Below are 49,442 nucleotides of genomic sequence, written 5' to 3' on the forward strand. Positions count from 1 at the left end.
CGGAAGCCACCGCCTGTTCGGACCATTGACTGCGGGGCAGATATTCTGGGCATCAGCGGCTATTGGTGACTGGATGCAGCGGAAATTCCGGCCGGCGACGGGAGTCCGCCAGACCTCTACACAAGATTTCCAGCCAGTCCCAAATCCGAGAATATTCCGAATTCTTGACTAGCCGCCTTCGCTGCGCGCCGAAGTTGCCTGTCCACGACGGTAATATCGCGCCGGTTGGCTCCGAGATTCAGCCGCGCGCAGTGTCCGGTTCAGTGGATGGGAACGATTCGGACGCTGTGGTCATAACCGGTTGCGGATGCAGTCATGGTCATTTCCAATCGCAACTCACGGCGAGGGCGATATATCAGCGCCGGTCGGAAGCAGACCAGGCAACGATGTCCACGGCGGCGCACGCTGGGATAGACCAGGCCATTCGCTCGCTGCTCGATCAGGAGTTCCCGCGCGAAAGATTGTGATTTCCTGTAACAGGCGGGCACCGGCTCTGGTTGCAGATACTCGGAGTAACGCCGGGCAGGTCGAAACACGTGGAAGTCGCTGTCGAAGTCGGCAAGCCAATCGTCGTAGGTCGAGGTCTCCTGATCGGGGCGCTGATGCGGAAGCTCGGGGACAACGATCTCGGCCAGGCGCCGCTTCTTGTGATAGCTGACCTCGGCCACGGAAGTCTCAAGTTCGTCGGCGGCATACCAGCCGCCGCGCGTGGCATCGCTGAAGCGGGCTCCGTATTCGTGGGTATGGGTGAAGGCCGCGTTCACGATCTGAGCGTTGGGAATTCCGTAGACCAGCTCATAGGGACCGATCCCTGCCAGCCCGTGCTGCTCGCCCTGGATGCGGTCATTGGTCGCTCCATCGAGCAGAACGAGTTGCTCGAGCATACGGTCATCGTCGGCCACCTCTGCGAGCACGGTTTCCCGCTCACTATAGAGCGCAGGGATGAGGCGATGTTGCGCTTGGAAGGAGAAGTGTCGACGCGAGGGGATCATTGCCCGCCACGCCAGCTGTCGAGGATGCGCCGGACCGCCACCATGCCCGGCTGTCCATGTCGGATCATGAACTCGACCGGTGGTTGCCCGGCAAACAGGGGACCACGATTTCCCAATGTCACCCAGCGATCCGCCCAGGGATCGCCGAAGTAGATGTGCAGCGCTTTGTAGATACCAAGGATCAAGGAGACGCGGACCAGCGTGTCCTGGTTAAGCTTGGTACGCTTGGGATGGGACTTCCAGGCATGGAAGGTCGAGGAAGCAATGCCGCCCAGCAGGGCGCGTGCCTGCGATTCCGACAAATTCCAGCGCCCGGCGATGTTGAGAAAGCCTCGGATGGCTGAGGCACTGAGGCGTTCGCGTTCGGTGGCATCGCCTAGATCAGCAGCGCGATCGAAGCCGTAGCCGGCGACCGCCGGTAGATAGGGAAAAGCGTTCATTAACACGCCTCGAAATCGATAATAATTATCCTCGATTTCGAGATCAGGTGTCAACCGCCTCCATCGTGCGAGAATTCAGCCGCGAAGTGCGTTCCCCTTCGGTTGTGCAACCTGGTTGCACAAATCGGGTGCTTGCCCCGCACCCGTTAGAAACTGAGGCGCGGCCAATCTCTCGGGGGAAGGGTCCACGCGCGCATGGGTTCGGAAGCACACTAATAAAACTACGGCCGGGTACCAAATTTTGGCTACATTTCGCAGTATTTTTTTCAATCGAGGACGAAGTCCCATATCGTGCACCGTGGCCGTTACTCCTCCTCATCGAAAAACGCATTGATCTCCTGGGTAAGCAGGTCGGAAAACAGCAGCATCGGGCAGCTCTTCTGACTGCACTGGCTGTTCCGCCAAACCATTTCGGTTACTTGGGCGGGCGTGATGAGGATTCTCGGTTGTGGTTGAGCATCGGGATCGAAGGCGCCGCAAAAGTCGAGAAGCAGTTCGGCGAGCTTCCGTTTCCCGTCCGGCTGCAGATCCGGTCTCAGGATACCGGCACAGGCCCAGGTCGCATTGACGCGCTCCTCAATCTTCTGCAGCTCTAATTTTCTTTTCGCGGCGAGCTGCTCAGCCTTCGCACGGCGACTTCGTCTTGACATGATTTGGTCCGGTTATGCTCGGCTTTCCTGAAGTGTTCATCGACGGCGTTGCAAGACTTCGAAGTCAACGACAATGGGGTCCCGCTCTACTCCGCCCGAGCTCTCATCAAGTAGTGCAGCGTTGATGTGGTACGTCTTGCCTCGCTTGCGGGTGCCGTAACCCGCGTGCACATGGCCGCAGATATGCAGGATCGGTTGTACTCGTTTGAGAGCCTCTAGTAGCTCTCGGTCTCCTTCACGTTCCTCAGAGCCTGGAGGTCCGTCGAGAATTCCATAGGCAGGGCCATGCGAAATCAGGATTTCTATATCTGTGGGAATCTGCGCCCATCGCTTCTTGCGGTCTTCAGGGTTGGACATCCCGAAGGCTCCGCCGTAGAGTGGCGTCCCTGGAGAGCCCCAGATCTTGACCCCTTCGATCTCGACCCCCGCATCAATAAGCAGGATCGCGTTGCTGATGGCACCTCGGTTGCGAAGGTCTTCCAGCAAGTATTCGTGATTTCCCGGAACGACCACCTTGTACCGATGAGGCAATTCCCCGAGCCACCGATTGAAATCATGCAACATCGAGGGGCGCTTGGAGAAGAATGTGAAATCGCCAGCGTGGATCAGCATGTCGCCATTTGGAACAACCAGTTCCCGATGCAGTTCGTGCGTATCGCTCATGCAGACGATGCGCATTAGCTACTACCTCGCAGAGTGGCACAACGATAGTGGGCGTCTTTCTGTGGGGTGATGTTTTTGGGCAAGTGGAAGGTTCCAATGATGGCCTTCGGAGCAGCAGGATTCGCGATAATGCAGGAATCGGCGAATAGGAAGAATGTCGCATGCCTTTTGTCATAGCCGACTCGCCCGCGGGGTGGTTCATCATACTCAACATCAGCGGGAATCGTGCGGCGCCGTTGCAGCATTGACCGGAAGTCGATGTGTCCGGTCGCGTGGGTCAGCGCATCCCCGTAAGGCTCCGCTTTGGACAGCGGGGTCGAGTCGGTGATGAGCCTTCTGCCGTAAAGCCAGAAAATGCCAACGCGGGGCTCTACTTCAGGCTTTTCGTGCTTTTTCGGCATCGTTTTGTAACACGGGTGGTCAGGACCCGCTTCATATGCTTTTTTAGCCCTTGGGGCGCATCGGGACAGTTGTACGCGAAGTGCTCTGCCACAACCTCCCGGGTATACCTCTCGTAACCATGGCCGCACCAAAGGCAGAACCCCACGTAGTTCTTGGAATCGCTCGCGATTTCCTTGAGCGCCTCAGGGAGTTTAGCTGGGAACTGAATCTCAACCGCTCCGGCTTCTTTGACCGCCTCTAACTCAGCCGGGCTAATTCCGTTTTCGTGTTTGGGACAGGCGCGAAGTTCGATTGGGCAGTCGCTGTGGTCGCCTACGTCACAAGGGAGGTCACAAAAGCACATGCATTTGGGATTGCTGCATTCGTAATGATGACCGCCGATACCGCACAAGTGTTTATGAGCCATAGTCGTCTCAGAAATGGGGCACGGTTGTCTCGTGCCCCGGAGAGTGATTGTTTGAGCTATTTGCGACGAATGAGCAAACCGCTATCAGCGTGATTGCTAGAAACGATGCGGCTCGCGGAATCGCGGGTCTCGTTGAAATGGGTGGTTGTGCGACCAAGCAGGTGCCCGCTGTTGTCACGCACCACGGCACCGCGACCAGAATCGAAGCCGGTGGTGAGTCTACCGACGACCTGGCGTTGGAAATCGCGAATGTAGTGAGTCTTGAGTGGCAACTGATCCTCCTTCCACACCCTTAACCTACGGCGATACGCGAGAAAATGGCTACAGTTGAGGAGCGCTGTATTCAAAATTTCCTCGGCAGCCGTAGATTTCTGAATGGCTCGCCTTTATTGCGTAGATCTCGGGTTTCGTGAAGCCCCCAACCTCGTCCGGATGGCCACAAGCATCTTTGTTGCGGCAGAGAATGCTGCGGCGGCGATCCAGTACGTTGAGGATAGATTCTCAGCAGTCCTCCTCCGGGCATCCATCCAGCGTGTGGTGGAGGCCGAAGGTCTGATCATGAACTGGACCTCCGGTGAGCTCGAATTGGTTCGCGATTCGGAACAGACGCAGTTTGAGGGTAATCCAAACACTCAGCCGTGGGATTAGCTACGCTCGGTCGCTCACACCCAAATGCTGCCGAATACTGGCAATCAGCAAGGGGTGTGGCCGGACTTCGCCACGGAGGTGTCTCAGGAAGAGCAGGGAATCGGCGAAGCTCAGGTAGCCGACGCGGTCGAGATAGGCGGCAACCACGGCCGGGGCACGGGACACGCCGGTTTGGCAGTGCACAAGAACTCGTCCGGTGGCAATGTGGGTTTCGATTGCTCCCAGCAAAGAGAGGAGTTGCACACCCGGAACCGGGATGCCATGCACCAGAGGCAGGTGCACGTAGCGAATCTCGGGGTTGCGATGTTCGAGAGTGGCAGAGAGAGATCACGGTAGAGATATGCCAGGGGTTCTTGAGGGTGAGCATTTCCGCGTCCTCGCGGTCGCCCAGGTAAAGTCGGTCGAAAACACGGGTCATCGCTGTTGTCCCAGAGGTAGATTCGAGACCACCTTTTCTAAACTACCGGGAAAATCATTTTTTTGGATAGAAGGCTCCGACTGTAGCTGCTGTCGGACGAAGATGCGAAAAGAAAACTACTGCTCAGCAGCAAGACTGCAAGAAGTTTCAGGCGCATCTGACCCATTTCTGGCAAGACGTTTCTGAGGTGCGTGGTTTGTGATTCTAAGTGGGGGTGTCAGGAATTCGGCCGGTCAGAACATTGTCATATCGGCAACTGCGACACCAGAGCGTCAATGTCTTCCTTCGTGTTGTAGAAATGCGGGGCGATTCGCAGGCGCCCCAAACGAACGGAGACGATAATGTTCTTGGCCTCGAGTTGCTGATGGATGTTCTCTGAGGGACGAGCCGGATTGTCACAGATTACGATGGCGGACGTTTCGCCGGGTTCGGACGGGCTATGAACGGTGTAGCCACGCTCTGCAAGAGCTTCCCGGAGATAGGCGACAAGGTACAAGAGATATTCTTCGATCTGCGGTGGTCCCACCTCGAGGAACATCGCCAGAGTGCGGCCCACTCCGCAGATGCCGACCTCATTCATCGTGCCGCACTCGAGGGGTAGCGCTCCTTCGCGAAACTCAAGTCTTTCATGCACCGCGTAGTCCCGGAAATTCTGTACCGAGGTCCATCCTATGACAGTCGGTTCAACTCTTTGCCGGGCGCGGTCGGACAGATAGAGGAGGGAAATGCCTTTAGGTCCGAGCAGAAATTTGTGTGTGCCCGCGGCGAGCGCATCCACGAAATCGCGCTCCACGTCGAGTTGGAATGCACCGAGACCTTGGACGGCATCAACCACAAACAGAATGTCGCGTTCACGACAGAATCGTCCGATCCGCTGGAGATCGAATCGCTGACCAGTCCCAAATTGAACCCAACTGAGCGTCAGGACACGTGTTCTGTTGTTGACAAGGGAGAGAAGTCCATCGACTTCAATTCGTCCACCAGTCTCAGGCTGGAGGCGCAGTTCAACTCCGTATGCGGAAGCAAGTCGTGACCACGGATAGACGTTGGCGGGAAATTCGATGGCCGCCGAGACTACGTTATCGCCAGGTCGCCATGAGATTCCATTGGCGATCGCGGAGAGAGCCTCGGAGGTGTTGCGAAGGAATGCAACCTGCTCCGGCCGGGCATTAATCAGTCGGGCTGCCGCTGCGCGGGTTGCCGCGGTCGTCTGTTCCCACTGCTCAAAATTCCGGCCGCCGTGCTTCGCCACCCCATCCAGCATCTGTTGCATCGCTTGCATGGTGGGAAGTGGCAGCGGTGCAACGCTGGCATGGTTAAGATACGTATAGCGCTGGGTGATTGGGAAAAGGCTGCGATACTGATATGGAAAGTCTCTCGGTAAAACGGGGTTAGCTGCTGCTGCCGCAGATTCTGCCACGTCGATGAATTGTCTGACCTTTTCCTGGTCCCGCGCCAAGTCGAGCTCCGTGGCACCGTACGGCGGATCACGTCTCCGTCAGTGGTAAGGCCGCGATGTGCCGCGACGGTTATTGTCGAGCAAGCTCCGCAGGTTTCATGAGCCTGCATTCGGTAAATGCAACGAATGTTGCACAACGGAATCTATACAGACATCGATGATGTGTCAAGGGTTTCTATGTTGGAGGCAAGAAAATTCGATGTCCTCAGCGATCGTCCCCTAGCAGCAGTTGACAGCGGTTGCGGAAGTTCGCGCAGTCCGGTAACCTTCAGCGCACATCCTAACGGTTGTAACATCCAACAGTTGTTTCACTACGAGACCTTGAGGGCCTGAAGATGGGATCAGGACGCGGCTATTCGGCAATGGCAGTAAAGCAGAAAGGGAGCCGTCCGGACTTGATCCGAGGGCTGGGTGTTTCCGCTGCTGCCGCTATTGTCATGGGAACGATGATCGGCACCGGCATCTTTCTCAAACCCAGCGAAATGGCCAACCAGGCTGGCGTGATCGGGATCGTTTTCGCCGCCTGGATTGTCGGCGGCATCCTGTCGCTCTTCGGCGGCCTTTGCTACGCGGAACTCGGGGCGTCAATTCCTGAAGCTGGTGGGGAATACAGTTACCTACGCAGAGGCTTCGGCCCGGTCTGGGGATTTCTTTTCGGATGGATGCACTCGGTCGTCGCACGGCCAGCTTCGGTTGCAGCCATTGCAGCAGGACTGGCTCGGTTTTGTGCGTTCCTGTTTCCCGTCCTGGCAACACCACTCTATGTAATTCATGGCCAGATGCCGTTTCTCAATCAGCCAATTCAGTTCGCATTTACATGGATGCAGCCGCTTTCTGTGGTGTCCCTGATTGTGATCTCGTATGTAAACTACCTCGGGATCCGCGCGGGTGGCCGCTTACAGGTGGCGCTCACGATTGTGAAAGTGCTCTCACTGCTCGTGATCATCGTGGGAGGGCTAATGTTCCTGCACCGCGGTGAGCATATGACCCACGTAGAAATCGGGCGGCTCTGGCCGGCAAACCTGGGATGGAAGGAGATTGGGGGCTTCTTCGGTGCTCTGGCGGCCGCTGTATGGGCCTACGACGGCTGGAATGATCTGAACCTCGTCGGCTCCGAGGTTGAGGATCCGGGACGAACTTTTCCGAGAGTGATCGTGACCGGGATGCTGATGGTCATTGTGTTGTTCCTGCTTTTCAATTACGTGTGTTTTACCGCCCTGCCGTTCAGCAGTATTCAAACTTCGCGAGATGTAGCTTCGGATGTCTTTTCGAGTTTCGCAGGCAAAGCGGCAGGACTCTGGATCACCGTCATCATGGCTATTTCCGCGCTGGGCACGCTCAATTCTTCGGCTTTGAGCGGCGCCCGAGTGGACTACGCCATGGCGCGGGACGGCTTGTTTTTCCGGTTCGCAGGCGCCGTGCACCCGAAGTATCGATCACCTGGAAACGCCCTCATTTTCCAGTGCTGCATGGCGAGCCTGATGGCTCTTTCCGGGACCTTCGAAGACCTTACATCGCTGGTGATGTTTGGCAGTTGGATTTTCTACGGCTTTGCGGTTGCAGCCATGATCCGGATGCGAATTACGGAGCCCGACCTGCCGCGGCCTTTCCGTACCTGGGGCTACCCGCTCGTGCCCGTATTGTTCATTGCGGGGGCGTTTGCCCTTGCGGTGAGTATGTGGCTCAACCGCCCGATTCGTTCTTCGATCGGATTGGTGCTGATCCTCTGTGGGCTGTTTTTCTACCGCTCGTGGCGAACGCGCGCAGCGCAGGGTTCGGCAGAGTTCTCTAAGTAGAAATCCCAATATGAGCTGTTGACAGCGGTTACGAGAGGGTGGTACCGTCCGTCGCGAGCGTGAAACATATGTTGCAGTTATGATAAAGTTCGTGAACAGCGCCCAGCCAGGAAGGTGATCCATGACCGTTACAGCCACAGCCAAAAAGGTAGCGCTCTCACAGCGAGCGGCGCGACTGGTGCCAACCATGCCTCCCCCAGAACCTGCCGACGTGATTTCGTTGGGTTCCGGACATGGCTTCCCCGGAGTTTTCCCGGATCTCACAGAGATGGCGACGGTTGCACTGTCGCAGTATCGTCCGGAAACGTTGCAGTACGGGCCGACGCTGGGCTTACCGGACATGCGGGAATGGATCGCCGGCTATATGAGGGAGAACGGGGTTGAGACCTCGGCCGACAACGTGCTCGTAGTTAACGGCGCAAAGCATGGCCTGGATTTGATTTCGCGCCTTTTGCTTGACGAGGGAGATACCGTCATCGTCACCGCGCCCACCTACTTCACTTGTATTCCGATCTTCAAGACATTTGGTGTGAAGTTCATCGAGGTGTCACAGGACGAGCACGGACTCGTGGTGGACGAACTGGAAGAGACGTTGCAGCGACGCGAACGCGAGGGACTTCCAACTCCGAAGCTGATCTACAACGTCCCGGATTATCACAACCCGGCAGGCGTTACGATGCCGCGGGATCGGCGCGAAAGATTGGTCAGGATTGCCGAGGCGCATGGGATGTACGTGGTTGAGGACAGCCCTTATCGCCGGGTGCGATTTGAAGGGGAGCAGGAGCCAATGGTAAAGGCGTTCGACCGCGGCGACACGGTCTTCGTGCTGGGCACATTTTCGAAATTGGTAGCTCCCGGGATGCGTGTCGGCTGGATTGTCACGTCGCCGGAAATGGTTGCTCGCTTGGCGCAATTGAAATCGGATCTTGGGTCGTGTCCGCTGACACAACGAATCATCCTCGAATTCTGTCGTGCTGGGCTTCTGGAGAAGCACACGAAGCGGGTCCAGGACACGTATCGCAGGCATCGCGACACGATGATTGCGGCATTACGAAAAGAACTGCCCGAGGCATCTTTCGTGGTGCCTCATGGCGGCTACTATCTCTGGCTGACATTGCCGAAACACATTGACGCGGACAAATTGACGGAACGCGCAATGGCCGAGAAGGTGGGAATCATTCCGGGAAGCAAGTTTTACGCCGGCAATGGTCCGAAGGGGCTGGGCGCCCCGAAAAATAACATTCGGCTCTGCTATAGCCATGCCGATCCCCACGAGATCGAAGAAGCTATCCACAGACTCGCGCGAGCCGTGAGATCCATGAGCGCCTGATAGATGCTCGGAAATAAATGCTGAGGAGGTGGACGTGGCTTCCGTCCTGAGGATCGGTCCCGTTGTAGCGGAGCGAGGCCAGGTTGCGCGAGGATTTCTGCCGGTTGGCGAGACGATTACCGGGCCGGTTCAGTTGCCGGTCATCGTCATCCATGGTGCGGAGCGAGGGCCGGTACTTTGCCTCACCGCCGGGGTGCACGCGACGGAGTACGCTTCGATCGACGCAGTGATGCGGCTCATCAACGAGCTGCGGCCCGAGTCATTGCGGGGCTCGGTGGTTGCGGTGCCGATTGTGAACATGCACATGTTCAGCTCCCGTTCACCGTTTGTTTCACCTCTGGATGGCGTCAACCTGAACAAGATAGCTCCCGGCGGCAAGGGCTCGATCTCCGAAATGCTCGCGCAGAGCCTTTTCGAAGAAGTGATCACAAAATCGGAATACCACATCGATCTTCATGCCGGCGACTTTGGCGAGATGTTGCTGGAATTCGCCGGATATAGTCTGACTGGAAACGGCGAATTGGATCGAAAAGGAGAAGCCCTGGCTCGAGTGTTCACTCCCCGGGTGTTCTGCCTGGCGCCGAAGGGTAGCACTCTGCCACCCTCGCCCGGCTTCGTGGCCAACGCAGCGGCAAATAAGGGAATTGTTTCCATCCTCGCGGAAGCTGGCGGAAACGGAACTCTGGAAGAGCTCGATGTTCAGATTCACGTCCGGGGAGTTCGCAACGTACTTCGGTTTCTCAAGATGATGGATGGCGACCCGGAAATTCCGGGCCCGCAAGTGCAGGCGACCGACTGGCACAACACCAGAACTAGTTGTTCGGGACTGATGCATTTGAAAGTTTCTGTAGGCGACGAGGTACGGGCGGGACAGGAGATAGCCGAAATACGGGACGTATTTGGTCAAACTGTCGAGACGGTTCGAGCCGCAAAGGGCGGCCTGGTAATGCTGGCTTGGGCTCATAAGGCGGTCAAATCGGGGGATCCGGTGGTTCGGTGCTGGTCCACAAGACCGGCGTTGCCATTCGCGGAGACGGACCGTTTCATCTCTCGTGCTAGGTGAAAAAGGTATGTAGCGATACAATTTCGCTTTCCGAAAGGTCCTCTGTGACAGTGCACGTAGATCGCAATACTCTTCCCAATGGTACATGGGCGCTTCTGCGGAACCTCACACCGCGAAGGCGCGAAATCATCCGACCGGTTCTGGAGAGTCCCAGTACATATGTTCTGCTCGGGCTTCGCGGTGTTTCACGAAAGCTGAAAAGTGACCCGGCAACCGTATTGCGCACGGTGCAGGCCATGGGGTTCAAGCGCTACCGCGACTTCCAGCAGTACCTTCACGAGTACACGATTGCATTCAGCACCTCGCTCGAAGCTCTCGAGAAGGGATCAGAGCGCGCCAAGGGGACGGAAGGACTGATCCAGGCCTCAATCAAGCGGGACATGGACAACTTGAAGCAACTGCAGAACACGCTAGATCCGGGCCGGGTAATTGCGGTCGCCCAAAAGGTTTATGAGGCCAGGAGAATTCTCCTGATTGGCGGCGACATGGTAACCGCCCTCGTCACCTACCTGGACTACAACCTTGCGATGTTGGGGTTGAACGTAGTGCGTGCGGTATTGCCGGGAGAAATCAATCACCGGGTTCGCACAATCGGCAAGCAGGATGTGGTGATCGGGATCTCCTTCGGGCGCGGATTGCGACAGACGGTCGAAGGTTTGAAAGAAGCGCGAGAGAACGGCGCCTATTGCGTGGCCGTGAGCGATACATTCATCTCACCTGTCGCAAAACACGCGGACCAGTTTTTTCTCACGCCAACGGAAAAGCTCTCATTCGCAGATTCCTACGTTGCCTGCATGGCGCTGTTCAATGTACTGCTGATTGCATGCGCAAACGTGGAACGTCGTAGCACGATGGCCCTGCTGAAGAAGGTCGCACAGGAGCAGCGGTCGGGATATCGCTGGTATTTCGAGGAGCCTCACACGCCGTCGCACAACAACGACTAAGATGTGTGCAGGCTTTTCGAAGCAGATGTTTCAAGGAAAATCAACCCAGCCTTCTCTGCCTTGACATGATCTCGTTGGGGTTATACTCTGCCACGGTCCCCCTGAAAGCAACAATTGTTTCATTTGCCGGAAACCTAGGGCCGGGGGGACTGGGAGAGAAACAGAGATGGCTTTCGCCCGACTTCGTTCTGCAGTGCTACCCACAATTGTTGGCTATCTTTTCCTGTGCGCGGCGGCGATGGCCCAGGGGCCGCGGTTCGAAGTCTCATTCCCGGCATCGTTACAGGCACAACCGATTACGGGCCGCTTGATTGTCGTTCTTGCAAGAAGAGACAGCCCTGAGCCCCGGTTGACCATCTCGGAGCTTGGCCCGCCAATTTATGGAATTGACGTGGATCAGTTGCAGCCCGGAAGTCCGGCGGTTGTAGATTCACGAGCCTTGGGCTTCCCCTTGAAAATGTCAGAACTGCCTGCGGGAGATTACTACGCGCAGGCGGTCATGAATGTTTACACCGAGTGCCATCGCACGGACGGGCACAGCGTGTGGGTTTACATGAATGACGGGCTTGGAATGCACCTGCTGAATACCGCACCGGGGAATCTTTACAGCGAACCCGTGAAGGTGCACGTCGATCCGGCAGCACCTTCGACAGTCAAGCTTGAACTCTCGAAGGTGATTCCGCCCGACCCGGAACCGCAGGACACGGCGTGGTTGAAGCACGTGAAGATCAAGAGCGAGTTGCTCACCAGGTTCTGGGGCCACCCGGTATTCATAGGGGCGACGGTTTTGTTGCCTAAAGGATACGACGAGCATCCGCACGCTCATTATCCGGTCGTATATGTGCATGAGCACGGCATTCCATTTCAATTCACGACGGACGCGAGCCATGAAGAGCAGGAGAAGCGAGGAGCACGCGCCGCGAATGTAGAGACCGGTTACGAGTTCTACCAGTCGTGGGACTCGGATAAATTCCCAAGGTTCATCGCGGTGACCTTTCACCAGCCGACGCCATTTTTCCCCTCCTCCTATTCAATCAACTCTGCAAATGATGGCCCGTACGGAGATGCGCTGACGAAGGAGATGATTCCGTACCTGCAACAGCACTTCCGAATCATCGATCAACCGTATGCACGGCTGGTGGAAGGCGCTTCGACCGGTGGATGGGAGACGCTTGCATTACAACTCCATTATCCCGATTTCTTTGGTGGAGCATGGGTCTTCAATCCCGATCCCATCGATTTTCAGAACTGGCAGCTGATCAATATCTACAAGGATGACAATGCGTTCGAAGTTCCGGGCTTCCCGGAGTTTCATTCGTCCGAGCGTCCGTTCCGTCGCTCGACTGAAGGGCAGGTTATCTACACGCAAAGAAAGATGAGCCTCTTCGAAGCGGTCATGGGATCGCACGGCCGATCAGGAGATCAGATAGACGCGTGGGAGGCAATCTACGGACCGGTCGGTCAGGATGGTTATCCCGTTCCGCTGTGGGATCCGCTCACTGGAAAGATCGATCACAACGTTGCGCTCTACATGCGGGATCACGGTTACGACCTGCGGTACTACGCGGCGGCAAACTGGCCGACGCTGGGTCCGAAGATCGTGGGCAAGCTGCATTTCTTCTCCGGCGACATGGATAACTTCTATCTGAACCTGGCGGTCTACCGTTTCCAGGAATTTCTGGAAGGCACAAAAGACCCGCATTACGAGGGTGAATTTTCGTTTGGCCGTCCACTGAAAGGCCACAACTGGCACAGGACGACGTGGGCTGAACTGGTGCGCGAGATGGCGGATTACGTTCGCAAGAACACGCCAGCCGGGCAGAACGTCGCAGAGTGGAATTACTGAGAATTAAGGACGGGGATCATGAGGATCATACGCGTTATTGGGACCTTATTGTGCGCCAGCCTGCTCGCGACGCCAGTTTTAGCCCAGCAAAAGAAGGCGTCGTCGATGGCCGAAGAGTGGACGATTCCCGTAGTGGCGAAGACGATGAAGAACGGATTGACGGTAATCGTTTCTGAAGATCACTCGGCGCATACCTTCGGCATGAACATCATCTACCGGATCGGCTATCGCCTCGAACCATCGGAACGCAGCGGATTCGCACATCTTTTCGAGCACATGATGTTCGAGGGAACGCCTGATGCGAAGAAAGGTGTGATGAGCGAAGTAGTGCGTGGCGGCGGCGGTTGGTACAACGCCGATACACGCGCCGACTATACCGAGTACATAGATTCGGCACCGATCTCGGCGCTCGACCCGGTTCTCTGGTGTGAAGCCGACAGGATGAAGACTCTTGATTTCAACCCTGTCACGCTGGACAACCAGCGGAAGGTGGTCGAGGAAGAACTCAGGGGAAGCGTTCTCAACCGTCCCTACCAACTTTTCTACGTGATCGATTTACCGGATAAGGCATTCGACAATTTTGCCAACACTCACAACCCCTTTGGAAATTTCCAGACCCTCGACGCGGCTACTGTGGATGACGTGAAGTCCTTTTACGAACATTTTTACGCGCCGAACAACGCCATCATGGTCATCGTTGGCGATGTCACGCCGGATGAGGTGTTCGCGAAGGTGGAGAAGTATTTCGGACGGATCGCGCCCCGCAAGGTCCCTCCGCCACCCGACGTTTCGGAGTCTCCCCAGAAGACGGAAAGACGGTTTGTTGAAGACGAAAAAATGGCGACGACTCCGGCCCTGGCGATTGGATATCGCATGCCGCCCGGAAGTTCTCCCGATGCCTTGGTCGGTGGGCTCACCGCCGAACTGCTGGCCAGCGGGAGCGCCTCGCGTCTGAATCAGGTAATGGTGCAGGAAAAGAAGGTGGCGACAGATGTGAGCGGTGGTGCGAACTGGCCGCTTGGTACTCCTTTCGCCTATGGCGGACCCACACTCATGACCGTGCTCGTCCATTATCCGTCGTCGACCAACGCCGACACCGTTATCTCCACCTTTGATGGGGTAGTGGCTGATCTCGATCAGCACGGCCCGTCGCAGCCAGAGTTGGAACGAGTTCGCACCAAGATGCTGTCGGATTGGTACAGCGAATTGGAGAGCCCGGTGGAGCGTGCGACGGCAATCGCTTACGCGCAACTGTTCTACGGCAATACGGATCGTGTGAATGAAGTCGGCAAGATACTGGCGAAGATTACCGCGAACGATGTCCGCGCCTTCGTCGCGAAGTATATGAGACCGAACAATAGGACGATCATCATTCGCCAGCCTGTGAGCGCAAAGGCAGCGGCGACAAAAGAAGGGAAATAGGGATATGCGACGAATCATCACCGTTCTTGTTCTCTTCTTTCTCGCGATGCAGGTGTGGGCACAGGAAAGGGAGCTGAAACTGCCACCGGATCTTCCGCCGTATGGCCCGTTGAAGCCAATGAGTTCGCCCAAGGTTCAGGAGGAGCACCTCTCGAACGGGCTGACAGTATGGTTGGTGCCTCGGGCGGGATTCCCGAAGGTGACATTTCTGCTGACCGTTCGCGGTGGCTTTGCCGCCGATCCCCCGACGCGGCCAGGGATCGCGGAATTCCTCGCAGATACCGTGAATCAGGGCACTAAAAACCGCACTGTGCAAGAGATCGCGCAGGAGATTCAGGCTGCCGGCGGCGAGTTGCAGGTAAAAGCGAGTACCGATTCAATCTCTCTTGAAGCAACTGTTTTGGCATCGCGTGCGGATCCGGCTTTATCGGTGCTGGCTGATGTGGCTCAGAACGCGGATTTCCCAGCAGGGCAGGTGGAGATCGTACGAAAGGGCCTGGAGAATTCACTACAGCGTCAAATGGCAGAGCCAGCATTTCTCGCGCGACATGGATTAGCGGCGGCCATGTTCGGCGATCAACCGTACGCTGTCCTGGCGCCAACACAGGCGACCATGAAGGACGCCACGGTTGAGGAACTGCGGTCAGAATACGCCCGGAGGTTTCGACCGGATCAAGCGATGCTCCTGGTGATTGGCGACTTCGAGGTTCCGCCGATGTTCGGCGTGATTCGTCAGCGGCTGGGTGCGTGGAAGCCGGAAGGTGACGCCAAGGTCGCCGCCCTACTGCCGCAAAAGCAGGAGGCAAACGGGACGCTATCGCTCATCCCGCGTGCAAACTCGGTGCAGACGCGGTTCATGATGGCATCTCTTGGACCCAAAGAGAAGGACCCCGACTATGCGGCCGCCCGGGTTGCGACGTTGGTATGTGGAAGGCGTATTTCTCGCAATATTCGTGAAGACAAGGGCTATGCATACTCTGCAGGGGCCGACGTGCTGCGGCAGGGGGAAGCCAACCTTCTCCTCGCCGCCGCTACCGTCCGTAATCCCGTGACGGGCGCTACCTGGAACGAGCTGCGGTACGAACTCGACAGGATGGCCACTACTGCGCCTACTGCGAGCGAGGTCGATGGAGCGAAACACTTCCTGATCGGGTATGAAGCGCTCAATCTGCAGCCTCAGGCTGCGCTCGCTGAGCGGTTGGGCGAACTTTGGACTATGGGGCTAGACGCAGACCAGATTGGCAAAGAAGGGGAAGCCCTCGAGAAGGTCACCGCCGCGGACGTTGAGAGGATAGGACGCGAGCGGCTTGCGGCGTCGCAGATGACAGCTGTTGCGGTGGGGGATGGCAGCACCATTGAAGAACAGATTACGCCGTTGGGGATCAAGTTAAAGAAAACGCAAAAGTAGAGCAAAGGCTGTAGTTCCTGATGGCCGGCGGAACGATAGGTTCGGGGTGCGACCTGGACCCGGTAAAGCCGTCTGCCCGCAATAGGGGGCGTTGCCACCCCGCAATTGAAAGTCTGCCATGGGTGAAACGTTTGTTGTTATCTTTTGCGTGTTGGGATATCTCGCTAAGGCAGGCCCATCTATTTAGCTATTGACAGGAGTGAAACATACGCAGTACTCTTTCGCCATTTTAGAACCAGAATGCAACAATTGTTGCATTACCCGGACAACGAAAACGAAAGACGCCGGCCGGCGACGCAGGCATGAACAGGAGATCGCAATGTTGAAATCGTGGCGCTTGATCCTCGGTGCCCTTTGGGTCGTACTAGCAATCGTCTCGCAGGGGACAGCACAGAACGCAGCGACAGGCGCCATTGCCGGGACCGTGACCGACGCGTCCGGAGCGTCCGTGGTCGGGGCGCAAGTGAAGGTGACGAACGAAGCCACCGGTGAGGTGCGCAGGGTGACCTCGCGTTCCGACGGCTCGATTCTTATAAGCCTCCTGCCGCCTGGTGGCTATTCAATTATCGTCACCGCTCCTGGCTTCAAAACTGTCGACGTCAGCAAGGTCACCGTAACGGTGACAGAAACGGTCAATGTTCCGGTCCGCCTCGAAGTCGGTGCCACGAACGAGTCGGTGACTGTCACGGGATCGGAACTGCAGGTGAACACCGAATCCGCGGAGTTGGGTACGGTGACGTCCCGTCAAATGATCCAGAGCCTACCGTTGGTCACTCGGAACTATACACAGATCATTGCGCTCAATCCCGGCATCTCAGCTGAGGTATCAAACGCCGGCGAACTGGGCAAGGGCAGTTCTTCTTATGGTGCTTCAACTGGCGGCTTCTCAGCCCAAGGTGGTAATACTAACGACAACAATTTTCAAATGAACGGCGTCACTGTCAGCGACACGTTTGCAAGTGCACAGTTCAGCGGTGGAATAGCGGTCCCAAATCCTGACACTTTGCAGGAATTCAAGGTTCTAACCGGGCAGTATGACGCCTCGTACGGCCGTAATGCCGGCGCGAATGTCAACGTTATTACTCGAGGCGGCACGAATGATTTCCATGGGTCGGTGTTTGAGTACTTTCGGAACGACGCCCTCAATGCGAATGAGTTTTTTCAGAAGCGGAATAATCAGCCGCGGCCGGTGTTAAGGAGCAATCAATTCGGGTTCACCTTCGGTGGGCCGCTCAAAAAGAATAAGCTCTTGTTTTTCGGTTCGTACCAGGGCACACGGCAGCGCAACGGAATGGCGGCTGGCTGTCTCAGCCGCGTGGAACTTCCGCCACTTACCAATGACCGCAGCGCCGCGGCCCTTGGGGCAATATTCGGCGGCAATGTCGGATATTTTAACTATGCGCTTGGGGTTACAGCAGGCGTTCCGACCATAGCTGTCGACGGTTCCAATATCAACCCGGTCGCACTGAAACTCTTGCAGGCCAAGCTTCCGAATGGCCAGTATCTGATCCCAACTCCCCAGTCGGTTCAGGCTTATACACCGTCAGCCGATCCTTCCGTGATTGATAGCGTGGGGACTTCGACGTTCAGTTCTCCCTGTCCGTACACTGAAGACCAGTACATGGGCAATTTGGACTACTTGCAGTCGGACAAGAGCAAGTGGTCGGGCCGCACATTTGTCGCAAACAGCCAAGCGACGCAATCGCTGGCCGCAGGAGTTCCCGGATTCGGTGTCATCACTCCTGCCGACTACCGCAACATCAGTTTGGCCAACAGCTATGTCTTCAGTCCAGCACTTCTGAATCAACTGACCATTGGTTTCACCCGGCAGCTGGCCGGACAGATTCAGGCGAATCCGTACAAATTCTCGGATTTCGGCATTACAGGGCTGACCGATGGGCCGCCCGTGATCTATCTAAATGCGCTTACCACCGGTTTGAATATTGGCGGAAAAGGTCAAACGCAAACCGCCGCTCAAAATACCTATGAGGTTACTGATTCGATCTCCTGGATTCACGGGAAGCACAGCTTCCGTTTTGGTGGCGGCGTTACCCGTTGGCAATACAATGCTTCCAACCTCCAATACTCTGGTGTGATGGAGTTCCTAACGTTCAGCGACCTTCTGCTCGGAAACGACGCCAATACGGCGGGATTGGGCGCTTACGGATATGGCAACCTTTATGGTTCCATCGCTCTGATAGGTGATTTGGCCCGTGATTATCGCATTTGGGAGAATAACGCTTGGGTTCAAGATGACGTGAGGATCACCAAACGGCTGACTCTGAATCTGGGCTTTCGCTACGAACGGCTCGGTGGAATGAGCGAGAAATGGGGCAGGAATACGTCTTTCGATTTCGCTCTGGCGGATCCGACTCCTCCCGCAACGGGGACGCTCGCAGGGTATTTGGTTCCCTCGAACTTCCGCAGCACGATACCCGACGGAGTTACAAAATCCGGCAATAACATGGGTATCGCCGGCGACGGCCAGAACACCTGGAATCCTCGCTTCGGCTTCGCTTGGCAGTTGCCCGGAACCGATCGACTGGTACTACGCGGCGGTTATGGAATGTTCCACAGCCGTACTACCGGCGTGGGGCTAATTCAATCCCTGAGCGCGCCGCCGCTTTCGTACATCGTGAATGACGTAGGGGCGGCCAATGCCGCAGCGACGGCTGCCAACCCATACGTCAGCCCGCTGCCCACATTGCCGTACTTCCCGCTGATTACCCCGACCTCAGCCCAAACTCCGCAGGTTCTGTCGCAAAGTTATCGCCCCCCCACCTACCAGCGCTACAGCCTCGGGTTACAGGCGGCGCTTGCAAAAGATACCGTCCTCGAGGTCGACTATGTTGGAGCGCGCGACACGCAACTAATACGGCAGCGAAATATCGATCAGGCACAACTAGCCAGTCCGGACAATCCAATTCGTGGCGTGACCACCAATACCTCGGCCACCTCTAACATTCGTGCGCGCCTGCCTTACCAGGGATTATCCCCGACGGGAGCGCGCATTTATGAGAATGGGGCTGCCGGCTGGTACAACTCGCTACAGGTCAGCGCCAACAAGCGCATGAGCCACGGGCTGACGCTCCAAGGGTCCTATACGTTTGCCCGCGCGCTCAGCGACTCACCGGGGAGCATTTCGGCCACAATCGGCGGGCGTCCGAACGGTAACACCAACGATCCCAGGTCCACCTACGGCCCAGATCCGTTCGTGCGTGAGCATCGTTTCGTTCTCAGCTACCTGTACAATCTGCCCGGTCCGAAAGACGTGAATTCCTTCGCTGGACGGATTTTAGGTAACTGGTCACTTTCTGGAGTTACCGTGGCGCAGTCTGGGCACCGCCTTACTTTCGGCTATACCAACGCTGCGAACGTATTCGGCATCAACAGCGACCGTCCAGATTACGTTCCCGGCTGCAACATCAATACCTCCGGAGGGGTCGAAAGCCGGCTGAACGCGTACTGGAACCCGGCATGTTTCACCAAACCTGCAGCGCTTGCGGCTCCCAACTCGGGAACGCTTTTCGGAACCAGTCCTATTGGCCTTGGACACGGACCTGACCAGGTCAACTTCGACATCTCAATCGCCAAGCAGATCCCAATCAAATGGCCGAACGAGGTTTCCCGTCTGGAGTTCTACACACAGTTCTTTAACGCGCTCAACCACCCCCAGTTTGCCGATCCAAGTACCCAGTTCACGGGGACTGGTTTTGGAGCAAACGCGATCACATCGACAGTTACGAACCCCAGGATTATTCAATTCGCACTGAAGTACAGTTTCTAACTCATTGCCACTCATCCCCTCAAGCAGAGTATTCGCCTGGCAACCGCATCTGGCGCCAGGCGAATACTCAACGGAGAAATCGTGATCCCGAGTTCTCGTGCTTTGCTTCTGCAGGTAGTCATCGCTCTTTTTGTATGTCCTTTGTTTGCCCAAGCTCCTGAACATCTCACCCATGATCAAGCCTTTCAGGATGCTCGCGAATTCGTTCATCTGCTTGAGACGGCGCATCCGGATCCGTATTCAAACCTCGGCGGCAAGGTTGCGTTCGAACGCAAGGCCGAAGACCTTTACAAGGCAATTCCCGCGGAGGGGCTGGATGTTCCCGGTCTCCGCGATCGACTGGCGGCTTTCATCGCGCCCCTGCATGATGGGCATACGCGAGTCGGCGGGCGAAGCGACAAGTGGAGCGATGATTCTCCCAAACTCACAGTTGAGTTTCAGATCGCGTCCGATGGGCTACTGATTTCGGCATCCGATCTGCCGGAGTTGAAAGGTCTGCGCGGTTCCCGGTTACTTGCCGTGAATGGCATCACCGTTGACCAATTGCTCGAGCGGATGTCGCAGCAGGTGGCGACGGAAAACCAGTATGGGACGTACGTCGGACTCACGATCGTTTTGCGAAGTTCCAAGCTGCTGAGCAATCTGATTCCCGGCCTCGACCGTGCGTCGGGTGTCACCTATACCCTGCAAACGCCGGCTGGGCAGCGGATCGAGCGCAAGATCAGTTGGGGTGGAACGCATCCAGAGGACTCTCAGAAGTGGGTCGACCAGTCCTTGTACTGGCCGGGTCTAAAGCGATCCGAAGATCCTTTTTATTACCGCTTCCTTCCAGATGGCAAAACGGCTTATTTCCGCGTCGCCAACATGATGCCGCGCGAGGGTTATGAGATTGTCGAGAAATACCATGTCGGCAATCTCAAGGAGTTTCTCGCGGAGTACTACAAGCGACATAACCGGCCGATGCCCGCGGACACGGCCGCGGCACTGGCCGGGATTCCTTCACTTTTTGAGCAGGGAACGAACCTGCTGAACGAAATGAAGCGCAGGAACACGCCTAACCTGATCGTGGATTTGCGAGGAAATGGCGGCGGTTCGACGCCAACGTTTATTCCATTTATCTACCAGCTGTTCGGTGATACCTACTTCGCTCGCGCTACCGGTGCGCAGTTCGTGCAGGTCAAGTCTGAACTCTATCTCCAGAAGTACAACTCCACCGTGGCCGAAGAACGTAAGAAGGATCCAAATTTTGAAGTGGGCGAGTACGAGTTCACCTCGAGCTACGAGGGCAAGACAACCGAGGAGAAGAGGATCAAGCGGATCTCAGATTTCAGCGAACATCACATGTCGTTTGCCCCGGCGCTGGAAGCGATGAACGGCAAGCCGCTCTATACGCCGAAAAGACTGGTGGTTCTCTGCGATCCGGGCGTGTTCAGCGCGGCGTTCCAGGCGATGTTCTATCTGCACGATGTCGGGGCGGTGGTTGTAGGGGTGCCGTCAGCGCAATCGCCCAACGCGTTTATGGAAGCGACACCCTTCACGCTCACGATTTCGAAGATACCCGGTTCAATTTCGAATGGCATGCAGATGTTCATGCCTGACAATCCGAGGGCGAACATCTTTCACCCGGACTTTGAAGTCACGTATTCCACTTATAAAAAGTATGGTTTCGACGATGAGACTGCGTTGCGTTATGCGGTGGATTTGCTAGCGGCGGGAAAGATCGCGACGCCGGCAAAGACTGAATGATCGAAGAGATCTATTGGGAGGAAATTGTGGAAGAGAAATTACGCAGAGAATTACGTTGGTTGAAGGCCTATGCATTCCTTTCGATGTTGTTGTTCGCGGTGTTGATTTTTGTAGCCGCAGCCGGACCCGAGAAAACGAAGTTCGATCAGATTGAAGTTCACCGGATCAATGTTGTGGAACCCGACGGTACTCTGCGGATGACGATTTCGAACAACGCCGAGTCGCCGGGACCCGTGTTGGGCGGTCTGTATATGAAAAAGCGCGAGGGCACACGCGGAGCCGGCATGATCTTCTTCAACGACCAGGGCGACGAGTGCGGGGGGATGACCTGGAGCGGCAAGAAGAAGGACGGCAAAATTGCCGCCGATGGCGGCCTCATGTTCGACCAGTTCGATCAGGATCAGACCGTGGGGATCAACTACACGCAGCACGGCGACCAGCGCGCCGCCGGTTTGCACGTGTGGAACCGGTCGCTGACACCAATCGGAGACTTTGCGCGCCAAGTGAATACCGTGGAAGAAATGAAGGACGGTCCTCAGAAGACCGAGGCTTTGAAGAAGATTCGCGAACAGGCAATTGCAACCGGGATGGCGGGCCAGGAGCGAGTATTCGTCGGACGGATGGGAAACAACGACGCGGTGGTCAGCCTGAAAGATACAAATGGGAAGCCGCGCATTTTGCTTTCTGTGGACGCCCAGAACCAGCCTAAAATCCAGATGCTCGACGAGAACGGGAAGGTGGTCTACAGCTTGCCCGCGCAGGAGGCGGCGCCTCATCAATAACCGAGTAGAATGACGGAACCGCATCGATCATGGCGCAAGATCGCTTATGCGCATCGGCGGAACGAATCCCCGGATTCCGAGACTGTATTTCCGGGGTTCGACTAACCGCAAGGAGAATACTTGTGCGCAAGCTGCGTGTGTTCGGTTTTCTGCTGTTATTTTCCTCGTTGACATTTGGTCAGAGCGTGCCGACGCCTGCGCCCCTGCCTTCGAGCGCCGGCGCTGTGTATCTCATTAAGGCCGGTCTGCTGATCGACCCTGAAACCGGCACCGCCACGCCCAACCAGATGATCGCGGTGAACGGCGGTCGCATTGTTGCCATAGGCGCAAACATCGCCACACCCGCCGGAGCGGAGGTCATCGATCTCTCTGGTTACTCGGTACTGCCGGGCTTGGTGGATGCTCACACGCATCTCGCGACGACTACAGTTCCCGAAGACAACCACAATCTCTATTTCACCTATATTCACGACTCCACACCGTTACGTGCCATCCAGGCGGCTTCGAACGGCATGCAGATGCTCGATGCAGGTTTCACCGTGGTGCGCGACATGGGAAACAACGGCAATTACGCCGATACAGCATTACGCGTTGCGATCGAGCAGGGGTGGATTCCTGGTCCAACCGTCGTCAACGCCGGACTCTTGATAGCCCCGATGGGCGGTCAATTCAATCCGACACCGGAGATGGCGATGCAGCACACAATCGTCTATCCCGAGTACCTCGAGGCCGACACTCCCGACGAGATCATCAAGGCGGTGCACCAGAACATCCTTTTCGGCGCGAAGCTGATCAAGGTGTGTGTCGATTGTAAGCCTTATGGCTATAGCGTTCAGGACCTGAAGCTATTCGTAAGCGAGGCAGCGCGTGCCGGATTGAAGGTTGCCGGTCACGTGCAGACGCATGCGGGCGCCTTGCGCGCCATTGAAGCCGGTCTCTGGTCGATCGAGCATGATTACGCGTTGACCGACGATGTGCAGAAACTGATGGCGCAGAAAGGGATCTGGCGTGTCGGCACCGAGGAGCCTGTCAGTTCCTACAGCGGCTCGCAGGCCGCGCTCGACAAGACAATTGCCGGGATCAAACAGGCGTACGCGGACGGCGTGAAGATGGCATTCAGCACCGATATTGCCTCGTATATTCCCGGCTTAACTCGGGGCCAGCGCGCCATCGGCTACATCAGTACGTGGGAGAAGAGTGGGCTTCTCAGCAATGAAATTCTGAAGATCATGACCGTGAATGGATACAAGGTCTGTGACATTTACGACAAACGTGGACCGATTCGCGTCGGCTTTCCGGCGGATATGATCGCCGTAAAGGGGGATCCGCTGGAGAACATCGACGTCCTGCGGAACGTGAGCTTCGTAATGAAGGACGGTCTGGTATTCAAGCGTGCCGGCATCATGATGCCGGCAAAATTCTTTCATGGTGGCCCGGTGAACGGGTGGAACATTCACTGACCGCCCACTCTCGTCGTCCCTGATGGAATCAAATGTTGCATTTCTTGAAGATAGATGGCAGAAGATAGCGTCGTCTTGACACCTGCGGCCTCAGGGCGTAAGCTCCCGCTACTCTCAATTGTGAAACATATGTTGCACTCATCGAAAAGTGGTTTAACAACTCAACTTTGGTGTGGGTTCCTGTCATTGGCTATTTGCGCTGTGCCCCTTGTCGCAGAAGCTGCGGCATCGAGCGCCCTGTCAACCCCGGCATCCACAAAATACCATTCGGTTTTGTCCGGATTGCATTTTCGAGAGATCGGGCCCGCAATGCAGGGTGGACGCATCGATGCAATTGCTGTTGATCCGCGAGATCCCGACATCTTCTACATCGGGGCCGCGACTGGGGGAGTGTGGAAGACTACAAATGGCGGCACGACTTTTAGTCCAATGTTCGACGATCTTCCGGCACTGACGGTCGGAGACATTGTTGTCGCACCCTCGAATCCATCCATCGTCTGGGTCGGCAGCGGCGAGCCAAACAACCGCCAAAGCTCGTCATGGGGCACCGGTGTGTATAAGTCCACAGACGGTGGCCATACCTGGTCGCACATGGGGTTGGAAGACACGCAGTCGATCGGCCGCGTCGCCATTGATCCCACGAATCCCGACGTCGTATACGTTGCCGCTCTCGGGCATCTTTGGGGGCCCAACGCGGAACGAGGCCTCTTCAAGACTGTGGACGGCGGGAAGACTTGGACGAAGGTTCTTTTCATCGACAATGACACAGGCGTCGTTGACGTTGCACTCGATCCGGGCAGCCCGAACATTGTTTACGCGGCTGCTTATGAGCGGCGTCGCGCCCCGTGGGGGTTTGACGGTGGTGGTCCCGGTTCGGCTCTCTACAAGAGCACGGATGGGGGGGCCACCTGGAAGAAACTGACGGAGGGATTGCCGAAGACGGGCAATCTTGGCCGCATCGGGATCGCAATCTATCCGAAGAACCCGGCGATTGTCTACACCGTTATCGAGGGTAAAGGCGGAGGAATATTTCGCAGCGAGGATCGCGGCGAGAGTTGGAAGAAGATGGGCGAGAGCGAACCGGCCTCGCCATACTTCAGCCAATTGCGAATTGATCCGAACAACGACCTGAGAATCTGGGCGCTGCTCGATTTCCTTATGATTTCATCCGACGGCGGGAAGACTTTCACTCCCGATATGCGCACCGGAGCTCACTGGGACTTTCACGACCTCTGGATGGATCCACGCAACTCCGGCCACATGCTCGCTGCGACCGACGGGGGACTTTACCGCAGCAACGACGATGGCAAAACCTGGGAATTCCTGAACTCGCTCCCGCTGGGGCAGGTCTATCGTCTCGGTTTCGACAACGAAAAGCCGTATCGACTCTGTGGCGGGTTCCAGGACAACGGTGTGCTGTGCGGCCCGAGTCGCACTCGGTCCGCCGAAGGAATCGCCAACACCGACTGGCAGCGCGTCCTGACGGGCGACGGATTTTTCGTGCAGATAGATCCGAGCGATCCCAACATACTTTATTCGGAGTCACAGGACGGCGCGTTGTCCCGTCTCGATCTGCGTTCGCACGAGTGGCTCCCCATAGCACCCCAGCCCGATCCGGGGGAGCCCCCGTACCGTTTCAGCTGGGACTCTCCCTTGCTGGTATCTAAGCAAGAGCCCGGCACCATCTACTTCGCAGCCAATTATCTTTTCAGGTCGACGGATCGCGGCAACACCTGGACAAAACTTAGCGGCGATCTGACGACCGGCGTCGATCGCAACACGCTGACGATTCTGGGCAAGACGCCGAGCAAAGACACGGTCTCTCTGAACTATGGAATCGCTTATTACCCGAGCATCAGCGCGGTCGCCCAATCTCCTCTCGACGCGAAGATTTTGTGGGCGGGGACGCAGGATGGCAATGTGCAGGTTTCGCGCGACGGCGGACACACTTGGAACAACGTTGCGACCAACATCCGCGGCGTGCCGCACGGCACCTGGGTGAGCAGCGTCGTTGCTTCGAAGACCGCGCTGGGCGCTGCATACGTCGCGTTCGACGGCCATCGCGGAGACGATTTCAAGGCTTACATCTTCGGTACCACCGATTTCGGTCGCTCGTGGACTAACCTATCAGGCAGTATTCCGGCCGGTGGCACAGTCCACGTTGTCTGCGAGGATCCCGCCAACCCCTCACTTCTTTTTGCCGGAACTGAGTATGGGGCGTACGTCTCGTTCGATCAGGGCAAGCAGTGGGAAAAATTGACCGAACTGCCGGATGTGCCGGTGCATGATATTGGCATCCAGCCCCGGGAACACGATCTCATCATGGGGACGCACGGCAGATCGTTCTACATTCTCGATGACATTCGTCCACTGGAGGAGCTGAGCGGGAAAGTGCTGGACTCCAAGCTGCACGTGTTCTCCATTCGCCCGGCGACGTCGTGGCGCTTGTTCATCAGCAGCAACGGATACAACGGCGATATTAAGTTCAACGCGCCGAACCCTCCAAACGGCGCGACGATTTCGTACTACCTCGATCAAGATGCAAAGCAGGTCACGGTAACCGTGCGCGACGCCTCGGGCGCTGTGGTGCAGACGATGAAGGCCGACGGCAAAGCCGGCCTGCACCGTGTGAATTGGGATCTACGCTATACCACAGCGAACAAGCCTCTGGATCTGCAGATTTGGGCAGCGCAGCAGGGATTTCTAATCTACCATTCGCTACCGCACCTCGGAATGTCGGCCCCATTGGTTCCGCCGGGAGTTTATAGCGTTGAAGTATCGGCAGACGCGACAAATGTGATCGAGAAAGTCACTGTCGCCGACGACCCGAATGTCACAATCAACGCCGCGGACCGCGAGGCTCACGACAAGCTGACCATGCAAGCATTCCATCTCTACGAACGGGGAATGGACGTGCAGCGGTCAATTCTGGGGATGGAGGGAGCCCTGAATTCCGCGCAGGAACATTGGAAGAAATATGGGGTTGAATTGCCGGCGGCCTTGAAAATATCAGCGGCAGACCTTCAGAAAACAGTCGAAGGACTGCATGCTGAAATCATGGGGCCGAAGGTGCGGGACCCGCTCCATCCTGCATCGACGCCATTGATTCGCCGCCTCGCGGAACTACTCTACTCCCTCGAGTCGTTCACTGCGGCTCCGACAGCAACCGAGCAGGAGCGGTACACCGCCTGGCGACGTACGCTCGCCGAACTCTCCGCCCGTGTGCAACGGGTTCGGCAACACGATTTACCGGCCTTGAACGACAAGATTCGCGCGGCTGGGATTCCTTACATCGCTGTTCCCAAGCCGAGTGGGGAAACAGAGAAGAAACAAGAAACCAGTCTGGAAGAAGTTGATTTTCGATGAGACTCTTTGAGAAACGATTGCTTCTGGCATTCGCGTTATGCGCCTCGGCGTTGGTGAGCGCCGCGCAAGTAACCGAACCACGGTTCGAGGTACGCTTTCCGGCGAGCGTTCACTCCGGGCCAATCACCGGACGCGTGTTCGTCATCGTCACCCGCGACGGAAGCCGCGAACCACGCGACCAGGTTGGGGCGCGATACATGGGCGCACCGTTCTTTGGGGTTGACATCGAGCAACTTCAACCGGGAGCCCCCGCAGTCATCGATGGATCCACGCTTGGATATCCACCGCGAAGTCTTCGCGATATTCCGCCGGGTGACTACTACGTACAAGCGTTTCTGAATATTTATACCCAGTTCCATCGCTCCGACGGACACACCATCTGGGTGCACATGGACCAGTGGGAGGGGCAGCAGACCTTTGCTTCGCCCGGCAACCTATACAGTCGGGTGCAGAAGGTCCACCTCGATTCGTCCAGATATACGGTAAAACTTGGTCTCACGGAGGTGATTCCGCCAGTCGAAGTCCCCCCGGACACGCAGTGGGTGAAGCACATCAAAATCCAAAGCAAGCTGCTGACAGCCTTCTGGGGCCACCCGATGTATCTCGGCGCGGTCGTGCTCTTGCCAAAGGGATACGACCAGCATCCGGACACCTACTATCCCGTCGACTATGAGCAGGATCACTTCAGCTTGGCGCCACCGTACCACTTCCGCGAAACGCCACCGGATGCTTCGGTCGGCTCGATACTCGCGATGCGACAGGGTGAGGGCTATCAGCTTTTCAAAGACTGGACCTCAGACAAGTTCCCCCGAATGTTGATGGTCACATTTCTGCATCCGACGCCGTACTACGACGATTCCTACGCTGTGAACTCGGCCAACAACGGTCCGTACGGCGACGCCATCATGACGGAACTCATTCCCTACGTCGAGTCTCACTTCCGGATTATTCGCGAACCGTACGCGCGAGTGCTGTCCGGTGGTTCGACGGGTGGTTGGGAATCGCTGGCATTGCAGGTGCAGCATCCTAAATTTTTCGGCGGGGCGTGGGTCTACTACCCTGATCCAATCGACTTTCGTCAGTGGCAACTCAGCAACATCTACGATGACGAAAATATGTTCTATGCGCCGCCCGCGACAGCAACGCAAATAGGCAGCACAGACTGGCAGAAGTTGCACCGCCCCTGGCTACGCCTGCCGACAGGGCAGATCGTCGTAGATCAGAAGCAGGAATCGCAATTGGAAGAAGTTCTTGGAATGAAAGGCCGCTCCGCCGAACAATGCGATGCGTGGAACGCGGTTTACGGTCCTGTTGGCGCTGACGGTTACCCCGTTCCGCTGTGGAACAAAGAAACTGGCGTGATCGATCACAGTGTTGCGGCTTATATGGGAGATCACGGCTATGATCTCGATGCGTACATGCAACGCAATTGGGCCCGCATCGGTCCTTCGCTAGTGGGCAAACTGCACTTCTATGTCGGCGACGCTGACAATTTCTATCTGAACCTCGCTGTGTACCTTACCAACGACTTCCTTTCTCAAACCAAGAATCCCTACTATGCCGGATCCTTTTCATACGGTCGCCCTTTGAAAGGGCATGGCATTCGACCCACGACAACGGGTGAAATGCTGCGCCACATGGCCGAAGAGATCCGTCGTCATGCGCCGGCGAATCAGCCGGCAGCCTCTTGGAATTACTAATGAAACATCAGAAGTTCAGCGCAAAAGTCCTCGTTCTCATAACTGTGCTCGTGACCCTTGCAACAATCGTTCAAGCTCAGGAAAACCAGAATGGCGCAAAGCGAATAGTCATTCGTGCCGGACGTCTATTGAACGTTCGCACCGGCCAGATACTGCACGATCAGGACATTATTGTTGAAGACGGCCTCATCAAGTCCGTCGGGAAGGCCTCAGCCGCACAGGAATCGGGAACTGTCATCAATTTGCCCAACGCAACGGTGCTGCCCGGCCTGATTGACGCACACGACCACATCACCGGCGACCCTTCGATCAGCGACGTCGACAAGATCGAAATGTCCAACGCCCGGAGAGCACTCAAGGGCGCGCGAAATGCCCGGGTAACTCTTTTTGCGGGGTTCACAACCATTCGCAATGTCGGGGCCGACGGTTATCCCGACGTCGCGTTGCGCGACGCGATCAACGACGGCGACGTGATCGGGCCCCATATTCTTGCGGCAGGGCCGGCGATCACGATCGACGGCGGTTCCTGCGATAACATCCGTATGGCGCACCAATACCACTACACCTCGCCGGGAGTCGCCGACGGCGTTGAAGGCGTACAGCACAAGGTTCGCGAGGTCATCAAGTACGGCGCCGACGTCATCAAGATGTGCGCGACTGGGGGTTTACTTTCTCCTACAAATCCCGGCGCGCTCGAGTACAGCATGCCGGAGATGCAGATGATCGTGGCCGAGGCGCACCGGCACGGCCGTCGGGTCGCCGCCCACGCACACGGTGCCGAAGGAATCCGCCTTGCTTCCGAAGCCGGGGTGGACTCCATCGAGCACGGATTTCTCATCGACGACGCGGCCATCGCCACAATGAAAAAGAATGGCACCTACCTTGTCCCGACGGCCTACGTAATCAAATGGATTCCGAAACACGAAGCTGAAATGGGATTGTCGCCGGACCAGGCAAAACGACTCGAAGCGATTCTGAACGAGGCCAAGGGCAATCTCCGCAAAGCATTTGCTGCCGGAGTGAAGGTGGCATTTGGAACGGACGCCGCCGTTTTTCCTCACGGAGAGAACGCGCGCGAATTCTCGATATACGTAGAGTTGGGAATGACTTCGATCCATGCAATCCAGACCGCAACCATCAACGGCGCCGATCTTCTTGGCCTTAAGGACAAGACGGGAGCCATTGAACCGGGCAAGTGGGCCGACATCATTGCTGTCGATGGCGACCCGACTGCCGATGTTCGAACCCTCGAGCACATCAAATTCGTCATGAAGTCGGGAACTGTTTACAAAAACGAGTACGCCGCCCCAGCGGCAGAGTGATCACCAGGAGACGCTATGAAGAAGATACTCGGCAATCCCAAGTTTCTCGCAGTCTACTCGGGCGTGTTAACGCTCGTCTTTGCCATCACCGTCCTAGCTGGCTTCACGGCGGACTCGCACAACTCGAAATTCGATGAGATCACAGTCAGGAGAATCAATATAGTCGAACCGGATGGAACCTTACGTATGGTGCTTTCCAACAAAGCCGATTTTCCGGGGATCATTCTTCACGGCAAGGAGCATCCGCATCCCAACCGCAAGACGGCTGGCATGTTGTTTTTCAATGACGAAGGCACAGAGAATGGCGGATTGATATTCGGTGGCGAAAAGAAGGACGGGAAGGGAAGCAGCTACGGCCACCTCAGCTTTGACGCCTACGATCAGGACCAGATATTCACGATTGACGCCGGCAAAACTGGCGACCAGAGCGCATCAGCGCTGTCGATGATCGATCGGCCGGAATATCCAATTTCTGAAGTCGTTGCCCTGACCGACCGCATTAAGGGCATGACCGATGAACAGAAAAAGGCCGAGATTGCGAAGTTTTCAAAAGAGCATGGCGCACCGCATGCACGACTATATCTGGGCCGCAGCGCGGATAAATCGGTGGCCCTGCGTTTGAAGGACCCCGAGGGGCATGACCGCGTCGTCATTGAAGTGGCAGCCGATGGTTCGCCCTTGCTCCAATTCCTCGACAAAGATGGAAAGGTTGTGAGTCAGATGCCTCCCAAGACCCCCTAATCGCTCTCTGGCGAGCGGTGAGATGCGAGTTAGAGTGTAGTGAAGAACGTCCTGAATAGCCGATTAAACGGAGAGTACTTTTAGGCAGATTCTCTTTCGGTGGGGCGATCTGAAGTTTCAAGGTTCCGCATTTCTTCCCGTACTCGTCTCAGCAGTTCGTAAATCCGCGGCCAGTGTTCCGGACGCAACAGGGCTCGCAGATGCTCAAGCTCCTGCTCTTGCTCTTTCAACGCCGCCATCTGTTCGTCGTAATTCACCGCGAGCCTAGCTGAACCAGGAAAAGAACCAGTTAGAACCCTTTTCTGAGTGGGGGGCGCACCAATAACTTCTATGTTGGAAGGGCAACCCGCTATTCAGGATGTCCAGCCGATCCGCAGAAGGATGGACATTGTCGAATTTCCACGTCGGGGGCATATCTTCCATTACTCCGTTGCAACAGGAATGACTCACGAGAAAAGAATCAACACGATAGGGCGGGTCGGTTGGCAATCCGATTGCCCCCACGAGGAAGTGCGGGATGACAGAATGCAAGCCGAACTCATGAAACTCGAAGCTGACTGGCTCCATGTCTTGCAGAGTGGGGACTCCGGCACTCTGGATGGGCTGCTTGACTCGGCATTCGTCTCCTCGCCATGGCATGCTCCAAACCAGTTGCTCCTGCGAGATGCATATCTCCGCGAAGCCAACCATGCCCAATTGCGAGGCTGCGAACTGACGCCCGTGTACGTGGAAGTGATGGGCAACTTTGCCATCGTGAAATGTCGGATCGCATGTGAATACGACGTAAACGGCAGGAAGTGGGTGGTCGAGCTTTCCATCACTGACATTTGGGTGCATCGAGAAGATGGATGGAAGGCGCTCAACCGTGATGCGTCCGGACGGGTCAACTCCAAACAGTATTAAAGAAAAGGCTGGAGGCTCTGCTATGGTCGATCAAGATTATGTTCAGAAGACAATTCGAGCTTATATCTCGATTTCGGTGATGCTGAATTCCAAAGCAGTTCTTTCTCCCAAAACGAAGTCATATCTGCGAGACCTGAGCAGCAAGTTGGAGGAGGAGATTACAAGTTTCAGGAAAGAAGAACCGTTCGAAAGCAATAAGGCAGCGTGAGGCTTTGCCAACGGCTTCCCTAAGTTTTTCTGTCAGGAAAATCAACTAAGAACCCAATTCAGAAGAACCCAAATCCCCGCTCGAAGACAAATAGGGTCATTCCGACCTCCAAACATCGCCGTCAGCCACACTCCCAGCACTCGTCCGAGGGCATCGAATACGGAAGGACTAAACAGCCCCGCGACCAGGTTTGGCCCTAGTCCGAGGGCTCATGCTGAGCCCGCACCCGCTGCCCCCTTTGCGCACCAGATCGATCCGCCAAACACGCGGTCCCTAGCGAGGGCCCTGAGGAGCTGCGCCGCTGCTGGAAGTGCATGAAAAACAGGCGGGGAGAAATAAATCCCCGCCTGAGGTAGTGCCCAAGACTCCGGGTTGTGGACCATGACTCTAGCGATTCCGGCGAAGCGGAATTTGTTGATTGAGCATTGTCGTTACTTGCTTCGGCAGGGCGGGTGCTCTCGTCGTCCCCCTTGCAGCAGGAGCGGCAGTCGGAGGAATCGGAGTTAGCAGAAGTCCGTGAACTTCACCGGTTTCCATGTTGAACCCAGATGCGGCGATCTGACCAGCGTTGTTGATTGATGCCGTGATGAACACGAACCAGGGAGAGCCGTTCGGGAGTGCAGCGTTCAAATCCGTGAACACACCGTCCTTCCAGGCGAATGCTTGCGGACCGTCCTCACCTACCGCAAAACCGGTTAATTCGCGTTGATCGTTGACGGTATGGCAACAAGGGGCGATGGTAGCGAAGGCTCCTGAAACCATCACATCCTGGATTCCACTGGTCTTGTTCCACAGGAACGTATGAACGGTTCCATCTGCCAATTCTTGTGTTCCGACTACATCCCCGCGATTGTTGATGTTGCCGGCCACGCTGTTTCCGATTGCAGCTGGCAGACTGTCGACCAACACTGGGGTTCCATCCGATTCCCACAGCACGGCATGCGGTCCACCTGGCTCTCCCGGGGGGAGCGTGGTATTGGAGCAGAGGCCTGAGACTCCGACGGCTTGCCCGCTGTCGTTGATGCCGAATGCAAAGGAAACGGTGTCGTCAGGGAGTGGGCGAAGGCGGCGCGGCGTTCCGTCGACTCCCCATCGGACACCTTCGAACCGAAGTTTCTGGTAGGGCACAGCACACGTGTCATCGAACGCAGTAGTTTCGGAGAAGCCGACGATTTCACCTGCCTTACTGGTCCAGTACGCCTGGCTATTGTTGCCGCCCGGCAGCCGTTGGAGGGCAGCTACTACTCCGTTTTTCCAAACCGCTGCGACGCACTGGCGATGGGTGCCGAATGCGCAGAAGTCTTCTCCATTGGAATCGAACGTTGCGGTTTCGGAAATCATTGGCGCGATTCCGGAGCTGGATACGCCGGCGCTTGCACTGCTACAGTCAGGACAGGCAGCACCATCCAGAGTCCCCAACCCAATCATCTGCCCGCGCTGCCAGATGAAGGCCATTTGTGACAATCCATCGATTTGAGTCGGAGTTGCCGCGCCGCCACCGACAATACCTGCCTCGTTGAGGGTATAGGTGTAGCTATAGGCCCCACCCAAGGTTCCTAAATCGGTCACGTTGTACTTGGCAGGTTTCGGTGCCTGTGCAACCGAGCTACCGATCAAAGCAACCGTAACTAACAGCGTGATACCAACAGACTGCTTCCAATTCATAGTTCCTCCTCAGAAATTCGATTTCCCGACGTGAGCCAAGAGCGAGTTCAGGCAAACCACAGGCGAACCATCTGAGGCCGCAGAACGATGCAGGTCACCTGAACTGAGCCATTCCTCGATTGCAGAACGGTCGAGATTGGTGACCACACCCAGATTCCCGAGTCCAATCATTTCCGTCTCGGCAGCGCATTGCGCGCACCACGACCGGGGCGAAACGTTGCCCCGGACAACCAGCAATGACTCGGTTTCGATGGTGAGGATCGTCCGCTTTGCCAAGCTTTGCTCCCGGCACCCACTTGGGGTGAACACGACTAACTTCGGTCAGATAGGCTGAAATAGTCCTTTGGGGCGTTCTGATTACTTCTGATCATTTCTCGCTGGCACTTCAAGTGCCAGATAGCAAACACATTCCAGATGTCCCCGGGGGGTATGAAGGAAGGAGAACCGCAGGTTGCGTGGTAGCATTTAGCTGCCTTTGACGGTACCTTGCCGTGGATTCGACAACCCCAGGGAAAGAGCTTTACGAGTTCGACGTGTTTCGCGTGGACGCCGAGCGCGAAACGCTGTTGCGGGCGGGAGAACCCGTCGCGCTGCCGCCGAAAGCGTTCCAGGTCCTGCTCGTCCTGGTCCGCAACAGCCAGGAAGTGGTCACAAAAGATGACCTGATGAAAGAGGTTTGGCCCGACACGTTCGTCGAGGAGGCGAACCTCAGCCGCAACATTTTCCTGCTCCGGAAGGCACTGGGAGAGTCGCCCCAGGATCATCGTTATGTGCTGACCGTACCTGGACGTGGTTATCGGCTTGCGGAACGGGTGCGACTCGTCCCCGATCATGAAGCTAGCATCGTCGCCGCCACTCACTCCAAGATCCAATTAGAAGTAAAAGAGAGCCAGCGTCGGTGGTGGCTCGGCGTCGTCGCGGGCTTGTTACTTCTGGGGGCCGGGGCTACGGCCGTCTGGGTCTTTGGCCACCATAAGCCGCGCCTGACTGATAGAGACACAATCGTGCTGTCCGAATTTGCGAACTCGACGGGCGATCCCGTGTTTGATGAAACGTTGCGCCGAGGGCTGGCTGTCCAACTGGCACAATCGCCTTATCTGACGCTGATTTCAGATGAACGAATGCAGCGAACCCTAGCATTGATGGGGCAACCCATGAATGCTCCGGTTTCGCGCGATGCTGCGCGCGTACTCTGTGAACGGACTGCGAGCGCCGCAGTTCTCGAAGGTTCCATCAACAATCTTGGAAGAGCTTACGTTCTTGGACTTCGCGCCACGAGTTGCAGTACTGGGGACGTGCTCGCGGAAGAACAGGCCCAGGCAGCACGAAAGGAGGACGTGCTAGGCGTCTTGGGTGAAATGGCGAGCTCGTTTAGGCAGCGTCTCGGCGAGTCGCTTAGCTCTGTCTCGAAGTACAATACGCCGTTGCCGGACGCGACCACTCCATCCCTGGACGCACTCCGTGCCTACAGTCTCGGTTGGAAATCGACTTTCGGTGCAACTGGACCGGCCGAGGGCATTCCATTTTTTAAGCGCGCCATTGAACTCGACCCGAACTTCGCAACTGCGTATGCAATGATAGGCCGGACCTACGGCGAGTTAGGAGAGGCGAACCTCTCGGCGGAGTACACGACTAAGGCGTTCCAACTGAAGGAGCGAACGAGCGAACCGGAACGCTACTTCATCATGATGAATTACGAGATGCAGGTCACAGGCAATCTGGAAAAAGCCCGCCAAGCAGGTGAGCTCTGGGTGAATGCGTATCCGCGGGATGCGCACCCGCGGGGCCTCTTATCTTTCATTTACCAGAGCCTCGGCCGAACGGATAAAGCGATCGAAGCAGGGCGAGCCGCCGTTGAGCTCGATCCTGATACCGTGCCCGGGTATGCCAATCTGGCTTGGGCCTATGTTCTTGCTGAGCAACCGCAGCGCGCGGAAGAAATCGTCAGCCACGCATCGAGCAGAGGACTTGAATTTCCCGACCTATACATCCTGCTCTACGACATTGCCTTTCTTAAGAACGATGAGAAGGGGATGCAGAGGGCGGTCGCAATGGCAGATGGAAAACCCGGGGCAGAGCATTGGATGGCCGCCCGGCAGGCATGTGTGCTGGCGTACAAGGGTCGATTGAAGGAAGCGAGAGCATTGACTCGCCGAGCTGTGCTGCTTGCTCAAAAGGAAACTCAAGCCGACAGGGGCGCCCTCTATCTTGCTGCTCTCGCTACTCGTGAGGCACTTTTCGGAGACAACGAAGAGGCCAAAGACGCAGCCAGGTCGGCTATGCGTCTCTCTAAGACTCGCGACGTGCTATACGGTGCGGCGTTCGCGTATGCATGGGTGGGCGCCGACGCGCAAGCGGCGCCGATCGTGGACGATCTACAGAAACACTTTCCTGAGGACACGTTTGTAAACGGAATTTATCTGCCAACGATTCGGGCGATCATGGCGCGCAATCACCACGACAGCTCTCGAGCCGACGAATTGCTCCACTCCACAGCTCAATATGAACTGAGCGTTCCGGGCACTTGGTTCGGATTCTTTGGCATGATGTACCCAACCTATGTTCGAGGCATGGTTTACCTCGACGCACGTCAACCGGACAAGGCCGCCGCCGAATTCAAGAAGATTGTCGAACATCGAGACCTTGTCGCCAGCGATCCGATCGGAGCACTCGCGGCCCTTCAATTGGCTCGATCCTACTTCATGCAGGGTGATCTGAGACAGGCGGAGTCGCAATATCGGAACGTGATTGCAATTTGGAAGGATGCCTCCCTTGATGTCCCTGTCATCCGTCAGGCCCGGGCAGAGTCGCAGCGGTAATTAAAGAACCTCTGGCGGCAAATTCATGTCCCTTTACGGCCGGCGTAGAAATACCGCATTGTACACGGCAAAGCGTTTTCTCTTGAGATGCGGGATGGACAGTGGTTGATATTGCTTCGTGCAGAAAGCATTTTAGGTGAAACTCGCTGGAATCCCGGCTTTTCCCCTCCTTACATCATTGAGCATGAGCACGGCCACATTAAGACTCATTCTCACGATGAAAGCGTAGCGGAGAATTGGGCACGTCATTACTTCTGAAATCAGCGGCAGAGACGAGTCGCCCAGAGAGCCGCACTCGATTGCCTGCGGCCAGTTCTGCCAAGCAACAACTCGCAATTCCTATCGGGTGCGATCCGGTATCTCAACCCGGGATCGTTTCAGCAATGTCCGCAACCAAGTGATAAGTTTAGAGTGGCACCAGGTAAGCGTCAGCGGGAACGTGATACGGCCGTCGAGCGCACAGTAGCAACCGAGTCCCTAATTCGAAGTTCTGTGCCGAGTATTATCTCCTGGGCGGGTTTTTTGGAGCCACTGATTCGCTCCAGCAGAAGATTCGCCGCTGAATACCCGAGCTGATAACCCGGCTGGTAGACGGAGGTAAGAGGTGGATTCGTGAACTCTGTCAGGTCGAGTCCGTCGAAACTAATGATGGAAACGTCTTTTGGGCAATTGAGCCGCAGTTCCCTCACCGCGGATAGTGCGCCGAGTGCCATTAGGTCATTCGCCGCGAAAATTACCGTCGGGCGTGGTACCAGGTTCAGCAGACGAAGCGTGGCGGTGTGACCGCTTGCTCGATCAAAAGATGCTTCCTGGAGATATTCCGGGGGGAGCTTGATTTTCGCCTCAGTAAGAGCCTCCATAAATCCTTGTAGTCGTTCACCAGCATTTGAGAGGTACTCGGGACCGGAAATGATCCCAAAACACCGGTGCCCCATGCGAATGAGATGTTCAGCCGCCTTATGGGCCCCCTGGCGATTATCCGCAGCGACGAAGTCTCCTTTCCATCCCCTGGGCCTGCGGTCGAGACAGACTACTGGGGGGCCTGAAGGCGTAATCGTTAAGCTGCTGTCGGCGGATGGAATAATGAGGATCCCGGCTGGGAGAAACGACTTTAGGTCGCTGAGGTACACCACCTCTTTCGCTGGGTCATTATCGGTATTACAGAGCACAAGCCGGAAGTTGTTTTTGAACGCAACGTCTTCAACACCACGAACGACGGCAGGGAAGAAAGGGTTTGTGATGTCCGGAATGATCATTCCGATCATGTTTGTGCGGTTGCGCCGGAGACCGCGAGATAATTGGTTGGGCTGGTACCCGAGAAGACGCACAGCCTCCAGAACACGCTCTCGCAATTCTTCACGAACTGAGGCAGTTCCGTTGATTACGTGCGACACTGTTCCCAAAGAAACACCCGCACGGTCAGCTATCTGGTGCATCGTGATTCTCGAACCAGCGACGGCATTCTTCTTGGTACGCTGCGTCACGTTGCATGCCTCAGCAAGGAAAACTTCATTCTACTCTGCATCGACTACGCATCTGAATCCGATTGTGCCCGCCCGATCGATGCTGGGTGCCATCAACAGATACTTGCCATGTTCCGATAGCTTGTACGCCTCTGGGAAATACCAGCGAGAACCCTGAGGCCGGTAGTGGCTAGCGCCTCTGACGATGGCAGCCCTGGTATGTTCGTCGGTGAATTCGTCGGTCCACTGCCAGACATTCCCGACCATATCCATGACTCCAAATTGGCTTTGTCCTTGAGGATGAGCATCAACATCAGCCGCCATGGCCATGGTGCGACCTGTATCTTGCTCAGGCACGGCCTTCGGATCCCACGAGTTTCCCCAAGGATAGGTACGCCCATCAAGCCCCTGAGCGGCGTACTGCCATTCCCACTCGTGCGGCAACCGTTTTCCCGCCCACTTGGCATAGGCACGAGCGTCTTCGAGAGATACCCAAACTACGGGCTCATTGCCGGCCCCAGCCGGATAAGTGCCGTTCCGCCAGTCTCGGAGGAAATTGTGATCGTCTTCAGGGTGGTAGTGCGTCGCATCCAGAAAGTGTTTGAATTCGGCATTGGTGACGGGATACTTATCGATCCAGAATGATTTCACGTGGATCTGGTGCTCGTGGTAGCGCCTGGCGGAGTCTTCCCACGGATACTGGACGTCGACTCCTTCATCATTCATTCCTTCGATTTCGATCCCATTTACCCGAAACAAAAAATCCGCTTCGGGAATCTTGATCATTCCCGCGGTAGCAGCTTTGGCCGGTCTCGTTGCTGCTATTGGGACAAGCTGTTGAGGAATTGAATGCCATTGGTCGGAAAAGCTAGCGAGAGGTTGGCTGCTCAAGGGCTGCATCGTCCTGAGAAGTGTCTCGAGTGTTGCGTTCGTCGATTGAGTTTCAAGGACTGCACCAAAGCCGTTCCCCTCGAGATCAAAAGAGAGGACAACGTCGTTACCCTCTTTCTCGGGATGCAGTTCCACCCCATGCCATAAATCGAAGTAGCGGGCGTGTTCTCTATAGGGCGTCACTAGCTGACGCCCGTCGACCGAATAGTGATTGCGGTTTACTACCGTCCACAGTGTTTCGTCCTGGCCGGGCCACTTGCTTGCAAAGACGCCGAAGCGTTGGGTGAACGTGTAAGGTTCCCATTGAGGGCTGCTGAGCAGCGGTGCGTAGGAACGTTCTATCGTTGCCATCCGCCGTAGAGCTTCAGCATCTCTCGGTGTAATTTGATTCCAAATTCCCCAGATATTTTCCCAGCTCTCGAATCCGATGCCGTTAAAAAAGGCCTCCTGCAAGTCGTCAAGATGGTTGTGGGCCCAACGATTAGAAAGGTGGACCATGTGACGAGGTTCCAGCCATTTATAACGGCTAACGGACGGTACGAACTGATACCGCCAATAACCCCAAGTCATATTGTTGTAGGCAAGCATCTCATCGGACGCCAACCCTGTCTCTGGTTCAAGTACAAGGGGATTGCCGCTCCTGTCGGAAGCGACTCGATACGCTCTTGGGACACCCTCGAGTGTGTCGCCGTTGATTCCATCAGCACCTACGGCGGCGAGTTCACGCGTGATGGCGTCCACGTCTGAGACACCGGGTGAGCGTGTCCCCTGGTCCCAGAGCATGATTGGAAACAGAACGCGCACGCCTCGGCGGTGGAACGCGGAGATCATTTGCCGAACCTCCTGAGTGCCACCGGGAAGATCCGCAAACAGGTCATATTGGCTGCGATCGTCTACACCGATATTGGGATACGTAGGCCATACCAAGACGCTATCAATGCCGCCATATCGTCGTGTGACATCGTCAAGGTACCGCCCGACGGTGTACTGTCTTGTCTCCGGATTGTAGAAGAACCGATCATGGATCATCATCTGCGGTTGCACGAAGTTCGACTGCGTCCAACGGAGTTCGGGGCGTTGATACTCGTGGTCGTCGTATCCAATTCGGATGAGTCTTTCAGTTCGCCAGTGCCTTAGATCGTGCAGCCATTCGTCAATCTGTTGCCGGGTACAGGTTGCTGGAGCTGCTGTCGCATTCCACTCAGGAATGGCCCCGCACGACGGTCCTGGGATTTGTTCCCATTGCGGTGGATGCGCTGTGTCCTGGCCAATGGCCAACAGTGACAGGGAAGACAAAGCAAACAGAACAATTAGGCGAAAAAGTCGAGTCACGGTCATTCCTCCCAACACCACACCTCGAATTCCTGAACGGACCGAATATAAAAGCTTTCATTCCAAAAGTACAACGTTGTTTGAAGTGCTCAACTGCAAGATTCGCTAACGAGACAGGCCGACCTGCGGGTGGGGAGGACAGGTTCGAAGGTGGACCCTCTTTCAGTCGGTACAGAGAAACTATGCGTGAATACTAGCTGAAAACCACTACTCACTAAGGAGACGTGGCGCATCGTCGTAAGGTGTAGATCGTGGAGGATGTGCCGTCGAGGCTGATCTGAAAATAACTCTTGACACATCCAGAGCTGCAGACGTAGCCTTCGATCGCCGAATTTGAAAGCTTTCAAGTTCGCCCACAATGCAATGCTCCTCCTCAGTAAGGGGCAGATACTCCCCAGGGGGTTTGGCGTATGGCGTCAGCGTTGAAGTCGATATTCACGATTTGTGTAGCAGTTATTGTTTTCGCAATCCTCGCGGCCGCTCCCGCAGCCGCGCAATACTCCAGCGGTATTGCAGGGACGATAGTCGATCCCACGGGAGCTGCGATATCTTCCGCTGAGTGCACTTTAGTTAACGAAGCGACCGACATTCGCCAAACGGCGCTATCGGATGGTCAGGGTTATTTCAGTATTCTCCATTTGGCTCCCGGGAAGTACCAACTCGAGATAACCGCACATGGGTTCCAAAAGTGGGTCCAAAAGGACATTCTGATTGAAGGGCACGACGTTCGTACCCTGTATCCGAAGCTGGTGGTTGGGCAGCAGACGGAGAGTGTCGAGGTATCAGCCGATGCGGAAATGGTGGAAACCACCAAGGGAACGATCGCCCGCACCTTGGAGCAGAAGACCGTCCAGGAGTCGCCACTAGTTGGCCAGAACCTCTACGCCAGCGTGGCCACGCTCGCCCCGGGAGTGACTGGTCTGGGCGATGCGTCAGGGTCGATCGCGGCCGCAGGGTCCCAGGGAACGAACAGTTTCAGTTCAGAGGCAGGTTTCCAGATCAACGGAGCGGGCCAGCGCCAGGAGGCAAACGAATTCCAGGTAGACGGCACCACTGTCAACGGGAATTCTCGCGACGGAGTGGTGAATATTACTCCTGAACCCGACACCGTGGCGGAGATGAAGATCGCTGCTGCGACCTATTCGGCCGAGAAGGGCCGGCAGAGCGGCGCGCTGATAGAGATTTTCACCAAGTCTGGCACAAACAAATTCCATGGATCGCTGTCCGAGATGCACACTGACAGTGGTCTGACAGCTCGTACGGAGTTCCAGAGCAAACTGCCCCATTCGGTTCGGAACGACTTCGGCGGAACCGTCGGAGGTCCGATCATCAAAGATCGTACCTTCTTCTTCGGGTCGCTCTTCTGGATGAAGAGCTCTTTGGGAACGACCTTCAAGGAGACCGTAGAGACAAAGGAATTCGAGGACTATGTCATTCAAAACTTCCCCGATTCCATGGCCGCGAAGTTCTTCCAAGCCGCTCCTCCGGGCGCCTATCCAAGAAGCGACTTCCAGACTGTAGCCGATATAAAGAACAACTGGTGGAGCTCGTACACTCCACCAAATATTCCCGATGATTTGGTTGCGACAGGCACGGCGATTATCAATGCCTCACCCAAAAACGACGGATTCCAGGCGCACTTCCGGATTGATCACAACTTACGAGGCGATAAAGATAAGTTGTTTTACAGCTTCTTCCGAAACACCACGCAAGGTGAAAATGCGGATCCCCGGCCTCAGTATGCTTACATCAACCCAAATGGCACTTGGTACAACAAGATCAACTACGTCCACACTTTCTCCAGCTCCATGATGAATGAGGCTGGAATTGCATATAACCGATTGACCGGAAGCCAGCCGGACCGCGTCCCGCCGCTCCCGAACGCTGCATGGATCGGCGGCGTCGATGCGACCTTCTGGCAGTGGGGTCCTTCGGGTTGGACGCAGAACAACTGGTATGCACATGACACGCTAAGCTACATACGGGGAGCTCACAATTTCAGGGTTGGTCTCGATGTTGATCGCCTACAGGATCTGGATGATTTCACCAATGGGAACGCTCGCCCCTACTTCTTGTTCCTAAACGTCCTCGATTTCGCGGCGGACAACCCGTTCCTGCAAAGTGGTCCGGTGCTCGACGTTCGGACCGGTGGCGTTGCACACAACCTCTACCAGCGAGTGATGATGTTGTACGTCGCACCGTACTTCCAGGACGATTGGAAGGTCAGCAGGAATTTCACATTAAACCTGGGACTCCGACTCGATTACTTCGGGCACCTCTCGACGGTAATGAACGACAAAGATCCAATCGCCTTCTTCACGCCTGGGTCGGGCCAGACTTTCGCCGATCAAGTTGCGAATGGTTCTATGGAAGTGCGGGGATCTGCCGGTCAGGCGACGTCCAACGCGCAGTACCGGTTCGCACCGAGGGTCGGGTTCGCATGGGACGTCTTCGGGAATGGCAGGACATCGCTCCGCGGCGGATATGGAATCTTCAGCACGCGAGTCGGTGAATATTCCTACGTGAACAACATGAGGACAAACCCACCTGATTTTGCCAGTCCGTCGATCAGCATCTTCAATCCTGGGGTCACTCTCGCCAATTTCTCCTATGGAACGAGTAGCTCCGGTGCACAGGGTTTCGCTCCGCCGCCGGGTATCACCTATCAGGTGGACGAGCATGGAGGCCTGGTTGGCACACGCACGAACGTCGGAGGCATCGATCCTAACCTCGCACCTCCCATGGTGCACAGCTGGTCGTTAGGCCTTCAGCAGAAACTCGGCGGATTCCTGCTGGAAGCTGATTACTTCGGCAGCGCAAGCAGACATCTTTATCTTCAGACAGACGTCAACCGCTTCGCTGGCGACATGATCATCAATGACGGGTATGCCGTGGGCCTCAACCAGAGCTTCGGTGCGATTACGTATGGACGCAGCATTGGGATCGCAAACTCGAACCTCGGAGCCTTCTCCATATCCAAGCACTTCACGAAAGGCTGGACCGCACACGCTATCTACACCTACGGCAAGTCCTTGGATCTCACGAGCAGTAATGACAACGGTGTGGGTGGTGGCCAGTCGGTCTTCGACGCCCAGACGCTTGCCGGCCAGTACGGTCGGTCAGACTTCGACTCTCGTCACAGATTCTCGGCGGACGCGGTTTGGAGCATCCCTACCGTCGGCCAGGGGTTTAGTCGAGTTCTTACTTCGGGCTGGACTCTTTCGCCAATCATCATCCTGCAGTCTGGCCAGCCGTTTACGGTGTATAACGGCTCCGGATATTCGTCAGGCGGTGATTACAACGCCGATGGATTCAATTTTGACGTGCCGAACACGCCATCATTCGGGAACCACATCAGTACGGATCGTTCCAGCTTCCTCAAAGGCCTCTTTAAGGCGACTGACTTCCCAACCCCAGCCGCTGGGCAAGAGGGCAACCTGGGCCGCAATACCTACGACGGTCCAGGGTTCGCCGTCGTCAACTTGGCCGTCCAGAAATCTTTCGCGCTGTCCCCCCTAGGTGAGGCCGGACGACTCGAGCTTCGGGGCGAATTTCTCAACCTGTTCAACAGGGTGAACCTGGTGAATCCGGTTAGCGATTTGTCCAACGCTCTGTTCGGTTACTCTACTGGCCAACATCCGGCGCGCCAGATTCAACTGGTGGCTCACATCCGCTTCTAGGGATGAGAGGGGCGACAGAATCGAGGTGAACTTAGTTCTGTCGCCTAACGGCCACCGACCAGATACGAGCTAAAAGCAAGTTTAGGAGACGGAAGATGTATCAGCCAGAGGCGTACACGATGGCGCTACTGTTCATGATCATCAGCATGATCTGCTGGGGCTCCTGGGCAAACACTCAGAAACTTACGACTGGTTTCCCTTTCCAACTCTTCTATTGGGACTATGTGATTGGGGTAATACTCGCCAGCCTAGTTTGGGGGTTCACGCTGGGCAGCGTCCACGGAGGAGTAACAGCCTTTCTGCCGAACCTGTTACAGGCCAGTAGTCCCAAAATTGCGCTGGCACTTGCAGGTGGGATTGTTTTTAACGTAGCCAATCTACTACTCGTTGCCGCCATTGCCGTCGCTGGCATGGCGGTCGCATTCCCCATTGGCATAGGTCTAGCGTTGATTGTGGGCGTTGTCCTCAATTATCTGATTCAACCTCGCGGTAATCCCCTTTTGCTCTTCGGCGGCGTAGCCCTAGTTCTGATCGCAATTCTGATTGATGCCGTCGCTTACAAAAGACGCGAAGGAAATAACGTTGTAAGTGCACGAGGAGTCCGGCTCAGTGTGGTGAGCGGTATTTTGATGGGCCTGTTCTATCCATTCGTTGCATCATCAACGATCGGTGAAAGCGCACTGGGGCCTTATTCGGTTTCGCTAGTTTTTGCCGTCGGAGTAGCAGTCTGCGCAATTCCCGTAAACGCCTGGTTAATGCGACATCCTCTCACGGGAGAACACCCGGTGAGCATGGCGAAGTACCGGGCCGCCCCATCGCACTTTCACTTTTGGGGCATTCTCGGCGGTGCAATCTGGTGCACTGGTGCTGTATCAAACTTCGTAGCTTCTAACACTCATATCGTAGGGCCTGCGATTTCATACGCGATCGGCCAGGGCGCCACAATGGTCTCCGCTGCGTGGGGAGTATTTATATGGCGGGAGTTTGCTAACGCACCGACCAACTCGCGTCGGCTGGTTCCTCTTATGTTCGTCTTCTTTGTTGTCGGCCTCGGGGTTATCGCTACTGCCCCCCTTTTCGGGTGACTGGAGTCATGAATAAACCAATCGTCGTCGTGGGGAGTATCAACATCGATTTAGTCGCCCGGGTTGAGCGACTTCCAGTCTTAGGGGAAACGATCTCTGGGCTGAGCTTCCAGACTTATTCTGGGGGGAAAGGAGCCAACCAGGCTGTAGCGTTGGCCTGTCTAGGAGCTCCCGTAAACATGATCGGGCGGTTGGGTGATGACATCTTTGCTGCCCGGTTGAGAAGCGAACTCGAAGAGAAAGGTGTCGACGTCCGTCAGGTAGCAAACGTTACCGGCTCCTCCGGCACCGCAGTTATTGCAACCACCGTCGCGGGTGACAATTCTATCGTGGTTATTCCCGGAGCAAATGAGAAACTCGCGCCAGAGGACATTGATCTCTGTCGAGAGACTATCGAGAACGCCTGTATGGTCCTTGCACAATTGGAAATCCCAATTGCGACCAATTGCTACTTGGCTGAGATTTGTCGTTCCGCTGGAGTGCCCTTCATGTTGGATCCAGCACCCGCAGTTCCCCTTCCTGCTGAACTGCTGCAATCGGTAACGTGGCTGACGCCTAACCAGAGTGAGGCCCAGATCCTGCTTGGCCTCGAAGCGAGCATACGCCCTGGAGCGGCAGAAGAGGTGATTCAGCGGTTACTCGAACTGGGTGTGGGCAATGTTGCACTAAAACTCGGAGCGGATGGTGTATTTCTCGCAGGAAAGGATGTTTCCGCCATTCATGTACCTGCATTTTCTGTCGATGCTGTGGACAGTACCGCCGCCGGAGATGCCTTTAATGGGGCATTCGCATACGCTCTGACGGTCCGGCAAATGCGACCTCGGGACGCTGCTGAGTTTGCTTGTGCTGTTGCTGCCCTTTCAGTGACCAAACACGGTGCTCAGTCCTCAATGCCCACGCTGCGAGAGGTTGAGGCGTTCCTCGCGCAACGTTTCGATGAACGCCAGAGGTTTGTGGCGACACCACAATAATTTTGCGTTCCTAAACCGGAGTCTTCGGCCCTGGCCTACATCAGCCTAGTCGATCCGTTCCATAAACAACAGGACAGGGTCCGTATCGCCTGGATTGACGGTTGAGACAGCAACTAGGCGGGTTGGCGACACCGCCCAAAAGACGAGATTCCTCGCGGGTAGGGACGGTGGATCGTTTCGACATACGTCACGAACTCACGACGAAGGGGATTGAAAAGTTCGTTGCTGATTATAAAAGCACACTTAAGCTGACAGCCTAATCAGCCCCGGAATCTGCGCACCGAATGATCAGGAGAGCAGAGCCTTTCGTTTCTACACCGTGCCGGATCTCCGCGAACTCATGAATCAGAACGATGGCTCATGGAACCGACGTGAGCAACTGAGTTCCTGCGGCGCCAGAAGACCGCAAACGTCGGTACGGTAGATGCGAATGGTTGGCCCTATGTGGCACCGCTCGTTTATATCCACACGGCGGTGATTTGTTGTCTCTACACAGCCGATCACCCAGGACATTCCCTGACAAACGTGCAGCACAATCCCCGAATCTGTATCGAAGTCTCTGAAATCGGAGAACTGCGTCGGGGCAAACCCCACGCCTGTAACTCTGTCCTGTATACACAAGCGTGGTTGCATTCTGCATTGCCCGGAATCGCGTGTAAGGAAGCAGTGGTCTCTGGATCATCTATTGGTCAAATACGGCAAGCCAAAGTGACCTTTAAGCTCGGTTATCCCTAGCAGAAGATCGAAGTAATCACGGGCAAGCACAGCACTAAGCAGGTAAGTAGTATCCGGCATCTCAGGCTGCGTGATCGGCGTGGCCCGGCTATCCGACGTGCTCTGATCTACGAAGCCCACTACTTGTGCGGACAATAATGATCACGATCGAAATCAGGGTAATGAAACTGGGGGTTTCTTCGCCGGCCCAATTGGACATGCTCCACTATATAAAATGATATTTAAAGTTTGTATAAAATATATTTTAGTATATCACTCGACAATTGAATCATATATCGATTAATGTCTTTTATGTGGATAACAATACACAATTAGATATCATTCAAAATCTCCGCCGCGCTCGACAAGAACGGGACCTCTCGCAAGCGGAGTTAGCCCGCCAACTCAAGATGACGCAAGCGCAAATCGCGCGAATTGAGAACGGGCTTACTGATCCACGGCTGTCGACGCTTACCGAACTCGCGCGTGCTTTGGGTTTGGAACCGATCCTTCTGCCGAAACAACTGCTCCCAGCAGTCAACTATCTGGTTGCACAGCATCGAGGTGTAGTCGAGCCACCGGACTCCAAACGTCGGCTGATCGGAGCTGAACCGGAGGACGCCGATGGCGAGCACCATGAGTAAAGCACGCCCTACAGTCCTCGAGGTTCGCCTGAACCAGGTCCGGGTCGGAACGATCACACAGCTTCCATACGACCGTAATCTATTCGCTTTCGACGAGCAGTATGCAAATGACCCGATTCGACCTGTCCTGAGCTTAAGTTACTACGACGAGAACAGGCAGCTAATCGTTGAACCCGAGCAGGTCCAAACGAAAGTTCCGCCCTTCTTCTCAAACCTACTTCCCGAAGGTCGCCTGCGTTTGTACGTCGCCGAACTCGCGGGAATCAAGGAAGCGCGCGAATTCTATTTGCTCTGGCTGCTCGGCGCCGATCTTCCTGGTGCGGTAACGGTACAAGATATCGAGGGCCAGCCAATTCCACCACCTGAGAACGAAGCCTCTGAAAAAGCAAAGCGGCGCACGGGAAGAGTGTTACGTTTTTCGCTTGCGGGCGTACAAGTGAAGTTTTCCGCGGTCGGCAGTCCGAAAAAGCAGCTCACGATTCCGGCCGAAGGACGCGACGGAGGCTGGATCGTGAAGCTGCCTTCGCCAACTTATCCGCTGGTTCCCGAGAATGAGTACTCGATGATGAAACTGGCGGAAGCAGTCGGAATTCAGGTCGCGGAAGTGGGCTTAATTCCCACTAATCAAATCGAGGGTTTGCCGAAGGAGTTCGCGGGAGAGACTGCCAACTCACTCTACGTTCGCCGTTTCGACCGAACGCCAGAGGGTGGTCGAATACATATTGAGGACTTCAATCAGATCTACCATCAGTTCCCGAGCGACAAGTACAGGAACTACAGCTATACGAACATGGCCGCTGACATCTCCACGTTTCTCGGTGAAGATGCGCTCGTCGAGTTCATACGTCGGCTGATTTTCAATGCAGCTATAGGCAACGCCGACATGCACCTGAAGAACTGGTCCGTGATTTACCCGGACGGCCGCACGCCCGCTCTTGCGCCGGGCTACGATTTTGTCTCGACCATTCAGTACATCGACGATCGCTCGCTGGCATTATCGGTCGCCAAGGAGAAGGATACCGGAAAGCTCGACAGGGAACTGCTTGCGAAATTCGCGAACAAGGCGCGGATTCCGAAAGTCCTAGTCACCGACACTGCAGCTAACGTGCTCGAAAGCCTGATGAAAGCGTGGACCGACCTTGCGTTGCACCTTCCGCTCGATAAGAAGTCTCGGGCGAAGATTGAGGCGCAGTTTCGGTACATGCCCCTGATGCGAGCATTCGTTTAGTCAGGAACTCGCCGGCCACAGCAACCTCTCATCAAGTTTTGACTATATGTGTTGACCATAGTAATATTAGATGGACCATGAAGGAAGTGGCAATTTCGGAGTTCAAAGCAAAGTGCTTGGCCCTGCTTGAGCAGGTGAACAAGACCAAACAGCCGATTCGGATCACTCGCTTCGGGAAACCAGTCGCGGAAGTCGTACCCCCTAATCCCGTGGAGAAATCTGCAGATTGGCTAGGATCCATGGCGAAGACGATGCAGTTTACCGGGGATATTGTCTCGCCCGTGGGGGACGAAAGCGATTGGGAAGCAGGGGGCAAATGAAGCTGCTTCTTGATACGCATATCTGGTTGTGGAGCCTGGCAGACCCAGGAAGGCTGGGTCGACGGGTTCTCAAGGAATTGAAAGATCCAGGGAATCAGTTGTGGCTCTCGGCAATCAGCGTTTGGGAAGCATTGCTGCTCGCCGAGAAAGGACGGATCGAGCTACCGGAGGACCGCGCCAGGTGGGTGGGTGTCGCAACCTCCCATTTTTTGGAGGCGCCGCTGACGCATGCGATCGCTCTTGCCGCACACGAGCTTTCGCTATTTCACGGCGATCCTGCAGATCGGTTTCTGGCGGCAACTGCCCAGGTGTTGGACTTGACGCTAGTGACAGCCGACGAGCGACTGTTGGGGCTGGGTGACATCCGATCCCTAGCTAATCGCTAAGCGTGCTGGGTCAGCCCATACACCCGTGATCTGGGAAATGCTGTGACACTTGAACTCCTGAAGCCCGGTAGCAAACAGCTGGTGGGCGCCCAGAAAGCCATTTAGTGTTTCGGCAGTAACAATGGTAGAAATGCCAGGAATTTTCGCATCGTAAGACTCCTTAACTGCGATTAAGAGCCCTAAACGACTGGGAGGGATCTTAGAATTGTATTCCGATCTCAACGACGTGAAGTGGCACAGAATTCGCCGTTCTTTCCGCTGACAAACAGAACCTACCCGCAGCACTCGTAGCTGCACCTGCCTTAGCGCCGAAGGGGCCGTTATTGTCCGCAATGACTTCGA

At 55.9% G+C, this 49,442-nt stretch carries 37 protein-coding genes; 25 read left to right on the plus strand and 12 right to left on the minus strand.

Annotation, left to right across the window (positions count from 1 at the left end):
• Nucleotides 1–260: 260 nt before the first annotated feature.
• The 5 genes from ROO76_20725 to ROO76_20745 form a co-directional block, all read right to left on the minus strand.
• A complete protein-coding gene (locus ROO76_20725; protein MDT8070592.1) occupies nt 261–992 on the minus strand; it encodes an RES family NAD+ phosphorylase in 732 nt (243 codons plus the stop codon).
• Nucleotides 989–1,486, minus strand: coding sequence for an MbcA/ParS/Xre antitoxin family protein (locus ROO76_20730; protein ID MDT8070593.1), 498 nt, complete (start codon nt 1,484–1,486; stop codon nt 989–991). Before ROO76_20730 ends, ROO76_20725 begins: the two co-directional genes overlap by 4 nt.
• Before the next feature lie 251 nt (nt 1,487–1,737).
• A complete protein-coding gene (locus ROO76_20735; GenBank protein MDT8070594.1) occupies nt 1,738–2,082 on the minus strand; it encodes a hypothetical protein in 345 nt (114 codons plus the stop codon).
• A gap of 36 nt (nt 2,083–2,118) precedes the next feature.
• Nucleotides 2,119–2,760, minus strand: a complete 642-nt coding sequence (locus ROO76_20740; protein ID MDT8070595.1) for a metallophosphatase domain-containing protein — start codon at nt 2,758–2,760, stop codon at nt 2,119–2,121.
• Complete coding sequence (locus tag ROO76_20745) at nt 2,760–3,146, minus strand: hypothetical protein (protein ID MDT8070596.1); 387 nt, start codon at nt 3,144–3,146, stop codon at nt 2,760–2,762. Before ROO76_20745 ends, ROO76_20740 begins: the two co-directional genes overlap by 1 nt.
• A gap of 454 nt (nt 3,147–3,600) precedes the next feature.
• On the opposite strand from ROO76_20745, the gene ROO76_20750 reads away from it, so the two are divergent.
• Together ROO76_20750 and ROO76_20755 are read left to right on the plus strand one after the other, a co-directional pair.
• Nucleotides 3,601–3,849, plus strand: a complete 249-nt coding sequence (locus ROO76_20750) for a hypothetical protein (GenBank protein MDT8070597.1) — start codon at nt 3,601–3,603, stop codon at nt 3,847–3,849.
• A gap of 79 nt (nt 3,850–3,928) precedes the next feature.
• Nucleotides 3,929–4,201 (plus strand): hypothetical protein, encoded by a 273-nt coding sequence (locus ROO76_20755; GenBank protein MDT8070598.1) that lies wholly within the window; start codon nt 3,929–3,931, stop codon nt 4,199–4,201.
• On the opposite strand, the gene ROO76_20760 is transcribed toward ROO76_20755, so the two are convergent.
• Together ROO76_20760 and ROO76_20765 are read right to left on the minus strand one after the other, a co-directional pair.
• Nucleotides 4,202–4,483 carry a dual specificity protein phosphatase gene (locus ROO76_20760; GenBank protein ID MDT8070599.1) on the minus strand — a complete coding sequence of 94 codons (282 nt, stop codon included), beginning with the start codon at nt 4,481–4,483 and terminating at the stop codon, nt 4,202–4,204.
• Nucleotides 4,484–4,863: 380 nt separating this feature from the next.
• Nucleotides 4,864–6,078, minus strand: a complete 1,215-nt coding sequence (locus tag ROO76_20765) for an aminotransferase class V-fold PLP-dependent enzyme (protein MDT8070600.1) — start codon at nt 6,076–6,078, stop codon at nt 4,864–4,866.
• A 335-nt stretch (nt 6,079–6,413) separates the two neighbouring features.
• On the opposite strand from ROO76_20765, the gene ROO76_20770 reads away from it, so the two are divergent.
• The 16 genes from ROO76_20770 to ROO76_20845 all read left to right on the plus strand — a co-directional run bounded on the left by ROO76_20770 (nt 6,414) and on the right by ROO76_20845 (nt 31,694).
• Nucleotides 6,414–7,874, plus strand: a complete 1,461-nt coding sequence (locus ROO76_20770) for an amino acid permease (GenBank protein ID MDT8070601.1) — start codon at nt 6,414–6,416, stop codon at nt 7,872–7,874.
• Nucleotides 7,875–7,995: 121 nt separating this feature from the next.
• A complete protein-coding gene (locus ROO76_20775) occupies nt 7,996–9,204 on the plus strand; it encodes a PLP-dependent aminotransferase family protein (GenBank protein ID MDT8070602.1) in 1,209 nt (402 codons plus the stop codon).
• A gap of 34 nt (nt 9,205–9,238) precedes the next feature.
• A complete protein-coding gene (locus tag ROO76_20780) occupies nt 9,239–10,267 on the plus strand; it encodes a succinylglutamate desuccinylase/aspartoacylase family protein (GenBank protein MDT8070603.1) in 1,029 nt (342 codons plus the stop codon).
• Between the two features lie 44 nt (nt 10,268–10,311).
• On the plus strand, nt 10,312–11,211 hold the full coding sequence (locus tag ROO76_20785; protein ID MDT8070604.1) for a MurR/RpiR family transcriptional regulator: 900 nt from the start codon (nt 10,312–10,314) through the stop codon (nt 11,209–11,211).
• A gap of 166 nt (nt 11,212–11,377) precedes the next feature.
• Nucleotides 11,378–13,057, plus strand: coding sequence for an alpha/beta hydrolase-fold protein (locus tag ROO76_20790; GenBank protein ID MDT8070605.1), 1,680 nt, complete (start codon nt 11,378–11,380; stop codon nt 13,055–13,057).
• An 18-nt stretch (nt 13,058–13,075) separates the two neighbouring features.
• Nucleotides 13,076–14,479 (plus strand): pitrilysin family protein, encoded by a 1,404-nt coding sequence (locus ROO76_20795; GenBank protein MDT8070606.1) that lies wholly within the window; start codon nt 13,076–13,078, stop codon nt 14,477–14,479.
• A 4-nt stretch (nt 14,480–14,483) separates the two neighbouring features.
• Nucleotides 14,484–15,887 carry a pitrilysin family protein gene (locus tag ROO76_20800; GenBank protein ID MDT8070607.1) on the plus strand — a complete coding sequence of 468 codons (1,404 nt, stop codon included), beginning with the start codon at nt 14,484–14,486 and terminating at the stop codon, nt 15,885–15,887.
• A gap of 319 nt (nt 15,888–16,206) precedes the next feature.
• On the plus strand, nt 16,207–19,674 hold the full coding sequence (locus tag ROO76_20805; GenBank protein MDT8070608.1) for a carboxypeptidase regulatory-like domain-containing protein: 3,468 nt from the start codon (nt 16,207–16,209) through the stop codon (nt 19,672–19,674).
• 81 nt (nt 19,675–19,755) lie between these two features.
• On the plus strand, nt 19,756–21,420 hold the full coding sequence (locus tag ROO76_20810; GenBank protein MDT8070609.1) for a S41 family peptidase: 1,665 nt from the start codon (nt 19,756–19,758) through the stop codon (nt 21,418–21,420).
• A complete protein-coding gene (locus tag ROO76_20815) occupies nt 21,417–22,202 on the plus strand; it encodes a hypothetical protein (GenBank protein ID MDT8070610.1) in 786 nt (261 codons plus the stop codon). Before ROO76_20810 ends, ROO76_20815 begins: the two co-directional genes overlap by 4 nt.
• A 122-nt stretch (nt 22,203–22,324) precedes the next feature.
• Complete coding sequence (locus ROO76_20820) at nt 22,325–23,662, plus strand: amidohydrolase family protein (protein MDT8070611.1); 1,338 nt, start codon at nt 22,325–22,327, stop codon at nt 23,660–23,662.
• Nucleotides 23,663–23,971: 309 nt separating this feature from the next.
• Nucleotides 23,972–27,028, plus strand: coding sequence for a FlgD immunoglobulin-like domain containing protein (locus ROO76_20825; GenBank protein MDT8070612.1), 3,057 nt, complete (start codon nt 23,972–23,974; stop codon nt 27,026–27,028).
• Nucleotides 27,025–28,728, plus strand: coding sequence for an alpha/beta hydrolase-fold protein (locus ROO76_20830; GenBank protein MDT8070613.1), 1,704 nt, complete (start codon nt 27,025–27,027; stop codon nt 28,726–28,728). The genes ROO76_20825 and ROO76_20830 overlap by 4 nt, the downstream gene beginning before the upstream one ends.
• Nucleotides 28,728–30,050 (plus strand): amidohydrolase family protein, encoded by a 1,323-nt coding sequence (locus ROO76_20835; protein ID MDT8070614.1) that lies wholly within the window; start codon nt 28,728–28,730, stop codon nt 30,048–30,050. Before ROO76_20830 ends, ROO76_20835 begins: the two co-directional genes overlap by 1 nt.
• A 15-nt stretch (nt 30,051–30,065) precedes the next feature.
• Entirely contained in the window at nt 30,066–30,791 is a 726-nt protein-coding gene (locus ROO76_20840) for a hypothetical protein (GenBank protein ID MDT8070615.1), read from the plus strand.
• 525 nt (nt 30,792–31,316) lie between these two features.
• Complete coding sequence (locus ROO76_20845; GenBank protein ID MDT8070616.1) at nt 31,317–31,694, plus strand: nuclear transport factor 2 family protein; 378 nt, start codon at nt 31,317–31,319, stop codon at nt 31,692–31,694.
• A gap of 595 nt (nt 31,695–32,289) precedes the next feature.
• Here the strand turns inward: ROO76_20845 and ROO76_20850 are convergent.
• Nucleotides 32,290–33,567, minus strand: a complete 1,278-nt coding sequence (locus tag ROO76_20850; protein ID MDT8070617.1) for a hypothetical protein — start codon at nt 33,565–33,567, stop codon at nt 32,290–32,292.
• Between the two features lie 9 nt (nt 33,568–33,576).
• Nucleotides 33,577–33,843 (minus strand): hypothetical protein, encoded by a 267-nt coding sequence (locus tag ROO76_20855; GenBank protein MDT8070618.1) that lies wholly within the window; start codon nt 33,841–33,843, stop codon nt 33,577–33,579.
• 215 nt (nt 33,844–34,058) lie between these two features.
• Between ROO76_20855 and ROO76_20860 the strand changes: the two genes are divergently transcribed.
• Nucleotides 34,059–36,386, plus strand: a complete 2,328-nt coding sequence (locus tag ROO76_20860; protein ID MDT8070619.1) for a winged helix-turn-helix domain-containing protein — start codon at nt 34,059–34,061, stop codon at nt 36,384–36,386.
• Nucleotides 36,387–36,814: 428 nt separating this feature from the next.
• Here the strand turns inward: ROO76_20860 and ROO76_20865 are convergent, their stop codons facing one another.
• Together ROO76_20865 and ROO76_20870 are read right to left on the minus strand one after the other, a co-directional pair.
• Nucleotides 36,815–37,822: a LacI family DNA-binding transcriptional regulator gene (locus tag ROO76_20865; GenBank protein ID MDT8070620.1), complete on the minus strand. Its 1,008-nt coding sequence runs from the start codon at nt 37,820–37,822 to the stop codon at nt 36,815–36,817.
• Nucleotides 37,823–37,900: 78 nt separating this feature from the next.
• Complete coding sequence (locus tag ROO76_20870; protein MDT8070621.1) at nt 37,901–39,481, minus strand: SUMF1/EgtB/PvdO family nonheme iron enzyme; 1,581 nt, start codon at nt 39,479–39,481, stop codon at nt 37,901–37,903.
• 90 nt (nt 39,482–39,571) lie between these two features.
• Here ROO76_20870 and ROO76_20875 point away from each other — a divergent pair, with 90 nt between their 5' ends.
• From ROO76_20875 to rbsK, 4 genes are all read left to right on the plus strand, one after another.
• Nucleotides 39,572–39,877 (plus strand): hypothetical protein, encoded by a 306-nt coding sequence (locus ROO76_20875; GenBank protein MDT8070622.1) that lies wholly within the window; start codon nt 39,572–39,574, stop codon nt 39,875–39,877.
• A 605-nt stretch (nt 39,878–40,482) separates the two neighbouring features.
• The gene (locus ROO76_20880) at nt 40,483–43,752 is read left to right on the plus strand and encodes a carboxypeptidase regulatory-like domain-containing protein (protein ID MDT8070623.1); all 3,270 of its coding nucleotides are present in this window, start codon (nt 40,483–40,485) and stop codon (nt 43,750–43,752) included.
• 95 nt (nt 43,753–43,847) lie between these two features.
• Entirely contained in the window at nt 43,848–44,837 is a 990-nt protein-coding gene (locus tag ROO76_20885) for an AcrB/AcrD/AcrF family protein (protein MDT8070624.1), read from the plus strand.
• 8 nt (nt 44,838–44,845) lie between these two features.
• On the plus strand, nt 44,846–45,808 hold the full coding sequence (rbsK, locus tag ROO76_20890) for a ribokinase (protein MDT8070625.1): 963 nt from the start codon (nt 44,846–44,848) through the stop codon (nt 45,806–45,808).
• 1,106 nt (nt 45,809–46,914) lie between these two features.
• On the opposite strand, the gene ROO76_20895 is transcribed toward rbsK, so the two are convergent.
• Nucleotides 46,915–47,160, minus strand: coding sequence for a hypothetical protein (locus tag ROO76_20895; GenBank protein MDT8070626.1), 246 nt, complete (start codon nt 47,158–47,160; stop codon nt 46,915–46,917).
• On the opposite strand from ROO76_20895, the gene ROO76_20900 reads away from it, so the two are divergent.
• Nucleotides 47,159–48,394, plus strand: a complete 1,236-nt coding sequence (locus ROO76_20900) for a type II toxin-antitoxin system HipA family toxin (protein MDT8070627.1) — start codon at nt 47,159–47,161, stop codon at nt 48,392–48,394. The genes ROO76_20895 and ROO76_20900 overlap by 2 nt on opposite strands.
• A 316-nt stretch (nt 48,395–48,710) precedes the next feature.
• On the plus strand, nt 48,711–49,100 hold the full coding sequence (locus ROO76_20905; GenBank protein ID MDT8070628.1) for a type II toxin-antitoxin system VapC family toxin: 390 nt from the start codon (nt 48,711–48,713) through the stop codon (nt 49,098–49,100).
• The last annotated feature ends 342 nt before the right edge of the window (nt 49,101–49,442 follow it).

The organism is Terriglobia bacterium, assembly GCA_032252755.1.
Classification (GTDB): domain Bacteria; phylum Acidobacteriota; class Terriglobia; order Terriglobales; family Acidobacteriaceae; genus JAVUPY01.

What these genes read in the sequence shown, in the direction of transcription:
- ROO76_20725 (MDT8070592.1), bottom strand. Translation starts at nt 992, where the DNA reads ATGATCCCCTCGCGTCGACACTTCTCCTTCCAAGCGCAACATCGCCTC.
- ROO76_20735 (MDT8070594.1), bottom strand. Translation starts at nt 2,082, where the DNA reads ATGTCAAGACGAAGTCGCCGTGCGAAGGCTGAGCAGCTCGCCGCGAAA.
- ROO76_20740 (MDT8070595.1), bottom strand. Translation starts at nt 2,760, where the DNA reads ATGCGCATCGTCTGCATGAGCGATACGCACGAACTGCATCGGGAACTG.
- ROO76_20745 (MDT8070596.1), bottom strand. Translation starts at nt 3,146, where the DNA reads ATGCCGAAAAAGCACGAAAAGCCTGAAGTAGAGCCCCGCGTTGGCATT.
- ROO76_20755 (MDT8070598.1), top strand. Translation starts at nt 3,929, where the DNA reads ATGGCTCGCCTTTATTGCGTAGATCTCGGGTTTCGTGAAGCCCCCAAC.
- ROO76_20770 (MDT8070601.1), top strand. Translation starts at nt 6,414, where the DNA reads ATGGGATCAGGACGCGGCTATTCGGCAATGGCAGTAAAGCAGAAAGGG.
- ROO76_20775 (MDT8070602.1), top strand. Translation starts at nt 7,996, where the DNA reads ATGACCGTTACAGCCACAGCCAAAAAGGTAGCGCTCTCACAGCGAGCG.
- ROO76_20790 (MDT8070605.1), top strand. Translation starts at nt 11,378, where the DNA reads ATGGCTTTCGCCCGACTTCGTTCTGCAGTGCTACCCACAATTGTTGGC.
- ROO76_20795 (MDT8070606.1), top strand. Translation starts at nt 13,076, where the DNA reads ATGAGGATCATACGCGTTATTGGGACCTTATTGTGCGCCAGCCTGCTC.
- ROO76_20800 (MDT8070607.1), top strand. Translation starts at nt 14,484, where the DNA reads ATGCGACGAATCATCACCGTTCTTGTTCTCTTCTTTCTCGCGATGCAG.
- ROO76_20805 (MDT8070608.1), top strand. Translation starts at nt 16,207, where the DNA reads ATGTTGAAATCGTGGCGCTTGATCCTCGGTGCCCTTTGGGTCGTACTA.
- ROO76_20815 (MDT8070610.1), top strand. Translation starts at nt 21,417, where the DNA reads ATGATCGAAGAGATCTATTGGGAGGAAATTGTGGAAGAGAAATTACGC.
- ROO76_20825 (MDT8070612.1), top strand. Translation starts at nt 23,972, where the DNA reads ATGCAGGGTGGACGCATCGATGCAATTGCTGTTGATCCGCGAGATCCC.
- ROO76_20830 (MDT8070613.1), top strand. Translation starts at nt 27,025, where the DNA reads ATGAGACTCTTTGAGAAACGATTGCTTCTGGCATTCGCGTTATGCGCC.
- ROO76_20835 (MDT8070614.1), top strand. Translation starts at nt 28,728, where the DNA reads ATGAAACATCAGAAGTTCAGCGCAAAAGTCCTCGTTCTCATAACTGTG.
- ROO76_20840 (MDT8070615.1), top strand. Translation starts at nt 30,066, where the DNA reads ATGAAGAAGATACTCGGCAATCCCAAGTTTCTCGCAGTCTACTCGGGC.
- ROO76_20845 (MDT8070616.1), top strand. Translation starts at nt 31,317, where the DNA reads ATGCAAGCCGAACTCATGAAACTCGAAGCTGACTGGCTCCATGTCTTG.
- ROO76_20850 (MDT8070617.1), bottom strand. Translation starts at nt 33,567, where the DNA reads ATGAATTGGAAGCAGTCTGTTGGTATCACGCTGTTAGTTACGGTTGCT.
- ROO76_20865 (MDT8070620.1), bottom strand. Translation starts at nt 37,822, where the DNA reads ATGCACCAGATAGCTGACCGTGCGGGTGTTTCTTTGGGAACAGTGTCG.
- ROO76_20880 (MDT8070623.1), top strand. Translation starts at nt 40,483, where the DNA reads ATGGCGTCAGCGTTGAAGTCGATATTCACGATTTGTGTAGCAGTTATT.
- ROO76_20885 (MDT8070624.1), top strand. Translation starts at nt 43,848, where the DNA reads ATGTATCAGCCAGAGGCGTACACGATGGCGCTACTGTTCATGATCATC.
- rbsK (MDT8070625.1), top strand. Translation starts at nt 44,846, where the DNA reads ATGAATAAACCAATCGTCGTCGTGGGGAGTATCAACATCGATTTAGTC.
- ROO76_20900 (MDT8070627.1), top strand. Translation starts at nt 47,159, where the DNA reads ATGAGTAAAGCACGCCCTACAGTCCTCGAGGTTCGCCTGAACCAGGTC.
- ROO76_20895 (MDT8070626.1), bottom strand. Translation starts at nt 47,160, where the DNA reads ATGGTGCTCGCCATCGGCGTCCTCCGGTTCAGCTCCGATCAGCCGACG.
- ROO76_20905 (MDT8070628.1), top strand. Translation starts at nt 48,711, where the DNA reads ATGAAGCTGCTTCTTGATACGCATATCTGGTTGTGGAGCCTGGCAGAC.